Raw genomic sequence first — 56,507 nt, forward strand, 5'->3', positions numbered from 1 at the left:
GGCAGAAAGTCATGGCTCTTTGCTGGATCCGAGCGCGGCGGAGACAGGGCGGCCTTCATGTACACTCTCATCGTCTCGGCAAAGATGAACGACATCGATCCACAGGCTTGGTTGGCTGATGTTCTCGCCCGGCTGCCCAACATGCCGATGTCGCGGGTGCAAGAACTTCTCCCTTGGAATTGGACAGCTCGATCCCTCACACAGGCCGCGTGACGATGCAGCTCAACAAGGTTCATTCCGTCAAAACCATCGAGCGCGTTGCGGCCGAACTCGGCGAAACTGTTGAGCGGATCTTTGAACTAGCGATCGATATGGAAACCGAAGACGGCGTCATATGGGTCTACGGCCTCGGCGACGACAGTGTCATCGCATTTTCTCCGTTCGGGATCGAAAACCTGAAAGAGCGCATCGAAATGGATCAAGACCACGCGCATTGACCGCGCCGTGGCCTACGCCGAATGCTTACGCTCATCTCGCGCCTGCGCTCCAACATGTCTCCACGCCGATAGGCAGCCTCAACGGCATTTGAGACCCTGTGGGCCAATGCGACTTCGGCCATATCTCCGGCGAACTCGGTACGCTCTGCCACCCAGTCACGAAAGGTCGAGCGGATACCGTGGGGGACTGCTGGGCGCTTGCTGGTTCGGTCAACGTACCCTTCGCCCCCTTTCTCGACGTCAGCCTTGTGCATGCGCTTCATTGCGGCACTAAGGGTCATATCGCTTAACATTCCGCCGCGAGGGGCAGGGAACACAAGGGGGGTTCCTTCGTGGCGTGGAAGCGCCTGTAACAGTGAAATGGTGTCTAGAGTGAGCGGGACGCGGTGTTCTCTGTCCATCTTCATGCGTTCGGCAGGGATTATCCAAATGCGCGCCTCAAGGTCGAATTCGTCCCAAGTCGCGCCGCGCACTTCTTGAGAGCGCGTTGCTGTCATAGCCAGAAATTCCAAGGCGCGATTGCCAATTCCTTTCCTAGAGCGCAGATCCGCGAACCAGCGCGGCGCTTCATCAATCTTCAACGCGGGCTGGTTCTCTGCCTTTGCGATTTTTTTCGGCTGGGGAAGTAACTCTTTGAGGTTTCCGGCCCAGCGGGCGGGGTTGTCGCCTGTCCTGTGGCCAGCAACCGTCGCCCAAGACAAAACGGCTTCAATCCGGCCTCTGAGGCGGGAAGCGGTTTCCGTCTTGTCCTGCCAAATTGGTTGCAATGTACGAAGAACATCTTGAGTTTGAATGTCGCCCACGAGCATCTTGCCCATTGTCGGCACAGCATAGTTGGTCAAGGTGCTGCGCCACTGGTTTCGGTGCTTGGCGTTCCGATATTGGTCGAGCTTGGCCTCAAGGTAGCGCTCGACGGCTTCTTCAAAGGTAAGACCCCGGCGCTGGGCGGCTGTAAGGGCTGCTCTGGCTGCTTTGCGCTCTTCGATAGGGTCAACGCCCGAGGCAATCAGTTCCTTCGCCTCACGGGCCTTTTCACGCGCTCTGGCTAATGACACTTCTGGAAACGCACCTAGACCGATTTCACGGCGCTTCTGTCCCACACTTGTTCTAAGTATCCATGACCTACCGCCCTTGGGCGTGATTTGTAGAAGTAAACCTGATACACCGCCTACGGCATGGGTCTCATTCCGACTTGTGCCAGAATGCTCAAGCCGCTTTACCTCTATCGCTGACAGTTCCTTCGCACGCTGTGGCATCTATACCCGCCTATCTACCCGCCAAAAAGGGTGCGCTCTATTGCGGCGCATTGCAACATGATACGACATGGAAAGTGGTGTATGGTATTGATAACAATACCATGTGCGACCGATTGTTACTGAATGCAAATGAATGCTGGCGGGCTTCGTCTCCGCCACTGAACGTGGCTAAGAATATTATTTACTCACTTTTTCAAAAAGCTAAGCTCTTCAAGGGTTTGACCAGTGCGCTAATTCCTTTGTCGTGCCGCACAAACCGCATTTCATAACTGTTGTGGATAGTGCGAAAAGCGGATTTTCGGCCAAGTGGTGTTTGTCATTTGCAGAGGCGTCTTCATACCGCCTTTAGTGCGACCAATTATGCGCAAGCGTCCCCCCCTCTGAAGAGCAAACGTCTCTGAGCGTTGGGGCTGCGGTTAGGTTGCTTTGAGTAGAACTGTTGTTCGCGGTATTTTGCAACCAGACTGGCCAACATGAGTGTATAAGGCCTGTTGTCTCTCACCGCTCATGACGGTTTTTAAAGCGTCGCGTAAGTCACTGAAGTGTTTGAGTAAGTCAGATTTCGGGTATTATAAAAACAACTCCCTTAAAGAATGCGTTGATCAGCAACGAGTTGCTTGTTGTGGAGCTAGAGAAGGAGGGACTTCAGACCGACTTTCTGCGGCTACTGAAGCCAGATCTGACCAGAAATGTTCTCCGCTGGTTTGCGAACCGCGGATCATGCTATTTACCGCGACTTCATACTTCAAAACCTTACGGCTTTGCCGCATTCAGGGTCAGAGCATTTGCGAGTGCACTCATCTTTGTTTTGGCAGAGTGCCGCTCGGTCAAATCCCCGAATAAATTGTTAAGGACGCCCTCGATATGCGCAAAGGCATCCTCTCGGTTCAATCCGCCGATCTGCAAGCCGCATCTCATCCAAATGCCGTCAATCAAAAGGCTCACGACATTCGCGCCGCGCTCTGCTTCGGCTGGGGTCATCCCAGTTTCTTTTAAAGCCGTGACCAAATTACTATGGAGCCGGCGATAGATCACGGTCTGTAGCCTCTGAAACTGCGGATTGTGAGGGACTTCGGCACACATGGAAATCCAGCCGTGGGCTACTTCGGGACGAAATGTCGTCGGCGAAAAATTGGCTTCGAGAATGCCATAAAACTTTTCCCAAGGGGTCGAGGCGAGGTTCATGAGGGCGACCGCCTCTTTTCTAAGCGTGGCATTCGCCTGCCGCAGTGCGGTTTCGATCAGGATCTGTTTGTTGGAAAAGTAATGCAGCACGCTGGCCTTTGAAGCCCCCGTGTGATCGGCAACGCGTTGTAAAGTCGTGCCTTTCATCCCGTGAATAGACAGAACTTCGAAGGCTGCAGTTGCAAATTCAACGCGCCTGATATCCGCAATGCTCTTTCGGCCCATGAACGTTACCTCCCGAAGCAGAGGTAGAATTTATTGACTCGTGGGTCAATGTATTCGTAGGGTTCATATACTGACCACGCGGTCAATCTATTGGTTTAAGAGGGAAGCAGATGATGAAATCGACAATCCTTGGTGGAACCGCAACCGCCGTGCTCGTGCTTTGTGCCCAACAGGCCGCGGCAAGTTGTGAAACTGTTCGAATGGCAGAACCAGGATGGTCTGATTTGGCGCTGACGACAGGCGTTGCCAGCACCGTGCTCGAAGGGTTGGGTTACACCGCGGAGACCAGTGTGTTGGGCATTCCGGTGATCTATGAATCCATGCTGCGCAGCGACTTGGATGTTTTCCTAGGGTATTGGGATCCGGCAATGGAGACCTATTATCAGGCATATCGCGACACTGGCGAGATCGAGACAATCCACCAAAATCTAGAGGGCGCAAAGTTCACCTTTGCCGTGCCGAAATACGTCTATGAGGCGGGCGTGACAGATTTTTCGGATCTCGCAGAACACGCCGAGGAATTTGACAGCCGTCTGTACGGGATCGAGCCCGGATCCAATGACATCATGCTGGATGTCGTGGCTACAGACGCCTTTGGTCTTGGTGATTGGAAGGTTGTCGAAAGCTCTGAACAGGGAATGCTGGCGCAGGTGAAACGCAGCGCACGAAAGGAAGACTGGATCGTTTTTCTGGCGTGGGCTCCACACCCGATGAATACGGAGTTAGAGATCGAATACCTGACTGGTGGGGATGATTTTTACGGTCCGAACTATGGCGGCGCGACAGTGCATACACAGGTGCGCAAAGGTTATCTGGATGAATGTCCCAATGTCGGAAAGCTGCTGACCCAGATGACGTTCGATGTGGCCATGGAAAGTGAGGGCATGGGCTATATCCTAGAGGACGGCGAGGATCCAAATGATGCCGCTGCAAAGCTGCTGAAGGCGCACCCCGAGTATCTGGAGAACTGGCTTCAGGGTGTCACCACCAAGGATGACCGAGACGGTCTGTCTGCCGTGCGGGCCCATCTTGGGCTCTGACATTCGGATCGACACGGTGCTTTTGCAAAGAATTATTGATGGCCCGTGCCCGATTTATGTCGAAGTGCGCGGGCGCGAAACGGCGCCCGCTCTTGTCTTGCTGTTGGGCCTCGGAATGCAGCTGGACGAATGGCCAAGGCCGTTTCTGGACAAACTCGCGCGTCACTTTCGCGTCGTTTGTATCGAGAACCGAGATATGGGGCGCTCGGGCCGATGTGGCCCAGACAAGAATGCGCAGGATGCTGCTCTGGGCGGGCATGCATCGCAGGTCGCGTATAGTCTGTTCGACATGCGTGACGACGTGATGCGCGTGACGCGCGAATTGAACCTTCCGCGCTTTGCTGTGGTGGGCTTTTCGATGGGCGGCATGATCGCACAGCTCGTCGCCGCCAAGGCAGGGGATAGGCTAACCGCTTTTGCGCAGATCTGTAGCTCTGCGGGAGAGGCAGAAGCCCCCATTCCGGCGGTCACCATGAAACGATTTGAACGCGTGGCGAAGGGCTTTGAGACTGATGCTGAGATGGTAGCGCATCTCGCCGATGACCTTATCTGGTGCGCTGCGCCGTCGCCCGTAAGCCCTTCGGAAGCTGTGGACTTGGCAACGGCGATGCAAAAATCAGGGTTCACAACCGGCGGCTATGGTAGACAATTGTCTGCTATAACGTCTTCCGGTGACCGGACCGAGTATCTGCAAAGGATCACAGCCCCCTCGTTGGTGATAGGCGCGGAGCAGGATCGCTGTATTCTTCCAGAGAGTTCGCATCGTGCTCATGCGTTGATTGAGAGAGCAGAGCTGAAGATGTTCAGCCACACTGGCCACAGTCTTGAGGCGTACATCCTCGATGACCTCGAAATGTGGTTGTTGGGGGCCCTTGGTCTCTCGCCATGAGGTGAGCACACCGCGTATCAGCTGGCCCGCATCGCGTCAGCCAGCGCAGCAGTATCTTCGTAAAAATGGTAGTCTACCAGTTTGCCCTGCGCAAAACGTGTAGTCAGGGCCCAGTCGCTCACAAAGGGTTTGCCGGATGTGTCGCTGATCTTAAATTCGCCTGGTTCGATCACAGCGCCAAAGGCAGTGAAAAATGCCTGTGCCCGCTCTGGTCCGATATGTGTGCCAAAAATCGGGTTTTGGGCGGAGGGTTCAGAGCGTTCATCCTGTTCTCCTGTCAACGCCGATTGCTGTGCCTCTGAATATTGATGGTTAGAAAACGATCCGTAATATGCTGAATTCGAACATTATCCGTTAAAAAATCTCCCGATGGGCCCGCACAATGAATTGGGATGATCTGAAACCGTTTCTGGCGCTGATCCGAGATGGCAGCCCGTCAGGTGCCGCGCGGTCGTTGCGCGTCGAGCGTGCCACGATCGCCCGCCGGATCGTTCGGTTGGAGGCCGCGCTCGGGCTTAAGCTCTTTGATCGTTTGGCACGCGGGTGGCGTCCAACGCCCGAAGCGTCGGCCCCTGTCGAGAAAGCTGAAGCCGCAGCTGGCAGAGGCAGATCTGGCTGTCCGCATTGGATCGGTCGAGGGGCAGGGGATCGCGCTGTTTCCGGACTTTTACGCCAGAGGATTGCCGCCTGTCGGGGATGCAGTCCTGTCGCGCCCATTGTATTTGACACTGCGCGAAGACAAAGCGCGCGTCTCGCGCGTTCGGCTTATTTCGTTGCGGAAGTGTTGACCAAGACGTTTCGATCAGAGCGTTAAGCCTTCCTTGCGAGCGGACAAAGAAATCGCGGTTCCAATTGCCGCTTGGCCAAGTGGGGTCAAACCTCTCAGGTCAAAGGGGGTACGTGGCCATCATTGAACACCTGAACCATCGCGTCGCGCAGGCGCGCAACGTCTTCATCGACCGAAGCTCCCATGTCGCAATGGAACGAAGGCAAAACCACCAGTCTGACACAGCCACTTTTTGGCACAAATTGCCCCCGAGGCAGCAATCTGTCGGACCCCAAGATAACAATCGGCCGAATGCTGCGTCCCGTGGCGCGCGCCGCCAAGACCGCACCTGCTTTAAATTCACCCAGTGAGGCAGTTTGGGTCCGTGTGCCTTCTGGAAACAGGACCACCGATCGCCGCGAGGCCATCTGTTTAACTGCTTCTCGGAGTGTTTCCATGGCGCGTTTCCCGCTCTTGCGGTCGATCTCTATCAAACCCGCACCGATAAAGCCGGTTCGGAGCAACGGGGTGTCAAACAGCTCTTTCTTCGCGGCAAAGGTAAACCACTTCTGATCTGGCACCGTGTCCATCAGGGTAAACCCGTCTAGATGGCTGCGATGGTTAATGACGATAATGCTGTTGGTATCGGTACTCAGGGTGCGCCGATCCGCCTCTGACATCTTTGCGCGAATACTCAGAAGCCACAAAAGCCGCGAGCATGCACGCTTTACAAGGCGCCAATACCATCCAGTGAAGCCTTGGCGCTTCGCGCAAAACAGCGGCGCAAAAGCGATGATAACAAAGTAAATCGGCCCCAACAGGATCAGGACCGTTCTTTTGGCGAACCTGATAGCAAAGGGGTCCAACGCCGCCTGCGCTGCGTCGCGAGTCTGCATAGTATCTTCTCCCATTGCCGTCCTTAATGGATTGTCTGCCCCGAATGCCACGTGTTGCCACCACCGAGCCAACGAAGTTGTGCATGTTTTGTAAAGAAAGTTGCACCGCGAAACGAGTCCGCCTGTGAGAGTTAAATCGACGATGGGTTCATTTGCCGACTCTGCGGCCCCTGACATTCACAGACATTGCGATGACTGCACCCCAAAGCTTTGGTCAGAAGCCATTCTTTGATTTGTGGCTTTCGGGCTAAGGTGACACAACTTTGCGAAGAAATTCGGAGATACCCAATGCTGCCTTTTTTAACATTAATACTCCTCTGTCAGCTTGCAGGGGAACTCGTCGTCGGAGCATTGGCCCTGCCTGTTCCCGGGCCTGTGCTGGGGATGGTGTTTCTTTTTCTCATCCTATTGATCCGCGGTCAGGTGCCGGCGCAACTGGAGCAGACGTCAAACGGACTGCTGCGGTCGATGTCCCTACTCTTCGTGCCAGCAGGAACCGGTGTGATCTTGCACTTCCAACTGCTTGGCGAGGCGTTGTTGCCGCTCGGGCTCGCATTGGTGATCAGCACTTTGGCGACCATCTTCGTCACAGGCTTGCTCATGCGCTGGCTAGGTCGGAAAGCATCTGATGGATAACCTACAAGAGACTTGGGTCTATCTCAGCGCGACACCTTTGTTTCACCTGACGCTGACCCTTGTCGCGTTTCAGGCCGCAAATTGGGTCTTCGAGAAAGCAGGGCGCAATCCACTGCTCAATCCGGTTCTTGGTGCGGTCCTTTTGGTCGTTGCTGTCCTGATCATGACGGGCACCGATTACGGGACCTATTTCGAAGGTGCACAGTTTGTGCATTTCCTTCTTGGTCCAGCGACCGTGGCGTTGGCCGTGCCGCTCTATCGTCAATGGCACCACGTGCGCCGCTCCGCCTTGGCCATCACCCTCAGCTTGATCGCTGGGTCGCTCACCGCCATTCTGACAGCGACTGCGGTGACTTGGGTGCTGGGGGGCTCTGGCGAAGTGCTGGCCTCTGTTGCGCCCAAATCGGTCACAGCCCCGGTCGCAATGGCCATCGCCGAAGAGCTTGGCGGCTTGCCCTCTTTGACAGCGGTTCTGGTGATCGTGACAGGCATCTTCGGAGCGATGTTCGGCTCGGCCGTCCTTAATCTTGTGGGGGTAAAGGACTGGCAAGCCCGCGGTTTGGCCATCGGCACGGCAAGCCACGGCATCGGTACTGCGCGCGCCCTGCAGGTCAATGAAACTGCCGGAGCTTTCGCGGGTCTTGCGATGGGTCTGAACGCGTTGGCGACGGCGCTGCTGCTTCCCATCATTTGGACCGTGTTGTCGAGGCTTTTTGGGATTTAACTTCTAAGCCGTGCCTCTTTGGGATTCCGCGCTGTTTCGGAATGCCCGGTTTAAGGGCGCGTCACATCAGGTTTCGCCAATCGCGCCAAAAATCGGCGCAGGTAGGGCTAGTGGGGTCGACTGTGCTGCCAATCCGTCCTTGATACTGCAGCTTTTCCGCGGCTAGATTTGAAGTATCGACTGAGTGGCAACTAGGGTTCCGGGCGATCAGCCGCAGGACCGAGCGTTGCAGAGACCGGGGTGTTCCTGGCTGCACCCAAGGGATAAAAGCCCAGGGGAGGAGACGTCGAGATCAACCGCGCACTTGCCGCGCATAAGGAGGTCTCAATGACGCTTGGCTCAGTCTTTCTTGTTGTTCTTGCATCTCTCATCCATGCCAGTTGGAACTTGCTGGCCAAACGGGCCGCATCGGTTGGCGCGGTTTTCGTGTTTGCCTACAATCTGGTGGCCTGCATTGCTTATGCGCCTTGGGTGATCTGGCTGCTTGGGCAGGGAAACATCACTTGGACACAGACAGGTATCGGCTTCATTGTCCTGAGCGGGCTGCTCCATCTGACCTATAGCCTGTGCTTGCAGCGAGGCTATCAGGTGGCCGACCTGTCCGTGGTATATCCCGTGGCGCGCGGGACTGGGCCGATGCTGTCGAGCATCGGCGCTTTCGTCATCTTGGGCGAAACGCCGACCGGAATGGGTCTGATTGGCCTTTTGCTGGTTGTGACAGGTATCGTGCTCATCGCCACACAGGGCAGGCTGTCCGCATTCTCTCGCCCCAGCGGCCTTGTCGGGGTTCGGTGGGGGACGACGACCGGAGGCCTGATCGCCTGCTACACGGTGGTTGACGCCTATGCGGTCAAGACGCTTGGGATTGCGCCAGTGGTGCTGGAGTGGTTCTCGAACCTTTTGCGGTTCTTCCTGCTGTTGCCGCTGGTGCTGGCCAATCCACGCCGCGCCATCGAGTCGATGCGTGGCTACTGGTGGACCGCGCTCGGCGTGGGTTTGTTGTCGCCGCTATCTTATATCTTCGTGCTTGCGGCGCTGACGGGCGGGGCGCCACTAAGTATCGTGGCCCCAATGCGAGAGATGTCGATGATGGTGGGCGCCCTTATGGGGATGCTCATCCTGCGCGAGGCGGTTGGCCCGTGGCGCTTGGTTGGATGCGGTGTGCTCATCGCGGGCGCGGTCTTGCTCTCAGCGTCATAGCGCGTGTTACCGGCGACACAGGTCCGGTTCCTATTGTCCACCGACAGCAAGCACAGCCCCGCGACGTGGCGTGCTACTGCTGCGGGCGCTCTGCCCATCCGGCAAAAATGCGTTCCAGCAAGACCACGACGTAATAAAGGATGATCCCGAGCACAGCGAGTGCGATGAGCACGGCGAACATAAGCGGATAGTTCGAGTTCGTCTGACCCGAAAGAAACAACGCCCCCAATCCACGCCCATGAGGCGAGATAATCTCGACCAGATTGGTGCCGATGAACGCGAGTGTGACAGAGACTTTGAGCGCGCCGAAGAACTCGGGCAAGGTCTTGGGCAAGGCGATCTTGCGAAAGATCGTAAATCGGCTCGCGCCGAGAGAGCGCAGGATATCGCGGTATTCAGGTTCCAGCGTCGACAACCCGATGCCAACCGATACAGCGATTGGAAAGAAGGAAATCAGAAACGCCATCAACACTGTATTGAAATTGTGCTGACCTATGAACAACAGCGCGAGGACGGGCACCAGTGTCGCTTTGGGGATCGCGTTAAACCCCACCAAAATGGGATAGAGCGCGTCGCGGGCAATTCGAGAAAACCCCATGACCATCCCCAGAAGCGTGCCAAACAGGACTGCCAAGGCGAGGCCTGCCACCGTCCGCCAAAGCGTTTGCCAGCTGCCGATCAGGAACAGTTCCCAGAATTTGCTATAGGCGGCAGGCAGGTCAGATGGCGAGGCCATCACATAGTCGGGCCAATTGTTTGCCCACACCAGAAATTCCCACAGAGCCACAAATAGTATGATGGCGGCAAAGGGGACTGCAATCTTTTGAAAGGTCTGCATCAGTGGCCTGCTACGTCGGCGTTGCGCCCTTGGGCGATCTTGATTTGCTCGCGCAATGTCGCGAGCATGTCGGAACACTCGGGCGTGTACAGCCCGTCGAGTTTCCGCTGTCCATCCTGACCCGGGTACTGAACATCCAAAACAAATTGGGTTGTCGCGGGACGGCCGGACAGAACAAAAACCTGATCCCCGAGATACACGCTTTCGCGCAGATCGTGGGTGATCAGCACGGCGGTAAAGGGTTCTTTTGCACGCAATTCGTGCATCGTCTGCCACAGGTCTTCGCGCGTGAAGGCGTCCAATGCTCCGAACGGTTCGTCCATGATCAGGACCTCGGGCTTGTGCACAATGGACCGGCACAGCGATGCGCGTTGCCGCATCCCGCCTGACAACTCTGATGGACGTTTCGCCTCAAAACCTGACAGACCGACCAGCGCGAGGAGTTCTTCGGCTCTCGCGATTTTCTTGGCGCGTGGCATCGACGGTGCGACGATTTCGAGTGGTAGGATCACGTTATCCAAAATGGAGCGCCATTCCAGCAGGACAGGGTTCTGGAACGCCATCCCTACAGTTTTGCGCGGGGACTTCACGAGATTGCCGTGGAGCCAGACCTCGCCCTGATCCGGCTTCATCAGTCCGGCCACAAGCCGTGTCAGGGTCGATTTTCCGCATCCCGAAGGACCTACAACGGCGGCGAATTCGCCTTCTGGCACTGACAAATTCAGATTGCTCAGGACAGGTAGCAAGCCTTTGGGCGTTTTGTAGGCGTGGGTCACGCCCTTGATGTCGATCAGATTGGTCATGCGTATGCTTGACTGCCGGCAGAGGGCCGCCGGCAGTCGATACCTTTACTGGAGCATCCGCAGGTCTGCGGCGGGCAGGTAGCTGCCATCAAAATATGTAGAGATTTCTGGCTCTGTGCTGAACTCGTAGACCGATTTGGTCTGTTCAATAGCCGTGGTCATCCTCTCTTCATCAATACCGCCAATGCCGTTTTCCTGCACGTAATCGGTCAGAACATTCGCGTCGATCGCCATTTGCAGGCGCTCTGTTTCCAGATCGGCATCTGCTGCCGGATTCCGTTCGATCAGGGCTTCGATGGCTGTGGCGGGGTCCGCGATGGCACCTTTCCAACCCGCTGCGATTGAAGTCAGGAAACCAGTGACGACTTCGGGGTTTTCACTAGCGTAGTCGGTGTTGACGATGATCGCGTTGCCATAAAGCGCCACGCCATAGTCGGCCATCAACAGTACGCTCTGATCCTCCATCGGCACGCCAAGGCGTTTGAGGTTCAAAGTCGACGAGAACGAGAAGCCCGTGACCGAAGCAACCTTGCCTTCGGCGAGCATGGGTTCGCGGGTCGGGAAGCCCACAGGCTCTACCGTGATCGCGTCCATGTCGAGATCGTTCTCGGCGGCAAAAATCGGGAACTGTGCCCAAGCGCCATCCGGCGGCGGTGCGCCTAGAACCTTGCCTTCCAGATCTTTGGGCGTTTCAACACCCAGTGACTTGCGCCCAACAACGGCAAAGGGCGGCTTGTCATAAATCATCATGACGGCCTTGACCGGTGCCTCCGGGTTTTGGTCAAGGAAGCGCATCAGGCTGTTGATATCGGCAAACCCAAACGGGAATGCGCCGGTCGCAACTTTCGGGATCGCATCCAAGGAACCCTGACCTTCTGTAATTGTCACATTCAGATCCGCGTCCGCGAAAATACCTGCGTCGATTGCGTGGAAGTAGGGAGCGGAGGGACCTTCGAACTTCCAATCGAGTGCGAATGGAACATCCGTTTCCGCTATGGCGACGCTGGATGTCCCTGCCATGGCGACTGAGGCAGCGAAGGCTGCAGAGATGAAGCGATTAAACAAGATTTCCTCCTGAGAATTACACAACAGGACTGTTCATCACGTATTGCTGAGTGGGAATTCTTAGCGAGGCTTTGGCACTGAAAGAACCGGTTTACGTGGCGCTGTGCTATAGAATTGATCATATGGTCTAAAAAAAGTGCGGTGTGGCGGCAGGCGCACGAGGGGTCTCGGCAGAACGATCATTCTTCCACGGTCGCATAGAAAGGAAACGCCTCGTTTTTCGGCACGGCCCACGCGCAATGCGCCAATCGTTCTCGCAGAGTTAGACACTTGGCGGCAATGCTGCATTCTGGGCCCGAGTCGACGCGTTGATGGCATTCTACAGGAATGTATTTGGCGTCGTCTTAGGCAGCATTTAGCAAACGGGTAGCGACATGATTTCAGTCCTTGGGAGCGTTTGGGCACTTCTTCTCGGCACGCTTCTCATCATGCTCGGCAACGGGATGCAATTTACACTGATCGGTCTGCGTGGGGATATCGAAGGGTTCTCTGCGGGGACACTCGCGATCATCACGTCTGGGTATTATATCGGGTTTCTTTCAGGCGCGCGGGTCACACCCATTCTCATTCGCAGGGTGGGCCACGTCCGCGTTTTTGCCGCACTCGGGAGCTTCATGTCCGCAGGTCTGATCGCCCTTCCACTGGCCGCAGAGCCTTGGGCCTGGACACCACTGCGGCTGGTAATCGGTTTTTGCATGGCTGGGGTCTATGTGTCCGCCGAAAGCTGGCTCAATCACGCGGCAACCAACGAGTCCCGAGGCAAGATTCTCTCAGCCTATATGATTGCTCAGACGATAGGGATTATTGGCGCGCAGTGGCTGCTCACTTTGGGCGATGCGGCCACGTCAGTGTTGTTCATTGTCGCCTCAATCCTTGTTTCGATTTCTTTTGCCCCGATCCTGTTATCCGTCACGCCAACGCCTGCCGTCACTGTGACGCAACCGATGTCTTTGAAGCGCCTGTTCAAGGCTGCGCCATTGGGCACTGCTGGGACCTTCTTTCTGGGCAGCATTTACGCGACGCAATCGGGGATGGCTGCTGTGTTTGGAACTCAAATCGGCATGTCCGCACCGCAAATCGCGCTCTTCGTCGCGATGCTGTTCGCAGGGGCGCTGTTCTTGCAGTTTCCGATCGGCTGGCTGTCCGACAACATGGACCGCCGAAAACTTATTTTTGGGTCAGCCTTGCTTGGGGCCGTTGGCTGCGGACTGGGCCTGGTTTCGGAGATGCGTTCAGAGTTGCTGCTGGTTGCTGCATTTGTCGCGGGCGGTGTCACGACGCCCCTCTATTCGCTGTTCCTTGCGTACACGAATGACGACCTATCCCCGGATGAAATGCCCGCCGCATCAGGTGGTTTGGTGTTCATCTTTGGCGTCGGAGCAATCGGGGGCCCGCTGCTATGCGGTTGGGCTATGCAGCTCATCGGTCCCAATGGCTTTTGGCTCGTGCTCACCGCGACCTTTGCCATGATCGCCGCCTACGCCCTATACCGTATGACACAGCGTGCCTCGACGCCGGTGGAAGAGACCGAGGCCTACTTGAACATCATTCCCACCGCGTCTCCGGTTGCCATCGAAGCTGCCACAGCTTGGTCTGTCGAAAATGTCGAGGAGAAGCAGGCTGACGCTTGACGCGATGTCTTCGTGGGGGCGTCATTGGGTGGTCTCCGCTTTTTATGCGGCTGAGGGGTGGGGGCATACCAAGCATTGATTTCAGGGTCGGCACGGCCTTGATGCCTGGGCATGCGGCTGCAGGCGGACAGAGATCGTGTGCGATTTTTGTCGGTCGCGAGAAGGACACCGCGTTGCCATCAGTCGCCGAAGGGGAATGTGCGCCGAAGGCTGTCCCGCACGAAGCAGCATGATTTCTGAAAGCCAACTTTAACCAAGTCGCGAGCCAATACCCCTCGGTTCTCTCGGTGAACCCAGCAGCGTGGATGAACAAAGCCTTTCGGCTGCCCGAGCGGTCTCAGAGCAAAATCGACCAATATCAAGAGCGCGCCCTGATGTAAGGCGCGCTCTTCATGGATCGTTTTGGCAGGATCAGACGTTCCCCTTGGCCATTTCGGACGCGATGTGGTCCGCCTGACGGATCGCCAGAGCGACGATGGTCAGGGTCGGGTTCTCTGCCGCGCCCGTCGTGAATTGCGAGCCGTCCGAGATGAACAGGTTCGAAATGTCATGGGTCTGGCCCCAACGGTTCACAACGCCATCCCGTGCATTCGCCGACATCCGGTTGGTGCCTAAGTTATGTGTCGACGGATAGGGCGGCGTCGGGAAGACGCGGGTTGCCCCGACGGCCTCGTACATTGCCATACCCTGTTTGTAAGCGTGGGCACGCATGGCCTTGTCGTTGGCGTGGTCGCTGAAGTGGACGTTCGCCACGGGCAAGCCGTGCTGGTCCGTCACGTCGTGGTTCAGGGTCACGCGGTTGGTCTCTTGGGGCATGTCTTCGCCCACAATCCACATGCCAGCCATGTTTTCATAGCCATCCAGAGCGGTGGTGAACTCGCGCCCCCATGCGCCCGGATCCAAGAATGCCGCCATGAACGGGATACCAAGGCTCAGCGTCTCCAGCTCGTACCCGCCAACAAACCCGCGCGAGGGGTCGTGGCGCGCTTCGTCCTGAACGATGCCAGCCATGGTTGTGCCGCGCCACATGCGCACGGGCTTGTCGAACACCGCGTAGACCGAGCCGGTCATATGCCGCATGTAGTTGCGCCCGACCTGACCCGAGCTGTTGGCCAGACCATCTGGGAACATCGAGGATGCCGAGTTCAGCAGCAAACGCGGCGATTCAAACGAGTTGCCTGCAAGGCAGGCAATCCGCGCCTTCTGCATCTGCAGATTGCCGTCCGCGTCAAAGTACTCGACGCCAGTGACCTTGCCTGCTTCGTTGTGCAGGATGCGGGCAACATGGGCACGCTCGCGCACCTCAAGGTTGCCGGTCGCCTCGCCTGCGGGGACTTCGGTGTAAGCGGTGGACCATTTGGCACCCCACTTACAGCCTTGGAAGCAGAAACCGGTCTGTTGGCAGGGAATGCGGTCGCCATCGTCGCGGGTCTGGATCGCCATGCGGCCGGTGTGGACCTTCTCGTAGCCCAAGGCTTTGGCGCCCGCTTCGAACACTTTGTAGTTGTTGTTGCCTGGCAGGCCGGGGCGGTTGCCGGTGCGGGTCACGCCCATCTTTTCTTCGGCTTTGGCGTACCACGGGTCCATCTCAGCCGCGTCAATCGGCCAGTCCAAGAGGTTCGCGCCCTGTACCGCGCCATAGTTGGTCGCCGCCTTCCACTCATGCTCTTGGAAGCGTAGGGATGCGCCAGCCCAGTGGGTGGTGGTGCCGCCTACCGCCTTGACGATCCACGCGGGCAGACCGCTGAAATCCTTGGCCACGCGCCAGTCGCCCGACGTGGTGCGCGGGTCGGTCCAGGCCAGTTGGCCAAAGCTTTCCCATTCATCGTTGATGTAATCGTCAGGCAGATAGCGTCCGCCTGCCTCGAGCGCGACGACCTTGATGCCCTTCTGGGCCAGTTCGTTCGCCAATGTGCCGCCACCGGCGCCAGTGCCGATGATGACGACCACGCTGTCGTCATTCAGATCAAAAGGTGCAGCCATAGTTATTCTCCTCCCCTATGGCCTTAAAGCCAGTTGATGTCGTCAAAGCCGCGGTCGATGTAACCACCCTGAGAGAAGCTCTCTCCTTCGTAGCCAAAGATCGGCCACACGGCTTTCTGGTTATAAAGACCGGTCACGAGCCCGCCTCGGATCTGCTGGAAGAACGCGCTTTCCTCCATGCCGCGCAGAATATCCACGCGGTCGCGTTCCCAGCCCATATCGAGGTAAGAGCTAAAGCCCTTGCCCCGAGCGGCGGCATCCAACGCTGCCAAACCTGCGATGATCGCAGGGGCCGCATCTGTGGTGTCGTAGCCTTTGACGGCGGCGACGTAGTTTTCGTCGGGGATGCGGTCGTGGGGGTAAATGTCCCGCGCCATCTGGACCAGCGTCGCTAAAGCCCGCGCGTCCAGATGGCTGGTTTCATAGGCCCAAGCCGCGTTCGGGGCCGCGACAAAGCCGGAGCCCACCACAAATGCCGTCCCTGCCGCGGTGGCCCGCGACAAAAGCTGGCGACGAGTCAGCCCCTGAGGGCGCTCTGTACGTTCCATTCTAATCTCCTCCCTTAGAATGCGTGATGTCAGGTGTGCGTCACTGGAAGCGGCCCGACCTTTCGAGCACTTCGATCTGGTAACCGTCCGGATCAGCGACAAAGAAGAACCGCCCCACCAATTCACCGGCAGGTGCGAACTCGACGAGTTTGCGGGGATTCAGGCCCTCGGCCTCGAAGCGGGCGTGTTCGGCGGCCAGATCGGCGACAGACACGGCAAGATGACCGTAGCCGTCCCCCAGATCGTAGGATTCGGTGCGGCCCTTGTTGATGGTGAGTTCGACCTCGAACCCGGTTTCGTCATTGCTCATGTAGACAAGCGTGAAATCGGGGAAGTCCAAGCGGTCGGCGACAGATAGACCGAATGCCTTGGAGTAGAACGCGACGGATCGGTCCTCGTCGAGGACGCGGATCATGCTGTGGATGGCTTTGGCCAAGGACACATCTCCTGAATTGGTATCTTTGTTTGACCAATTCAGAATGCGCGAATCTGAAAATGCGTGGGTAGTAGCAGTGTACTACACGCCAGATTGGGCGAAATTCAGCCTCTAAACCTTATTCCGCGGCAACGGCCAGCGTTTGCTCTTGATGGGCTGTTGCGCTGCTTTGGCCCATAAAAATAAGGCAAGCTGTGCGAAGTAACGACGTAAAGTTCACGGGTTCTCCGCGTGCTTCCAGCACCTCGGAGTGCAGGCGCGAGATAAACGCGGGCGTCGAAACGCCGTCCGCCTTGGCGATTTGGTCCAGAATGTCCCAAAAGGCGTTCTCGAGCCGGATGCTCGTGCTCTGGCCATTCAAGCGCAACCGGCGTGTGGTTGATGTGTAGCGAGCTGGGTCTTGTCCTGCAAAAACCTGGCACATGATGCAATCTCCTCCTATCGCAGATATCCACGGTACTCCATTCCGCGCCGATCCGTCTACAAGAGGGCGTTTGCGCCAAGGCGTCGCTGGATGCTTGGAGAATAACGGGCGCAGCCCCGCCCGATTTAGGGCAGGGGCAATATTGCACGAGAGCTGGTCCTGATTTCGCGCGCCTCAGATCGGCGTTGGGCGCCCGGTGATGTAGACTTGGGTTGCGCTGCCTGTGGCTGGGGCCTGTTTGCCCCTTAGGGCAAATCAATGTAGTCGGCAGAGACGTATCCGGTGATACGGGGTGCATCGGCCAGCGAGACGCGGCACCAGAGTTGGCCAATCTCGGTCACGCAGTCACGGCGGTTCAGCACTGTGCCGTCTGGCAGTCCAAGCACCACGCGAAAGCCCAAGCCAGGTCCTGCGCGCAGCTTGAGCAGCTCATCAGGACCCGCGCCTCGCACGACGGTGCGATCATAGGTAACGCCCCCACAACTGGCGAGAAGCGTCAGGGCGAGAAGAACGGAAAATTTGCGTGAAACCATGCTCGGACCTCTTTTGTTTTCTTTCTGACTACCCGATCTGCTGTAACTTCGCTACCGCAGCAAACGGGTAGGACACAGGTCCAAGGGGTTTTACATCCAGCGATCCAACAGTCTGTACCAGAGGGTCGCTCGGACGATCCCAGCGCGGTGTGTGAATTTTGGCGGCAGGTCTGGGGCGGGCCCGACAGGGACCGGCAGCGTGCTGGTCGAACGGTTGGCCGCAATCGCCTCTCCCATCAACAGGCCAAAGGCTGTGCCCATCGCGACACCGCGCCCCGAGTAGCCGTGCGCCGTCCAAAGGCCAGGTTGCGGCTGGTCAATGCGTGGCATGAAGTCCCGCGTTAGCCCGATCCGGCCGCCCCATCTATGGGTGATCTTTGCACCTTTGAGCGCAGGATAGAGCGCGACCATCGCCTTTTCGACATGGGCGAAGTCGCCGTCTGTCTTGGGCCCGTCCACCTTGCCACGGGTGCCAAAGACGATCCGGTTGTCTGGAGTTTTGTTCCAGTAGAGCAGGATCCTGCGGCTGTCCGATGCACAGGGGCCCTCGGGCAACAGGCTGTCTGCGATGGATGGCGGCAATGGTGCTGTTGCGACGATCTGTGAATGGGTGCTGACCATGCGGTCGGACATGCGCGGCTCTAGTTTGTCCGTCCACGCATCGGTGGCGATTACGACAGTTTTGGCTTTGATTTTGCCCGCAGGGGTCTGCAGGTACCAGTGCCCGCCACTGTAGGTTTTGTGCGTCACGCGGGTCTGGCCATACACCCGCACCCCAAGGGAGTGCGCCGCCCGCGCCAAGCCTCGGGCATAGGAGAAGGGCTGCAGTACCCCGCACTCTCGGTCGATCAGCCCGCCGATATAGGCGTCAGAGCCCACAGCTTTAGCGGTCTCTTGTCGGTCCAAGAGTTCGACGCCGGTGACGCCGTCTTTGACCCATGTGGCATGACGATCCTGTACGCTGCGCAGGCCCGCCGCGTTGTGGGCGGGCAAAACCCAGCCCGTCTTGCGCAGTTGGCAGTCGATTCCGAAACGTTCGACCAAGCCATAGAGCATCTCGGCATTGCGTGTGCCGAACTCGAACATCGCATCGCCCGTTTCGCCAAAGCGTTCGGACAGAGCGGTGCGGCCCATTTTGAACCCGCGAATGACAGCCCCCGAATTGCGCCCTGATCCGCCCCAACCAGGTCCTCCGCCATCGATTAAGACCACGTCACGCCCCGCATCCGCCAAAGATATGGCGCAGCACAGACCAGTGAACCCTTCGCCTACGATCGCGATCTCGGCAGAGGTGTCTCCGTCCAAAGGAACCGAAACATCCGGTTCGGACGCGGTCTCCATCCAGAGCGACGGGAAATGGTGAATGCAGTCCTTGTCGATATCCATATCAAAGGCCTTTGGGGAAAATGTCAGGAAAGGCCGGGCCCTGTAGACTGGTCATGCAGGCGCACGGTCGTGTCGTAGTGGTAGTCAAGTTCGGCCTTTGCTGTGTTCGCATCGCCCCGTTTCAGGGCGTGTAGAATCCGCAGGTGGTCCTCATAGGCCGCAGAGGGGCCGTTGTCCTTGCCGATCTCGTCCGACCGGATCAGGCGCACACGGTCCAGCAGCTTGCCCAGTTCCTGCACCAGAGTGGGGTTGCGGCCCATGCGTGCCAGCGCAAGGTGGAATTCGGCGTCACTGGCCGAGAAAAGCGCGCGATCTTCAGCCTCTACCAGTTCTTTTTGATGCTCCAAGAGACGGGCCAGCTCTTCGAAATCCTCTGGCTCTCCATGTGCGATCGCCAGATCGACGGATAAATATTCCAGCGCTGCGCGCATGCGGTAGGTCACCTGCACGGCCTTGTAATCATAAAGACGCACGCGATAGCGCCGACCGTGACGCTCTAGCAGGCCTTCATGCTCTAGTTGGCGCATCGCATCTCGGGCGGGCAGGCGGCTGGCCCCGAACCAAGAGGCGACCTCTTCTTCGCGCAGAATGTCGCCCATGCGAAAGCGGTGAGACAGTAGGCGGTCTTTTAGTTGCGCATGGATATCCGCCGCACGAGTCGGGGTTTGGGTCGGTGCAGGCTGAGTGAGCGAATGATCGGTCATATCTTGATTCGGTATACTGAGTTTGACGTTTGGGCAAATTTAAATGCGAGAGCTGCCGCGAAGGGGCAAATTATGTCCTTTCAGTATACCCAATGGGATGATGTTTTGTGCATTGCCGCGTGGATGTTGCTGAATGCATATGCAACAGCCAGATTAGATGATCCTCATATTCGCCATCATTTTGAATAGCCTGACGCATGCTCAAAGCTGGCGTGCAGAGGGCATGTTCAAGCGTAACGCTGATCCCGCCGCCCTTTGATGAATGGGGTCGGCCATCCTGCAGGGTATACTGAAATGACATTCACCAAGATCGCACTCACCGCAGCCGCTCTGGCGTTCGGCGCCCTACCGGCCATGGCCGAAACGCTCAAGGTGGGGTCTACCCCGACCGGCGTGCCTTTTACTTTCCTTGACGTGTCCAGCGGCGAGATAACAGGCATGATGGTCGATGTGGTCAAGGCGATCGGTGACAAGGCGGGGTTCGAGGCCGACGTGCAGTCTACCGACTGGGTGTCCTTGCTGCCTGCGCTGCAATCGGGCCGGATCGATATCATCTCGGCTGCGATGTCGATCACCGAAAAGCGTAAAGAGGTCGTCGACTTCTCGGACCCGATCTTTCCATATGGCGAGGGGCTGGTGGTTCGTGCCGATGATGACACCATGTACACTGCCGGTCTGACAGAGACGGCGGGCAAGACCATTGGTGTCCAGCAGGGCACCAAATATCTGACCGATCTTGAAACGCTCGAGGGGATTGGGGACATCAAGGTCTACGAGAACATCGCCGACATTATGAAAGAGGTCGAACTGGGCCGCATTGATGTGGGCTTTGCCGACCAGCCGATCATGGCCTACCAGATCGGGCAGGGGAAATTCCCAGAGCTCAAGATGGCCGAAGGCTACGAGCAGCAGTTCGTCGCGCCCTTGGGTCTGGCCATCGCCAAAGAGCAGCCTGAACTCCTAGAGCGGATCAACACTGGCTTGGCCGAACTCAAGGAAAGCGGAGAGCTGGATGCCTTGATCGCCAAGTGGAATCTGGATTGATCGCTGGACACCCCAGACCATGATGAATTTTTTGACGGATGCGCAGGCTTACCTGCCCATCCTCCTCCGCGGGGCGGCGACAACGGTTGGTATCGCGTTCTGCGCGTTGGTGATCGCGACGCTCTTTGGCCTCGTGCTGGCGCTGATACGGTATTCGGGCAATCCTATCCTGTCGTGGACCTCGCGCAGCTTTGTGAATGTGGTGCGCGGCATTCCGATCCTTGTCCAGTTGTTCTACATCTACTTTGTTTTGCCTGACTGGGGCATCGACCTGACCGCATTTCAGGCTGGGGCCATCGGCCTCGGTCTCGCCTATTCCTGCTATATGGCGGAAAACTTCCGTGCGGGCCTAGAGGCCGTAGAGGATGGCCAGATCGAGGCGGCACAGTCTATTGGCATGGGCTGGGGGATGACCATGCGTCGCGTGATCCTACCCCAAGCCTTCCGAACGGTGCTGCCGCCCTATGGCAATACGATGATCATGTTGCTGAAAGACACCTCGCAGGCCTCTGTCATCACCGTTGCCGAGATGACGTTTCAGGCGAAAATGCTGGCAGCGTCCACGTTTGAAAACCTGACCGTCTACACGCTGGTGGCAGGGCTCTATCTTACATTGTCGGTGCCGCTGTTCATTCTGGCATCCTGGCTTGAACGGAGGTTCGGCAAGAAATGATCGACATCCAAGGATTACACAAAAGCTATGGTGATCTTGAGGTCCTGAAGGGCATCGACCTGACCGTCAAAAAGGGCGAGGTCGTCTGCCTGATCGGCGCATCCGGATCCGGAAAATCGACGCTTCTGCGCTGCGTGAATGGGCTAGAGGTCTACCAAGGTGGGGCGATCCGCGTGGATGACAGACTGGTCGAGGCAGAGCGCAAGTCCATCCGCGACATCCGCACCCGCGTGACTATGGTCTTCCAACGGTTCAACCTGTTTCCGCACCGCACAGCGCTCGAAAATGTCATAGAAGGTCCGATCTACGTCAAAGGCGAACCTCGTGCCGAGGCCGAAGCTTATGGCCGAGAGCTTTTGGCGCGTATCGGATTGGCGGACAAGGCTGATGCCTATCCCGACCGTCTGTCCGGCGGACAACAACAGCGCGTCGCTATTGCGCGCGCGCTGGCTATGCGACCCGAGGCGATCCTGTTTGACGAGCCCACTTCGGCTCTTGATCCGGAATTGGTAGGCGAGGTGTTGGCCGCAATGCGCCAACTTGCCGAGGAGGGGATGACCATGCTGGTCGTAACCCATGAGATGGGCTTCGCCCGAGAGGTGGCCGATCGGGTGCTGTTTATGCACGGCGGCCTGATTTTGGAAGAAGGCCCCGCGGCCGAGGTTCTCGGCAATCCGCAACATGAACGCACCCGTGACTTTTTAGGGCGCATTCTGGAACACGGCTAACCTGTTCACGCATCGTGACATCATTGGGCCGCATCGCCGCAAAGGATTGCGGTCCTTTGCTTTTGCGGGCTGCAGGGTTGGCCTAATCTAATGATGCGCTAGAACGTGGATTAGATAGAACAGCTTTCGATAAGCAGGCTGTCATGGTAGTCCGAACCTCCCGAGAGTGTGTATTTTGCGGGTCACTGCGGCGCGGCGGCTGCATTCGGTTTCATCAGTGCTCTGTTCCCCATTCCGGCGCAATGCCGGGTCAATGACTTGTCACGATGGAAGAGCGCATGAACTTCGGCAAACTCAAAACACGTCTGATACAGGGCTTGGCCCTGATCGCAGCGGCGCTTGCGATGGGCGAGTTGCTGTTGATGATGCCGCACAGCGCGCTCGATATTTTGGTGTGTTTTGGCACTATTGCTCTCTTGGTCGCTCAAGTGTTCTGGAAGCCGCAAGAGCATGTGACCAAGGGGCTTGTCGTGCTGCACGCCGATGCCGCGCTGAACCTCTTGGCCGCGATCTTAATGCTGCTCAGCAAGGACAGCGCACATCTCGAAGACTTCCGCGCCCATTCCATTGTTTTCCCGCTCACGGCGTATTTGCTTTGGTTCTCGCGCCACATGACCACCAAATTCACACGAGTGAGCTTTGCCTTCGGGCTTGGGGTCGCATCCTTGGTGTCTGTGAGCGCCTTTGCCTTGATCAGCATCGTCTTTCATTTCATCGTGCCGCCATCGGGGGTCTTGCAGGTGAGAACCGACGCGATGCCGCTCTTTTCGGCGCTCTTGGTGCTGATCGTCGCGGGAAATGGGTATCTGGATCGGCTGCGCTACCCAGAGGACATCACCCGCAGGACCCTTTTGATTTTGCTGGCCGTGGCCTTGATCACCAGCGCGGGGGCACTGACCGCGCGGCGCGTGTTTATGGATACGATGCTAAACGTAGAAGCCTCTCGCGCCCGCACACTGGCCGAGATTTGCGCGCATCGCATCGAAAACGAACTGGCCAATCTGGCCGAAGCCTTGGACCGCATGGCCGATCGCATCGCTGTGGGCGCCTATCCGGACATTGCAGCATGGCAGAGTGATGCGGACAACTATGTTACTGGCTTCGATAGCCTTTCTGGCATTGGCTGGATGGACGAGAATTTCCGCTTCATGCAAGCCTCTCCGGCGGCCCTGCTGCCGATGGGAAAAGAGGTCGGGCCGGATTTCAGTCCGGTGCGCAAAGAAAACTTGCTGCAAGCTGCCGAGACCCAAGAGGTCACTGTGTCTGCCCCCTTTGAATTTGGTCTGACGAAGGCGCAAGTCGCTATGGTCGCGCCCATCGTCAGGGATGGGCAGACTATCGGGCTTCTGGGAAATGCCCTGAATCTAGAAGCCCTGTTTTCTGAGATTTCCAGAGAGGTGGGAGACACGTTTGCCTATTCCGTCACAGAGGGCGAGCAATTGGTTTTCGCCAAGGGTAACGCGCAAGACTTCCACGTTCAAAGCACCATTCGTGCGATCAGCCGCGATTGGACGCTGTCGGTGCCGATTTCGGGCGAGGCGTTCATTGAAGCCTATGTCTGGGGGCAGCGATTTGCCTTTACGCGCATTCTGGCATTCATCGTGATCGTTTTCGCGGTGGAGCGGGCACGACTGGCACAAAGCAAAAACCAGAAACTACAGGCGCGGAATTCGGACTTGGTCGCAGCACAGACAATCATGGAATCCCAAGAAGCCGAGATTTCGCTGATGCGCTCGTCCTTGGCCCATGATCTGAAGTCCCCGATCCGAAACGTGCGAACTGTCACCACGATGTGGGACCAGTTGAAAGAGGCCAAGGGCCTGACCGATCAGGATCTGAAGGACCGCATTCTGGACAACCTGACTCGTCTCGAGAAACTGAGCCTGTCGTTCACGGACTTCCTGTCGGCCCGTGTGGCCTTGGTCCAGAAAGAGCCGATGGCTCTGACCGATTTCCTGCATGACGTGGAACGGCGGTTTGCGGATCGATGCCGGATTAACGTGCAGACAGATGGTCCGATGGTAATCGAAACCGACCGTCTGCTTTTGGCCCGGGTGTTCGACAATCTGGTCGAGAACGCGATCAATGCGTCCGAAGATGGCAATGTGCAGATCACAGTCTCGGTTACAGAAGCTGCCGGTCTTTACAGCATCCACTTCCGCGACAATGGGCGGGGCATCCCCGCAGCGCTTCGAGAGCGGATTTTCAAACCTTTTGACACAGGCGATGGCAAGCGGCGTCCGGACTCTTCGGGGTTGGGTCTGACCATTGTGCGCCGCTTGATCGGCAATCTGGATGGGACAGTGACGTGCGTCGATCCGGGCGCACAGGGCGGTGCGGTTTTTGTTATCGAATTGCCCAAAGCCTGAGGCACGTCACGCTCTGTGCAGCAGGCGGTCCGCCATGACCGCCGCAGAGGTCCGGTTGTCCACGCCCATCTTGTAGAAAATCTGCTCTAGATGCTTGTTCACCGTGCGGGCGCTCAGGCTCAGTATTTCTGCGATGTCCTTGTTCGTTTTGCCCTGACTGAGCCAGAGCAGCACTTCGGCCTCGCGTTCCGTCAGACCATGCGCTTGCATCAAGGGCGCGACAGGCGTGGAGCCCTGAGCTTCGTGCACCTCGATCAGCGTTTGGTCATTGGCGGTGCCTACGTACTTCAGGACCAAGGGGCCCAGGTGCAGGGGAGCCGAGTGAGAGAGCGCCGTATGGCCCAAGGAGAGCAGCCATTTCCTGAACACGTCTGGCGGGGTGTCGGACAGCAGGTGTCGGGCCTCTTCGTTTGTGTCGGCCAGCCCCAGTGACTTTGGCGTGCCCCAACTGAACCGCCCCGATTTGTCAAAGGCCAGCAGTGATTGCCCTGTCTGATCCAGCGCTCGCCGTGCCGACGAAATGGCCCGAGCATTCAGCACGTGCGTGATGATGCGGGCGATCAACTCATCCAGAACCACAGGCTTGGTGATGTAGTCGACCCCGCCCGATTGTAGCCCCTTGAGGATGTATTCCGGGTCGGTCAGCCCCGTCATGAAGATCACAGGCGCATCCGTCGATCCCGGACTGGATTTCAGGGCGCGGCAGGTTTCGAACCCGTCCATCTCTGGCATTTGGGCATCCAGCAGGATCACGTCGGGCTGCACACGGTGGGTCAGGGCGATCCCTTCGGCGCCACTGCGCGCCACCAAAACCGTCATGCCGTTCGCCTCGAGCGCTTCGGAAATCACCCCTAAGGTTTCAGGGGCGTCGTCGATCACCAAGGCGATGGCGCGGGTTCCAAAAGCGTTGGCCTGAGCGGTGTTAAGCGTCATGAGACAGCGCCTCCTCTGCGCATTGAGCGATCCCCGCCATGTCAAATTCGGACATCATCTGACGGAGCTTGCGAGCGGTACGGTCCGTTCCGCCATCCAGATCGTCGATGATGCGGCGCAAGGGGGCGGCGTGCCCCAAATGGGCCAGATCGCGAATGCGCTCGTAGGTTTCCGTTGGAATTGCGGCAGGGCGCGGTTCAGCCGTGTCGGGTGCGGTATCGTTGAGCAATGGCACGCGCAGCAGCTCTGCAATGCGCAGCAGCAAGTCCTCGAGCGAGTAGGGTTTAACGATAAACGCATCAAATAGGCCCTCGCGCTGTACCTGACGTCGCGCCTCTAGGGCATGGGCACTGACCATCAGGATCGGGGTCGACCGGAATTTCGGATCGTCCCGCAGCTTTTGGGCGAGGCTCCAGCCATCCATTTCTGGCATGTCGATATCTAGAATAAACAGATCGGGCACCACGTCCTCTAGGCTGGCCAGCGCGGTCACGGGACTGGGCTGGCATTGGATCAAGAAGCCCATCGGTTTGAGGAGTGTTTCCAACAGGGCAAGGTGATCCAGATCGTCATCCACCGCCAGAATGGCTTTGCGGGGACCGACGTAGCCGGTTGCGTGGACGCGCGGTGTGTCTGGGACATCAGGAAGATGAGAGATGACCGAGGGCCGGACAGATGGCAGCATCAAGCGCAGTGTAAAACGGCTGCCGACGCCGACTTCGCTCTCGACTTTGATCTCGCCGCCCAGAATTTCAACCAAGAGGCGCGTGATCGTCAGTCCCAGACCGGAGCCGCCCGCGCCCGCACGCGATAGCCTCTCAAAGGGTTTCCAGATGCGGTGGATTTGGTCTTCGGGGATGCCGATGCCCGTGTCAGAAACGGTAATCGTGGCGACCTCGTTGCGGTAGGCGACTTCTAGGTCCACACGGCCCTGATCCGTGTAACGAAAGGCGTTCGAGAGTAGGTTGATGATGATCTGACGCAGACGCTTTTCATCGCAGTCGACCCATGTGGGTATGTTGCCACGGGTTGTGATGCGGAAATCCAGCGCCTTGGCCTTGGCTTGCCCTTCGAAGATAGAGGTCACCTGCGCCATGAAAGACCGCAAGTTGATCCGGTCGCGAGAGATTTCCAGACGGCCTGCCTCGATCTTGGAGATATCCAGCAGGTTTTCAATCAGTCCCGCCAGATGTTCAGAGCTGCGGCGGATGGATTTGGCTGCATCGCGGCGACGGACAGGGAGGGAGCTGTCGCCCTCTAGAATTTGTGCATAGCCATAGATCGCGTTTAGCGGCGTGCGCAACTCGTGGCTGATTCCGGCCATGTAGCGAGTCTTGGCCAGATTGGCGGCCTCTGCCTTTTCCATCGCGCGCTGGAGTTCGGCGTCCGTGCGCTCGTGGGCGCGAATTTCACGCAGCAGGCGTTGGGTTTGCAAGTCTGCTTCGTCCCGCGCTTTGTGCTGGCTTTCGCGTGCTAGAATGAGCGTCCACGTGATAATTCCGATACAGACCAGCACTGAACAAAAGATCAGGGTCATGATCGCATCTAGATCGGGACTGGCCGCATGAGAGCGTATGATCAGCAGCAGCCCGCCAAAGACCGCAGCCGGGACCGACGCGGCAAATAGGAACAATGACAGCCGGGAGGTCAGGGCGCGAAATAGGTGGTCCGGCAAGATTGATTGCATGGTGCCGCTGACCATGGTGTCCAACCGCCCGTGGGGTTTGCACGTATCACGGCACGAACTGTCCAGCGTGCAGCAGAGCGAACAGATCGGTCCCGCGTAGAACGGGCAGTCAGTCATATCTTCGGGGTCGAAGCTGTATTCACAGACGCAGCAGGTTTGTTCTTGGGCCGAGTGTGCCTCTGGTACGGGGCGCGCGATGTAGTACTTGCCGCGGGTGAGGGCGGCCAGCACGGGCGAGGTGACAAGTGCCGTGACCAGGGCGATGCCGGCAGAATAAGCCTCTGCCATCAGGCCCATCATGCCGCTATGGGCGAGAATCGATAGCACCACCGCTGTCAGCATGGCCCCGACGCCTACGGGGTTGATGTCATAAAGATGCGCGCGGCGGAACTCGATCCCCTTGGGGCTGAGGCCGAGGGGTTTGTTAATCACCAGATCGGCCGTAATGGCCCCGATCCACGCAACGGCCACGTGGGAGTAGAGGCCCAGAATATGCCCGATCGCAGCAAAGACCCCCAGTTCCATCAGCATGACCGCGATGGCGACGTTGAACACCAGCCAGATCACCCGACCCGGATGTGAATGGCTGAGACGAGAAAAGAAATTCGACCACGCGATCGAGCCCGCATAGGCGTTGGTCACGTTGATTTTCAGCTGGCTCAGGATCACGAACAGCCCTGTTGCGCCCACCGCCAACCATTCCCAGCGGAAGGCCAGATCGAAAAGGACAAAGTACATATGGGTGGGGTCGGTGGCGGCCTCGACGGTTTCGCCCTGCAGGATTGCGTAGGTGGTCAGGAACGAGCCCGCCAGCATTTTGGCCACCCCTATAATGGACCAACCGGGGCCTGCGGCCAGTAGGGTGGCCCACCATTGGATGCGGCTCTTGCGGTCCTTGGGTTCTGGCAGGAACCGAAGGAAATCCACCTGTTCGCCGATTTGCGCCGACAGAGAGAACACAATCGCCGAGGCAAAGCCGACAGACAGCCAGTTCAGCCCAGAAGCGTCGGGATCGATGCCAAAGCTGGTCCAGTAGGACCAATCTACCCCTTGGGACAGCAGGATCACAAAAGGCAGGATGTGCAGTCCGATCCACAGCGGTTGGGTCCATGTCTGAAATGCCGAAATCTTGGAAAAGCCGTTCAGCACCAGCGGAATGACGACCAACGCTGACACCAAATAGCCCAAGGAGACTGGGAGCCCGAAGCAAAATTCCAGCGCAAAGGCGAGGATCGAAGCCTCGAGGGCAAAAAAGATAAAGGTGAAGCTGGCGTAGATCAGAGATGTGATTGTTGACCCGATGTAACCAAAGCCCGCACCGCGGGTGAGTAGGTCAATGTCCACCCCATAGCGGGCTGCGTAATAGCAGATGGGCAGGCCTGTCAGGAACAGAAGCAGCCCTACCAAGAGGATTGCTGCAAGTGCAGCATCGAACCCGTAGGTGAGTGTTATGGTACCCCCAATTGCTTCGAGCGCGAGGAACGAAATCGAGCCGATCGCTGTGTTCGCGATCCGGTCAGAGCCCCAACGCCGCGCCCGCCGCGCGGTGTAGCGCAGGGCGAAATCTTCCATCGTCTCATTGGCGACCCACCGGTTGTAGCTTCTGCGGCCTCCGGTGGCGCTGTATGGCAAGTGCATGAAAATGCGCCTCTTTCACTCTGTACTCTACAGTGGCGCAGGACTCTGTCTCGATGGTTTGCATTCAAACGAATTGCCCCAGTGTTACTGGGTGCAAAAAGATGAATTACAAACTTGCGTTTTTGTCCCACGTTCCCTTGGGGGATCAGCATAGGGGGAAAAACGCGCACTCATATACGTTATTTGACGTATACTGCGGCGCAGAAAACTTTGTCAGCCTTGTGGGCAAGAGCGGATCGAAACCCTGCTCAAGAATTAAGCCAACAAGGAGGGCACTGTGACCAAATCCACCAAAAACTCCCCGAATATGAACGTCAGCCGCCGCGCAATCTTGGCCGGTGGCGCCGCTTTGTCGGCCTCATTGTTTCTGCCCAAGAACCTAAGAGCGCAGGATTATCCGACCGATGCGGTCAATACGACCGGACTGGCCGTCACCGATGACACCGTGACTGTGGGCATCCTGCACTCGGTCACCGGCACCATGGCGATCTCGGAAACCGGTTCGGTGCAGGCGGAAAAGCTGGCTATCGACCAGATCAACGCGCAAGGCGGCGTTCTGGGTCGCAAGATCGAATACATTCAGGAAGACGGCGCATCCGATTGGCCGACCTTTGCGGAAAAAGCCAAAAAGCTCTTGGTGAACGACAACGTCGCGTCGGTCATGGGCTGCTGGACCTCGGCCAGCCGCAAGGCGGTTCTGCCTGTGTTCGAACAGTATAACGGCATGCTCTACTACCCCACCTTCTACGAAGGCCTAGAGCAGTCGCCCAACGTGATTTACACCGGTCAGGAAGCCACCCAGCAGATCATCGCGGGTATCGACTGGGTAACCAAGGAGAAGGGCGCAGAGAGCTTCTATCTGCTGGGCTCGGACTACATCTGGCCGCGCACCTCGAACAAGATCGCGCGCAAGCACATCGAAAAGCTGGGCCTGAAGGTCGTCGGCGAAGAGTATTACCCGCTGGGCCACACCCAGTTCAACTCAGTCATTAACAAGATCAAGCTCAAGAAACCTGACGTGATCTACGCGATCGTTGTGGGCGGCTCGAACGTGGCCTTCTACAAGCAACTCAAGGCGGCGGGCATCGACATGACCAAAGAAAGCCCCGTCCTGCTGACCATCTCTGTGACCGAGGACGAAATCCGCGGCATCGGCGGTGAAAACATCGAAGGCGCCTATGCTTGCATGAAATACTTCCAGTCGCTTGAGAACGAGAACAACGAAGAATTCGTGGCCGCGTTCAAAGAGATGTGGGGCGATGACATGGTGATCGGCGACGTGACGCAGGCGGCCTATCTGGGTCCGTGGCTGTGGAAAGCGGCAGTAGAGAAGGCTGGCAGCTTTGACGTGGACAAGGTCCGCGAAGCCTCGCCCGGGATTGAACTGGAGAGCGCGCCCGAAGGCTACGTCAAGGTCCACCCAAATCACCACCTCTGGTCCAAAACCCGCGTGGGCAAAGCGCAGGCCGACGGCCAGTACGAAGTGGTGTTCGAGACCGCAGATCTGGTCGAGCCTGATCCGTTCCCCGAGGGCTACCAGTAAGGGCCACGCTCCCTGCGGATCCCGATCCTGAAACGGGGTTGATGGTTGCACGAACCCCGAACTGCCCGTGCCCACGGCACTCCGCCAGACATGGCACGGGCTCTTTTCCCCTGCACATCGACAGGAAGGAACCTAGATGTTTGCCGACTATTCCATGGGGGAATTAACCGCGATCTTTGCCATGCAGGGCTTTGCGGGTCTGATCCTCTTTTCCGTTTTTGTCCTAATGGCGTTGGGTCTGGCGATTATTTTCGGCCAGATGGGCGTCATCAATATGGCCCATGGCGAGTTCATGATCCTTGGGGCCTATGTGACCTATCTGGTCTCGAACCTGTTCGCCACGTACATCCCCTTTGCCTTTTCCATCTATTTCTTTGTCGCCATGGCGCTGGCCTTTGTGGTCACGGGGGCGCTGGGGATGTTCGTCGAATGGGCGATGATCCGGCACCTTTACAAGCGGCCACTGGACACGCTTCTGGCCACTTGGGGTCTGAGCCTGATCCTGCAGCAGATTTACCGCAGCGTCTTTGGTGCGCGCGAAGTGGGCGTCAGCATTCCCGACTGGATGATGGGATCGCTGCCCCTGACCGACCTGATTGAGGTGCCCATCAACGGCATGTTTGTCATGGTGCTGGCTGTCGGCATTTCCATCGCGATTTACGTCCTGATGTTCCGCTCGACCTGGGGCAAGCAAGTGCGCGCCATCAACCAGAACCGCATTATGGCGGGCGCTGTGGGCATCAATACCGAATGGACCGACCGTCTGACCTTTGGCATCGGCTGCGGTGTGGCGGGTGTTGCGGGCTCGGCCTTTACCATGATCGGGTCCACCGGTCCGACGGCGGGCCAGCTTTATATCGTCGATACTTTCCTCGTGGTCGTCTTTGGCGGCGCGGGCAGTCTGCTGGGCACCATCGCCAGTGCGTTCAGCATCTCTCAGGCGCAGTCCATCCTTGAATTCTTCCTCTCGGGCTCGATGGCCAAGGTTCTCACGCTGCTGACCGTGGTCGGCATCCTGATGCTGCGTCCGCAGGGTCTCTTTGCCCTGAAACTGCGGAAATAAGGAGAGCCCCATGTTATCCAACAGCAAAACAGCTTTCATCACCCCCAAAGAAGCCATCGCCTTTGCGATCCTTGCGGCGCTGATCTTTGTGGTCCTGCCCATGGCGCTGGACACCTTCCGTCTGAACCTGTTCGGCAAGTACCTGACCTATGCCTTTGTTGCGGTCGGTCTGGTCCTGTGCTGGGGCGCGGGCGGCATTCTGAGCCTGGGGCAGGGGGTGTTTTTCGGTCTTGGTGGCTACTGCATGGCCATGTTTCTCAAGCTCGAGGCGTCGACCCCAGAGAACACCGCGATCCAGTCCACACCCGGCATCCCCGATTTCATGGACTGGAACCAGATTACCGCCCTGCCGTGGTGGTGGGAGCCTTTCCACTCGTTCGGCCTGACCCTGATCGCGATCATCGCAGTGCCCGTCGTGTTCGCCTTCATCATCGCTTTCGCCATGTTCCGGCGTCGTGTGGGCGGAGTCTATTTCGCGATCATCACCCAAGCGATTGCGGCGATCCTGACCATCCTGATCATCGGGCAGCAGGGTTTTACCGGCGGGGTTAATGGCATCACCGACCTGCGTACCCTGAATGGTTGGGATATCCGCACGGACGAGGCCAAGAATATCCTCTACTTCGTCAACGGCATCCTTTTGTTCGCCTGCCTTTTCGCCGCCCACTACGTGCGCAAATCCAAACTGGGCCGTCTGCTGATCGCCATGCGCGACCAAGAGGATCGCGTGCGCTTCTCGGGCTATGACGTGGCCAGCTTCAAGATATTTGTCTTCTGTCTTGGCGCGGCCTTTGCGGCCATCGGTGGGGCCATGTTCACCCTGCAGGTCGGCTTCATGTCGCCCACGCTGGTCGGCATCGTTCCCTCGATCGAGATGGTGATCTTTTGCGCAGTGGGCGGACGCTTGTCCATCATCGGCGCGGTCTACGGCACGCTCTTGGTAAACTTTGCCAAAACCACCTTCTCGGAAAGCTTTCCCGAAGTCTGGCTCTTGGGCCTTGGGGCGCTCTTTATCGCTGTTGTCATGGCCTTCCCCCGTGGTTTGGCAGGCATCTGGGCCGACTGGATCGCCCCCCGTATCGACGGGCTGTTCAGCCGCCAGAGCAGCAGCTCTGCCGCCCCGAAAACCCCTGCGGAATGAGGTGACATCATGGTTCAGAACAATCCCAACTTTGTCCTGATGGTCGAGGATCTGACGGTCTCCTTCGATGGGTTCAAGGCAGTCAACGAACTTAGCTTCTATGTCGAGCCCAACGAATGCCGGGTCATCATCGGCCCGAACGGCGCGGGCAAGACCACTGTGCTTGACCTGATCTGCGGGCGCACCAAAGCGACGGGCGGGTCGGTCAACTTCAAGGGGCACGAGCTCTTGAATATGCGCGAGGATCAGATCGTTCACGCAGGTGTCGGCCGCAAATTCCAGACCCCGTCGGTGTACGAAGACCTGACAGTCTTTGAAAACCTAGAGCTCAGCTATCCCAAGGGACACAACGTTTTTGGCGCGCTGTTCTTTCGCCGCGATGACGCAGTGAAGGCCCGTATTCAGGAAATCGCCGAGATGATCTTCCTCCAGGACCTACTGGAGGAAAAAGCGGCGTTCCTGAGCCACGGCCAGAAGCAGTGGCTCGAAATCGGGATGCTGCTGATCCAGGACCCTGAGCTTTTGATGCTGGACGAGCCCGTTGCGGGCATGTCCGTGGCAGAGCGCAAGAAAACGGCGGAGCTGCTCAATCGTATTATCGCCGACCGCTCTGTCATCGTGATCGAGCACGACATGGGTTTCGTCGCCGATATCGCCACCCGCGTCACGGTTCTGCATCAGGGCAAGGTTCTGTCCGAAGGCTCCATGGAGCGGGTGCAAAACGATCCCAAAGTCATCGAAGTCTACCTCGGCCACTAAAGGAGCACCGTTATGCTGAACCTGACAAACCTACGTGCGGCCTACGGGGAATCCGAGGTGCTGCACGGTCTGAACCTGAACGTCCAACCCGGCGAGATTGTCGCCATCATGGGTCGAAACGGGATGGGAAAAACCACCCTGATGAAGACGATGATGGGGATCGTGCCGACCTCGAACGGGTCGGTCACTGTGGGCGGCACGGACGTGACCGCGATGAAGTCCCACAAGCGTGTGGCAAACGGCATCGCCTATGTCCCGCAAGGGCGCATGATCTTTTCGGCGATGACTGTGCAGGAGAACGTGGAAACAGGCCTGACCGTCACTGGCAAAAAGTCTGTGCCGACAGATATTTACGAGCTGTTTCCCGTGCTCTTGGAAATGAAGGGCCGCCGCGGCGGGAACTTGTCCGGCGGCCAGCAGCAGCAGCTCGCGATTGCCCGCGCCTTGGCCTCTGACCCCAAGGTCCTGCTGCTGGATGAACCGACCGAAGGCATCCAGCCCTCGATCATCCGCGAAATGGCCCGCACCCTGCGCCGCATCCGTGACGAACGGAACCTGTCGATCATCGTCTCTGAACAGGTGCTGAGCTTCGCCCTCGACGTGGCGGACCGCGTGATGGTGATCGAAAACGGCCAATTCGTCCACGACAGCCCCCGCGACGGCATCGACGCGGACAGGGTGTCGAAATTCCTGTCCGTCTAAAAAATTTCAAGCAAGGAGGTAATACCCATGGCTGACACGCTCATTTCCGTTGATCTTAGCGAAAGCCCGCACACCAACGAGAACGTGCATAACCGTTGGCATCCGGACATTCCGATCAACGTCTGGGTCGAGCCCGGCGATGATTTCAAGATCGAGACCTATGACTGGACCGGCGGCCAGATCAAGAACAACGACGACGCTGCCGACGTCCGTGATGTGGAGCTAGAGCAGGTCCACTATCTGTCCGGCCCCATCGGGGTCAAAGGCGCAGAACCGGGCGACCTGCTGGTGGTCGAAATTCTGGATATCGGTGCCAAAGAAGAGATGAACTGGGGCTTTAACGGCTTCTTTTCCAAGCAGAACGGCGGCGGCTTTCTCACTGAGCATTTCCCCGAAGCCCAAAAATCGATCTGGGATTTCCATGGCATGTTCACGTCTTCGCGCCACGTGCCTGGTGTGAATTATGCCGGTCTGATCCACCCCGGCCTGATCGGCTGTCTTCCTGACCGCAAAATGCTGGATATGTGGAACAGCCGCGAAAAGGCCCTATTTGACACCAATCCAGAGCGTACGCCGCCTTTGGCTGCTCTGCCCAACACCCAGTCCGCCCATATGGGCGCATTGAAGGGCGAGGAACGCGACAAGGCTGCAGCCGAGGGCGCTCGCACCGTGCCGCCGCGGGAACATGGCGGCAACTGCGATATCAAGGACCTGAGCCGCGGTTGTAAGATCTATTTCCCCGTCTATGTGGACGGCGCGGGTCTTTCGATGGGCGATCTGCACTTCAGCCAAGGCGACGGCGAGATCACCTTCTGTGGTGCAATCGAGATGGCGGGCTGGCTGCATCTGAAGGTGTCGCTGATCAAAGAGGGCGTCAGCAAATACGGTGTGAAAAACCCGATCTTCAAACCATCGCCCATCGCGCCGAAATACGATGATTATCTGATTTTCGAAGGTATCTCTGTCGATGAGGCGGGCACCCAGCATTATCTGGACGTCCACGTCGCCTACCGTCAGGCCTGTCTAAACGCGATCGAGTACCTGAAGAAGTTCGGATACACAGGGGCGCAGGCCTACGCGATCCTCGGGACCGCGCCCGTCCAAGGACATATTTCGGGCGTGGTGGATATTCCGAACGCCTGTGCAACTCTATGGCTCCCGACGGACATCTTTGATTTCGATGTCAAACTGGGGCCCGACGGGCCGACCAAGTATCTCGACGGATCGATCGACATTCCGTTGGCGCCGGATCTCTGACCACCACTCCAAAGCCAAGGTTGCTGCGCCTCGCGCGCAGCAGCCACCAACCGTCCCGAAAGGAATTCAGATGCCCTATTATGATTACCTCTGCGAAGATTGCGGTCCCTTTACCAGTCATGCGCCGATGTCTGTGTTCGATCAGCCCTGCAGCTGCCCCACATGCGCGGCAGACGCGCCGCGCGTTCTGTTCACAGCGCCCAAGATTGCTGGCATGGACAAAGGCCGCCGTACCGCATTCGAAACCAACGAACGCGCGCAGCACGAACCCAAGCGCAGCGGTCATGGGGCTGGATGCTCGTGTTGTTCTGGATCATCCAAAAAGTCGTCCGGTACGCTCTACCGGCCTGATGGGTCCAAGAGTTTTCCGGCCAAGCGGCCTTGGATGATCTCGCACTGACGCGGTGGGCCACTTCACGATCCCGAGATGACGGGGGCGAGCAGCGCATTTCGGTCTTGGAAAACAGGCCCCTGACAAGGACGCGATATAAAATGTGAAAAAGTGCTGGAACTATCCGTTCTGCGACACGTTCGACCGTAACACACTGTGCAGACAAGGTTTTTGTCCTCACCGTTTGATTTGGTTTGAACTCTGTTCAAAGGCACTTTTCATGTCGATTACACAAAATTCCTACCGCTTCGGGGCCGTGCTGACGGTCGCCGGCGGGCTGGCTGGGGCTGCGGTCGCGCTCTATGCCTATCTCACCCCTTTGACTGGTATTAATGGCTCGGCTGGCGCGCTGCTCGTTATTGTATCGTCGTTGCTCGTGGCCGGAGCGGGGCTGATCATTGCTCTCATTGCCTCGCGATTTGGCCGGAATGTTCTGCGTGTTCTGACCGGTTTGGGTATTCTTGGTACCGCGCTTGCGGCGGGCTTCTTGCATCAGCCGATGTTGATCCTTGCGATGGTCGTTGCGGCCATCGGTCTGATCTTGGACTGCATGCGTCCCGCGCGCCGCGCAAGCCTAATGGAAGGAGCTTTGCTGTGATCCGTTTCACCTTGCTCCTGACAAGCGCGCTGGTTGCGGGAGTTGCTGCACAAGCGCAAACCGAGCGCACTGCCCCGCTGGTGCCCGAAACCGCCACATGGGACGGCTTCCATGGACAGCTGAATGCGCAGAAATATTCGCCTCTGTCGCAGATTACGGCGGACAATGTGGATCAACTGGAAAAGGTCTGGGAGGTGCATACCGGCGACCTCTCCGACGGCACCGGCGATCTGGCTGCGACCGTTTGGTCTGCGACGCCGGTTTTCGCCAATGATACTCTGTATATCGGTACGCCATTTTACCGCATTCTGGCGCTTGATCCTGCAACGGGCGAGGAAAAGTGGAGCTTTGACACCAAATCCACGCTAGAGCCGCTGACCCAGCCTGCCATCAAGAACCGCGGTGTGGCCTATTGGGAGGCCGATGAACCCATCGAAGGCGAGGCCTGCCAGAAGATCGTATACCTTGGCACGATGGACGCACGTCTCTTTGCGGTTGATGCAGACACGGGCGAGCCCTGCTCCGATTTCGGCGAGGATGGCGTGTTCGACACCAACCAGTACAACACCGTCAACGCGCGCTTCCCGACCTCTCTGTTGCAGCCCCCGACTGTCGTGGGCAACCACGTGGTGCTCGGGTGGGCCGGATCGGACTGGGATTGGGCCGAAGCTCCTCCGGGCGCGGTCTTTTCGCTAGACCCGCAGTCGGGCGAATTGCAGTGGACTTTTGAAACACTGCCCGAGGATATTCGCCAGCAGACCGGCACAGCGAACGTCTGGACGGCCATGTCTGCAGACGAAGGGGCAGGGCTGGTCTATTTGCCCATCGCATCGCCCTCGCCAAATTATTGGGGCGGCAATCGGACCGAAGAGATCCCCTACGCCACCTCAACCACCGCGCTTGATCTAGAGACCGGAGAGGTTGTCTGGTCGCGCCAGTGGGTGCACCACGATATCTGGGACTATGACATCAACTCTGCCCCGACCCTGATGGACATCACCGTTGATGGCGAAGAAATCCCCGCATTGATCCAAGCGACCAAGCAGGGCTTTCTCTTTGTGGTGAACCGCCTCACTGGCGAAGATGTCTGGCCCATCGAAGAGCGACCCGTGCCCGGTGGGGACGGCACGATTGAGGGCGAGGTCTACGCCGAAACCCAGCCCTTCCCGACCAAGCCTGCGCCCCTTCTGGACCAGTCGCATAAACCGGACGTCTGGTGGATCGCGGACGCGGTGAGCCTAGGGGGCTGTTCCAAGCTGTGGGATGATTTGTGGTACGAGGGCATGTACACCCCGCCGACGCTCAATGGCAGCGGTGTATTCACCTATCCCGACAGCTCGGGCGGTGTGCAGTGGGGCGGTGTGGCCTTTGACCCAGAAAGCCAGACGGCCATCGTGAACTTCTCGCACATTGTTCAATACATCCAGCTTTACACCCGCGAGGATTACGATCAGCAGACCGAAGGGGCCACCAACGGCGAAGGCGGCTTTCACCCGCAGACCGGCGCGCCCTATGGCATGTCTTTGAAAACAGCGTTGAACTGGGCCGGAATGCCCTGCTGGGAACCGCCTTATGGCGAGATTGCCGCCATCGACATGGGCACCGGCGACATCAAATGGCGTCGGCCCATCGGGTCCTCGCAGCGCTATGGGTTCTACATGCCCGAAAGCATGGGCTCGCCCACCATCGGCGGTCCGGCTGTGACGGCGGGCGGCGTGATCTTTATCGGGGCAACCATGGACGCCAAAGTCCGCGCCTATGACGAGGCCACTGGCGAAGAGCTGTGGGAAGACATCGTCGAGGCCCCTGCCGTATCGATCCCCGCAGTGTATGAGCACGAAGGGCGCCAGTACGTTGCCTTTGTCGCGGGCGGAAACACGATCCTGAAGGATCAGGTCGGCGACCAGATCGCGGTGTATGCCCTGCCCGAGTAACGCGCGTCTGATACAGGCGACAGGCCCTTGCCTCCGACGTCGGGCAGGGGCCTTTGTTGTTGGATCAGACTTTGAAGTAGAATTTCGGCGTTCCGAACATGCTTTTCAGGCTGCGCGTGACCGGGGTTTTCTTTTCTTGACGCTTCAAGAAGAATTCGATGTCCGGAGGTTTGGGCAGCTCGACCTGCGGCAGTTGGGCGTCCAATTCCTCGGAGCTTTGGGCGTTGACCACATAGGACTCCAGATCAGCGGCTGAGATGGGTGTGTCGCCCTGCCGGATCAGGCCCACCAACAATACGCGCTCTGCGTCGGAATAGGCGGCATAGTCCGCGTGTTGATTGCGCAGGATCAGGTCAGCCATCATCGCGCGGTTGGCCGTGTCCACCAACATGCTGCGCAGGCTGAGCCCCGTGAAATTGGACCAGGCGGTCTTGAGAACAAACCCCATGGCTCCCTTGGAGGACAGCTTGTCGATCTCGACTTTCCCCAGCTTCTTCAAGCGCGTGTCCAGCTGAGCAACCATTGCGTCAAATCCTGACCCTGCCATCTGCGGCCATTCATGTAGATGGATCTCGGGGGTCAGGTCGCTGTCAGGCCCCGGATCAATGATGCGGACAGGTTCAGTCGCGCTGCTACCCGACATGCCCAAGACGGCATTTTCTGGGTCCAGAACAAAGTGGCGCTTCAGAAACCATTGGCAGTTGCGCTGACCCAGAACGAAGTCGTGCTTGCGGAAACTTTCGTCCAAAAATCCGCCAAATCCACCGAGCAATCCGCAAGAAATCGCGCCTGCACCAATGCCGTCGGTCCTGCCGTCCGAGCCGCGCCGCGGCGTGATCATGAACCGCGAATGGACCTCGGGGTCTTGGGCTTGCAGAAGTTCAGCAGGTTTGAAGCGCGCTTGACCGACCAGCGTCTTTTGTAGTCGTTTTCCAACGGCGGCGATCCCCAGCATCTTGAGCAGGCGCGGGGGGTCTAACACGCTAAAGGTATCGCCCTCGGGGAAGGGATCGACCATCAGAACCGCGCGGTGCGCCTCTTTGGCGGTGCGGGGGTTCGGGTCAAGTTGTAGCGCGCCGCTCGCGTCAGGCCCGCCCTTGCGGATCGCGTAACGGGCATAGGCAAAGGGTTCGTTGTCCACAGCGCCGCCATCCAGCGCAACATAGGGTGCACGCGTCTCGACCGCATTTAGGCCGAAATAGGGGCGGGCCGTGTATCGCGCGTCCAGATCGTAGGGCAGGGCGCCGCCTTGGCTGGTGCGATCAGGGCCGCCAAGCCCACCCATTTCCCAAGGGGTTGTGTCGATGACGCGCGGCGCGAGCGCCATTGGAAACGCCCCCGTGGCAAGGCTCGAAACCGTGAGCTTTGTCCAACCGCCGCCATTCGCGCTGTCCAGTGGCAAGGGCGACGGGGCGTTGCGCGGGTTCAGTCTGATCCCTGTATCGCGCCAAGACACGAGCCACGGCGAGGGCAGCTGCGGGCCTGACCCCAAGCCTTCGACGCAGAAGTGCCGTACAATACCGTGCTGCGACATCTTGAAGGGCGCGTTGCCGCCAAAGGTCACCTCGTAGACCGTGGGATTGATCGCTGTCGTGGTCAGAAAGAGTTCGAGTTCTGAAGATAGAAAATCATAGCCGGCATCAGATGCGGTCCACGCCGGAATCCCGCCCACCGCGGCCTTGGCCACATCATCCAGGTGGTGACCGTTCAGGGCAGAGATCGCACCAGCCGCTTCTAGGCCCGCCGCCTCTTGGTCCAACGTCTTGCGATCGGCGTCGTCCAAATCCTCCATAGCGAGCAGGCCGGTTTTCGACCCTTCGTCCCACATTTTGATGTCTTGAACCCATGCTTTGTAGATGCGGTCCAGAACCAGTTTTGTTTCGCCGCCAGGATACGGCAGGGGTTGTGGCGTGTCCCAGTCCGGCGCGCCATTGCGGCCGACAGCCAACAGGTTTGTCGCAATCAGTCCGGCGCAAATGCCGCCAGCAGAGGCGCCCGAGATCGCTTTGACCATTACTTTGTGTTTGGGGCCGCCGGGCGTGCCGGCGCGTTTGTTGTGGGCATGCATCGCGCGCATCAGGTAGTCTACGACGCCTGCCGTATAGGCACCGGCAGAGATTGCACCCGCCATGGTGAGCCCGATGACAAAAACAGGCGTGCCCTCCGCGTCGCGGTCAAAATCGCTTTCCATCAGAAAAGTCCTTAAAAATATGGCGGATCAATAGTCGGATGGTGCGAAATTAATCGCCTGTTGGGAAGGATTATTCTGGAATTTGATTGTTGCGCTTTCATGCGGCACCGCTGCACTTCCTCCGCAGAAGAGGCGAGATTGATCGACCAAATAGGCTGGCCTACGACTCAGCTCACAGGCGAAACCCGCCAGCAAAGGCTCTGTGCTGCACTGCATCCTGTAAGTTTTTTATTTCGCTGCGTTGTCACTATACCACTGATCTTGCGTCGCTTTGTGCATGCGGCCCTGCGGCGTTATCGCTATCTTGTGCACGAAAAATTGATACCTGTTAAATTTTGTATACAAATTTGGTTGTGCTGCGTTACCTTCTTCGGTGTCGGCGGGGCGAGTGGAGGAGACTGGCCCCTTTGGCAAGCAAAGGGAGGAAATCATATGACCAAAGTTACGACACGGCGCGCCGCGCTGCGCACATTGGCGGGCGCAGGGGCTGCGACGCTGGCTGCACCCCATATCGCAGGCGCGCAGGCCAAAGGCACCAACTGGAAGATCCAGACCAGCTGGCCAGGTGGCGCGGGCCTTCAGATTTTCAAGGACTGGTGCGCCACCATCGAGGAAAAGACAGGTGGGGAGCTGTCCTTTACCCCCTTTGGCGCGAATGACGTTGTCGGCGACTTCCAACTTTATGACGCGGTAAAGAACGGCGTGCTCGAGGCGGTGAACCCCTTTACCATCTACGCGCAGGGCATCATTCCGGCGGCGACCTTCTTGACCTCGATCCCGCTGGGATTGCGCAATCCCCACGAATTCGACGTTTTCTACTACGGCCTTGGCGGCATCGACATCGCGCGCGAACTCTATGCGGCGCAGGGTCTGCACTTTGTCGGCCCCGTCCACCACGGCCCGAACATCATCCACTCCAAGGTGCCGATCCGCTCGATCGACGACTTCGCGGGCCGCAAGATGCGTCTGCCCGGCGGGATGGTTGCCGAAATCTTTACCGCGATCGGGGCCGAGACGACGGTTCTGCCTGGCTCTGAAATTTTCCCCGCACTGGAAAAGGGCACCATCGACGTGGCCGACTATGTGGGCCCTGCGGTCAACTACGCGCTCGGGTTCAGCCAAGTCACCGACTACATCGTCATGGGCCCTCCGGGCTTTATGTCGCTGTACCAGCCCGTGGACATCATGGACATCACCGTGGGCAAGGCCGCGTGGGACGCGCTGTCGCCCCAGATGCAGCAGTTCGTCGAAATGGAAACCCACGTCTACTCCGACATGCACCACGCTGCGATTCAGAAGGCGGACCAAGAGGCTTGGGGCAAGTTCGAGGCGGATGGCACCGAAGTCACCCGCCTGAGCCAAGACGACGTGGAACTGATGACCGAGGTCGCAGTGCCGATCTGGTACGACTACGCCAACCGCGACCCACAAGCGGCGCGGGTGTTCAAAATCCAGCTGGACTACATGATGTCCGGTTCGCTGGGCTACGTAGACCCGGCGCTGACGCAGGGGCTCGAACTGAAGCTCTGATCGCGGAACAGCGCCCGACTTGCCGCCCGGAGATCATCCGGGCGGCCTTTTGTCTGTCTCAATAAACGAGGAACGCCATGCCGGGGCTCAGCTTTACGCTGCCGCATTGGTTGTACTGGATCGGCCTGATCGGTTTTCCGATCATCGCGATGATTTTGTCGCGCCGTCCCCAGCCAACACAGAAACGTTTTACCTTGCCGCTTGGTTACATGATCGCTGTGACGGGCGGTATTCTTGGCTTGCATCGGTTCTATCTCAAAAGCCTGTGGGGACTGGTGTACCTGCCAGTCTTTCTCTTCATTCTCTACGCAAACGCGCAGACCCATGACGCGCGGACCATTCTCTCGGGTTTCGAAAACGAGTTGCGCGTTGCGCAGCGGGTTCTGGACCGCGAAGAAGGTCGCGTCACCGAAGCCAGAGAGGGTCTGGCAGAATTGCAGGCTGCCGTTGCGGCCGCTGAAGAAGGCTCTTTTGCCAAAAAGTCGGCAGAGCGCCGTTTGACCCGCGCAGAAGATACAATTTCCAAGGGCGAAGAGCGCCTCGAAGAGGCACGCGCGACACTGGACACTATGACACCCGAGCGTGATGCCGCAGCGGCCACGCGGCAGTCATGGGACAACTCTGCGGGCTACGCGTTCTATTTGTTGCTCGCTCTTTTGGCGGTGGATTTGGTGCTGTTGCCGGGACTGGTGCGCCGCGCCAATGCGCAACTGCCCCGCGAAGAGGAAATCTCTGAAGCGGAAAAAGCGCTTGCTGCCGCCGAGGCGGAAGAAGGCCCCAAGAAAGACAAGGACTACGCCGAAAATTGGATCGACCGTCTCTCGCTCTTTTGCGGGGAATTCGTCTCATACTGGGCTGTGATCGCGGTCTTTGTGTACTACTACGAAGTGATCGCGCGCTACGTCTTTGGCTCGCCTACCAACTGGGCCCACGAGGCGATGTACCTGATGTTCGGGATGCAATACCTGATCGCAGGCGCCTATGCGATGCTGACCGAAAGCCACGTGCGCGTGGATATTTTCTATGCGCCGATGTCCCGACCGAAAAAAGCTTGGGTCGATTTGGTGACCTCGATCTTTTTCTTCATCTTTGCGGGCACCTTGCTTGTCACAAGCTGGATCTTTGCCATGGACGCGATTGCCGTGCCTTCGGGGAATTCGGTCGTCTCGGACTGGGCACGAGGCCAGATCGGCCTTGGCGAGATGTTCGGCGGAATGGGACTGAACCAGTGGACCGATCCCAATATTCGCTGGGGTGAAATCAGCTTCAACGAATGGGAAGTTCCGCTCTGGCCGATGAAGTGGGTCATGGTGATGGGCGGCCTGCTGCTGGTCCTGCAGGGCATCTCGAAACTGTCGAAAGACATCCGTGAAATTGCGCGGGGGAACTGAGCTATGGGTATCGAAATCGAGATTGCGTGGCTCACGCTGATCATGTTCGGCAGCCTCTTGGCGCTGCTGATGGCGGGTCTGCCGCTGGCCTTTGTGACGGGTGGTCTGGCTTGCGTGTTTCTGTTCATCCTCGGGGATGCGCGGGCGCTGAATATTGTGCCCTCGCGGATCTTCCCGCTGATGACGAACTACCAGCTGTCGGCCATTCCGCTGTTTATCTTTATGGCGGCCATGCTCGAAAGGGCAGGGATCATCAACGACATGTTCGATGTGATCTACAAGGTCATGGGCGGGCTCAAAGGCGGCCTTGCGGCGGCAACCATCATCGCGTCTACCATTCTGGCGGCGATGGTCGGCGTCATCGGCGCGGCGGTGGTAACCATGGGGATCATCGCGCTGCCTGCCATGCTCAAGCGGCACTACGACCCCAAGATCGCCATGGGCTCTATCATGGCTGGGGGCACTCTGGGCATCCTGATCCCGCCGTCGATCCTTGCCATCATCTACGCTGTGGTGGCCGAGCAATCGGTGGGCGAGCTGTTCATCGGCGCTGTCATTCCCGGCCTACTGCTGTCGGGGATGTACATGATGTACGTGGTCGTCCGCAGCTACATTAACCCTGCTCTTGGTCCGGCCATTCCGGTAGACGAGCGTGTAAGCAATGCCGAGAAACTGCGTCTGGTTGGCAAGATGGCCGCACCCATCACGTTGGTGGTCGTGGTGCTGGGGATCATCTTTTCTGGCGTGGCAACTCCGGTCGAGGCTGCGGGGATCGGCACTTTTGGCGCATTCATTGTGGCGGCGATTCATCGGAAGCTGGACTGGCCCACAGTCCGCGAAGCTTGTGTGACCACGCTCAAGGCATCTGCCATGGTCATCTGGATCATGTTTGGCGCGACCATCTTTGTGGGACTGTACGTGCTCGAAGGGGGACAGCAGTTCGTGCAAGAGTCATTGGCGGCCACAGGTTTGGGTCCGTGGGGCATTCTGATCCTGATGCAGATCCTGCTGGTGATCTTGGGTATGTTCCTTGATTGGGTTGGCATTCTACTGCTCTGTGTCCCGATCTTTGTGCCGATCATCAAGGCGCTCGGCGCGCAGGCCTTTGGTCTGGAAACGCCCGAGGATTTGGTGCTGTGGTTCGGGGTTCTTTACCTCGTGAACATGCAGATGTCGTTCCTGTCGCCGCCCTTTGGCTACGCATTGTTCTATCTGCGGGGCGTTGCACCGCCCGAGATTCCGATGAGCGATATCTTCAAGTCGGCACTGCCGTTCCTGTTCTTGCAGATCGTGGGCTTGGTGCTCTGCATGGTCTTTCCGCAGATTGTCACGTGGCTGCCACGGTTGGTCTACGGCTAACTGACAGACCCAAACAGTTTTAGTGAGCGGGGTGCCGAAAGGTGCCCCGCTTTTATATTTCCGCCACTACGCCCAACTCGACACGAAGCCACTCTAGATAGCCGCTGATCGCGGTCTCATCCCGCTTGCAATAAGACCACTTCATGTGGCGCTGCACGGTGATGAAACCGGCTTGCTTCAGGATGTCGAGATGACGGCTGGCGGTGGGTTGCGAGACGCCCAATGCCTCGGCGATCAAGGTCATGCATACGCCGAACTCCGCAGGGTCCGCCGACCACTGGTCGCCGAAATGGTCTGCCGGACGGGCCAGCAGGTGCAAAATCTTTAGCCGCTGTTCGCTCGCCATTGATTTGATTTGTGTTGATCGCTCCATGACGGCAATCATATAGTTAATTAGCTAAATGACAATGCGAGTCGGACGATGCTTGATCTGCCCAACACATCCTTGATCGAAGGCAACGCTATTCGGTGGGGTCAAATAGGGGCGGGGCCGCCCTTGGTCGCGATCCACGGCACGCCGTTCTCGTCGCAGGTCTGGCGGCGGATTGTGCCGCATCTTTGTGATCGGCGGACGGTCTATTATTTCGACCTCGCGGGTTATGGGCAGTCAGAAATGAGGGCGGATCAGGATGTCTCGTTAGGAGTGCAGAACAGGATTCTGGCAGGTCTGCTGCAGGAGTGGGGGCTAGAGCGGCCCGACATCCTTGCCCATGATTTTGGCGGCGCGACTGCCTTGCGTGGCTATTATTTGGACGGTCTGCGCTATGCGTCCCTGACCATTTTCGACGCAGTGGCGTTGGCGCCGTGGGGCTCGCCCTTTGTGCAGCATGTGCGTCAGCACGAGGCTGCGTTTGCGGGGATGCCAGCCTACATGCACGACGCCCTATTGCGGGCGTATCTGCAAACAGCTGCTCACGTTCCCCTGTCCGAAGAGGCGCTACAGATCTACGCGGCCCCTTGGACGGGGCCCGTGGGGCAGCCCGCCTTCTACCGCCAGATTGTCCAGATGGATCAACGCTTTACCGACGAGGTTGAAGGTCTTTATGACCGCATGGACTGCCCTGTGACCGTTCTGTGGGGGGCCGAGGATGGGTGGATCCCGATGGCCAAGGGCCAAGAGTTGGCCAGCCGTCTCACCGCCCGCCCGATGACCCCGATCCCAAACGCAGGGCACTTGGTCCAAGAGGACGCCCCAGAGGCCATCGTCGCTGCGGTTTTGCGTACGATTGCCTAGTTGGCGGGCGGGCGAGTTAATTTCTTTGTGATTTGACCAATCGCGGGTCGATGCCGGACGCTTTCACTATGCATCGACATTTCGCCTTTCTATCCGCCGCGTGGCTGGCGCTGCCTGCACAGGCTCAAACCATAGAGGTCGACCTAGAGCTGGTTCTCATGGTCGATGTGTCCCGCTCGATGACCCAGAACGAGTTGGAGATCCAGCGGCAGGGATATGCGGCTGCGCTTCGGTCTGCTGGCGTGTATGCGGCGGTGCGCTCGGGTCTTCTGCAAAAGGTGGCGCTCAGCTACGTCGAATGGGCTGGATCGCAGAATGTGATCATCGACTGGACTGTGATTGAGAGCCAAGAGGATCTGAACGGCTTTGCCGACACGCTGCTGAATTCCTTTACGATTGGGCAGCGCCGGACCTCGATCTCGGAGGCGTTGTCGTTCGGGGCAGAGTTCATCCAGTCCAATTCATACGAGGGCATGCGCAAAGTCATCGATATCTCTGGCGATGGCCCAAACAATCAAGGCCGTCCGGTCGTCCCAACGCGTGATGCCGTGGTTGCCGAAGGGATCGTGATCAACGGCCTACCGCTCATGACTAAAGAGGGCATGGGCACCCAATGGCATCTCGACAATCTGGATTACTACTACGAAACCTGCGTGATCGGCGGGCCTGGTTCCTTTGTGATCCCCGTCCTGAATTGGGAGGATTTCGCCGAAGCGGTGCGCCGCAAACTGGTGTTGGAAATCGCGTCCTTGCCCATGACCGAGGTTGTGCAACCAATCCAGTACGCCTTGCGTGATCCGTCCGATTGCCTCGTCGGCGAAAAGATTTGGGAGCAGCGTAGAATGGATTGGGCACAGCCCTGATCACACCCAGCCAGTCGCGAGCCTTGTCTCCCACCAGTCATGGTCGTTGTCATGCGCCATCGCAATCATGCGGGCCGGATCATAGGGCACCGAGCGAAAGGTCACGTCCCAACCTTGCCTTGTCTGTTCCGCAATGGCGTAAGAGGCGTTCGGCGAGCCTGTCTGCATTTCGTGATAATACGGCGCGTCGTCCTTATAGGCCGGACAGCCGACGCTGCCGGGGTTCAGTATTGTGCGCCCGTCCGGCAGACGAACGCAGCGCGGTATGTGAGTGTGCGCGCACAGGATCAGGCTTGCCTTGATCCCTGCGGCTTGAGGTTCGATTTCCGGCAAGGTGGCAGGCCTGACAGACCCGTCAGGGGACACATGCTCGAGCCAATAGGTCAAATCGTCTGTGGGTGTCGCGTGGCACAAGAAGATATCCCCAAGCGTCCGTGTCGCGGGCAAGCCACGCAGCCAGTCGATGTGGTCAGCCAAGAGTTGAGCAGAGGAAATGCGTTCTAGCGTGTCCATCTCTTCTGCCGGCGTTTCGATCAGCCAGCGGTCGTGGTTCCCGCGGATCGACGGGAAATCACGGGCCAGCAGCAGTTCAGCGGTCCCAGCGGCATCCATCGGTCCGCTGAAGTGGTCGCCAAGGTTGACCGCCTGCGTGATCTCTTGCCGATCCATGTCGTTCAAAACCGCCCTCAAGGCGTCTGAGTTTCCGTGGATATCGGCGATGACAGCAAGTTTCACATGGGCCTCCTGTGCGCTTGGGACTGCCGGACATTCTAACAGCCCCGCACCAACGGGCCGCGATTATTTGTAGCGGCCGGCGCGCTGTAGCACCTCAATCTCGTAACCGTCGGGGTCTTGCACAAAGAAGAAGCGTGCGATCACTTCGCCACCGGGTGCGAAATCGACCAGCTTGCGGGGGGACAGGCCTTCGGCTTCGAAACGGGCGTGCTCTGCGGCAGCATCTTCGACTGACACAGCAAGGTGGCCGTAGCCGTTGCCCAGATCGTAGGGCTCGCTCTGGCTTTTGTTGACGGTCAGTTTCAGTTCGAAGTCGGACTCGGGATTGCTCAGGTAGACAAGCGTGAAATCGGCAAAGTCCAGACGGTCAGCCACGGTCAGGCCAAACGCTTTTTCATAGAAGGCAACCGCGCGTTCTTCGTTCAGTACGCGGATCATCGAATGGATGGCTTTGGCCATGGGGCGGGTCCTTTGTTTTGGGTCGTGTTGCGCGCACCCTACGCAGACACGCGCCCAAGGGCCACCCGTGCCTCCGCGCTCGGGCTATTTCTTTTTTCCGCGATTTCAATAGGCTGACCTGTGCGGGACGCAATATGATCAAATTGTATGACAAGCGGCGGGCGTCTGTTAGGGTGGCAGCTTGCAAGGGGGGCATTCCATGACCGCACTCACTGAAAAGTCTGTCGATACCGCCGCCGTGGGGATCACCCTGATGACGATCGGCGTGGCCAGTCTGTGTGTCAGTGATGCCATGGCCAAGACGTTGACCCAGCACTATGCACCGATCCAGATCATGTTCTTGCGCAATCTGATTGCGCTGCCTTTTGCCATCCTGATCGCGTGGCGCATGGGCGGTGCAGGAGCCTTGCGATCGCGCACGCCCATGGCGCATCTCTTGCGCGGCATCCTATGGATCGGAGCGACGGTCCTGTTCTTTACCAGCATCCGGTATCTGGGGCTGGCCGAGGCGACAGCGCTCATTTTTGTCGCCCCACTTTTCATCACAGCGATCTCGGCTGTGTTCCTCAAGGAGCAAGTGGGCTGGCGGCGATGGTCTGCCGTGCTGGTCGGTTTTGCGGGCGTTCTGGTGATCGTACGGCCGGGCACGGCGGCGTTCGAACTGGTCATGCTGTTGCCCGTTGCCACCGCCTTTGTCTACGCCCTGCTGATGCTGAGCGCGCGTTTCGTCGACAGCGCCGAGAGTGTGTGGACCCTGCTGCTGTATCTCACTGGTGCTGGGGTGGTGCTGAGTGCGGGGATCGTGCCGTTCTTTTGGCAAGCCGTGCGGGCCGAGGATCTGTGGCTCTTTGCAGGCATCGCGCTGTTTGGCACAGCTGGAATGACCCTGATGACACAAGCGTTCCGGCTGGCCCCGGCGGCAGTGGTGGCACCGCTCGATTATACAGCACTGGTCTGGGCCACGGGCCTGGGCTGGCTGTTCTGGAACGAGGTGCCGGACAGAGTAACCTTTGTCGGGGCGGGGATCATTATCCTGAGCGGTGTCTTTACCATCTTGCGGGAACGTAAGTCGGACAGCGACTAAACGCTTGGCGCGCAAGCCTGCTATTTCATGACTTGCGCCAAGCGGGCCCTATGCGCGTAGGATGGCCTGAAGCCCCCGCCCGAGGTTTGCCATGCTGTATGTTCTACGCAATCGCACCTATTTGCATCTGTTCCTTTCGCAGGTAGTCACCCTGCTTGGCACGGGTCTGGCGACTGTCGCCTTGGGGCTCTTGGCCTATGATCTGGCAGGGGGCGGGGCCGCAATGGTTCTGGGCACCGTTTTCACAATCAAGATGATCGCCTATGTCGGAATAGCCCCTGTCGCTGGGGCCTTTGTCGGGACGTGGGATCGCAAAAAACTGTTGGTGGGTCTGAGCCTGATCCGAGCACTGACCGCCGCATGCCTGCCCTTTGTCACCGAGGTTTGGCAGATTTACGGCCTGATCTTTGTCATGCAGTCGGCCTCGGCTGCTTATACGCCGACGTTCCAAGCCACGATCCCCGATGTTCTGCCGGACGAGGCGCAGTACACGCGCGCACTGTCATTGTCGCGACTGGCCCATGATCTCGAGAATATTGCGAGCCCGACCATCGCCGCGCTGCTGTTGATGGTGGTTTCGTCGAACGGGCTGTTCTGGGGAACGACGGCTGGTTTTCTGGGCGCAGCGGTGCTGGTGCTGACGACCGCTTTGCCCATCGCTACGGCGACACCACAGCGCAGCGTGTACGAGCGCACCACGCGCGGTATCAGGATGTATTTGCAGACCCCTCGGTTACGAGGGCTGTTGGCCTTGAATTTAACGGCTGCTGCGGCGGGCGCGATGGTTCTGATCAATTCGGTGGTTTTGGTGCGCGGCGTGCTGGGTTTAGATGAACAGGCGCTGGCGTGGACGATGTTCGCCTATGGGGCGGGGTCTATGCTCGCGGCTTTGGCGTTGCCGCGTGTGCTGGACCGCATGACAGACCGTCCAGTGATGCTGCTGGGGGCTGGGCTAATGATCGCTGCGCTCTTGGCACTTGCTGCGGTTATCATGATATCGGAGCTGAGTTGGGCCGCGCTTCTTGGCGGCTGGCTGCTAAGCGGTTTGGGCTGGGCCTGCGTTCAGACGCCATCGGGCCGATTGCTGCGCCGGTCGGCGGGATCGGCGGATCGGCCCGCGCTATTTGCGGCGCAGTTTGCGTTGTCCCATGCCTGCTGGTTGATCTGCTACCCCTTGGCGGGCTGGTTGATGTCGGGGTTCGGGGCGGTGACGGCCTTGGTCGGGCTCGCGAGCGTTGCAATCATCGGCGTCGCTTTGGCGCTACGTTTATGGCCCGCCGTGCCGAAGCCTGCGGTGCAGGATAAGGTTTAGGGCGCGTCTTACTCCACCGGCCGCCCGAATAGCACGATCAGCCCCGCCAACACTGTCGCTGCACCATACATCCCCGTGCGGACTGTGTTTTGCTGCCGTATAGAATGGACCGTCGCGATCGCACTTTGCAGGGCGTAATAGGCGGCAAAGGCCTGCGACGCGTAGCTGATGATCTGAAAGACATTCGTCGTCCACGTCAGTACCAGACCGATGCCCACCAGAACTGCATAGCCTTGGCGGGGCGAAATCCGGCCATCAGTCAACTCTTCGACCAAACCGCCAGAGCCGCTGGTATCTGCGACGGCCGCGCTGAGCTGCGCACTCAGGGCGGCAGCAACCAGCAAAAGCGGCAGGATGGGCGCAACGATCTCCATCGCGTCGATGATGGCGGTCTCATTCGTGGACATGGCCATCGCGGGCAGGGCGTAGGTCAGGAGCGCGATGTAGACCATATAGATCACAGAGGAACTGGCCTGTGCGGCCTTCATTGATCGCGTGCAGACGCGCCAATCATAAACGTGGGTCAGGTAGCGCGAGGTTTCGAACCCTTGGACCGTGACGATCAGGCCAAAGCCCAACGTGATCGCGCCCCAGAGCCCCAAGGTCGGAGGGGGCGCTGACAATGCGCCCGCCTTGGCCTGTTCGCCGAAATACAGCGCAAGCCCGCAGAGCAGACCCATGATGATCGCCAGTTTGATGCCCACAGAGATCTGCTCTAGCCGCTCCATCGCGGCGAACCCTCGGGTCCATCCTACCAGCAGGATCAGGACGAACAGCGCACTTGCCAAGAGGCGCGCATGATAGGCGTCGTCCACCGTAGTCAGACTGACGCCAAAGGAGCCAAAGAGATTGATGTAGTAGGCAACCGAGATCACGTAGGCAAAGGCCAACATCCAAGAGGCCAGCGTCTCTAGTCGCCGCTCGGTTCCGCCACGCGTGCGGGCTGCAAGGCTGGCCATATTGTACCGGATCGCCCCGCCAAAGAGATAGGCCGCCGCGCAGAGCCCCAGCATGATCAGTGGGGCGTAGGCGCCGTAATTCTCCTTGAGGATCGGTCCCAGCACCAGAAATCCACTACCGATGATCGAGGCGAGGGGCGTGATGGTCGCCCGCCAAAGCGGTGCGTTGGCCACGCGCGGGTGCATCAGCACTGCCGCCGTTGCAACCGTGGTTAGAAGGATCAGAAAGTTCTGCATCGGGGACTCGTCCATAAGGCCTACGGGCAATCGTTCCAAGGGGATAGCCCCGTGCGCCAAGCTCATGCAAGGCCGCGACACGCCCACTGCGCGGGACGCAAAGCCGCAGGGCGGGTAGGAAAAGTTCCCGTTTTCAGAGGCACTTGATGCACATCCCGTGTGCGGCGTTTGCGCCCCTAAGCGTGATTGAAAGCCGTGTGTCTGTCCACACATAACACCTCAAAGAGCCCAAGGCCGCACGGATAGGAGACTGAGTTATGGCGCAGGACAGACCTTTGACCGAAGGGCCGATCGCCAGCCGACTTCTGCTCTTTGCGCTTCCGACTTTGGGCAGCTCTGTCCTGCAATCTGCCAACGGTTCCATTGACAGCGCGTGGGTCGGCAACCTGCTGGGAGAGGCGGCCTTGGCCGCGACCACGAACGGCAACCTGATCATGTTTTTGCTGACCAGCTTTGTTTTTGGCTTTGGAATGGCGGCAACGATCCTTGTGGGGCAGGCCGTGGGGGCTGGCAATACGGACCGAGCGCGCCGCGTGGTCGGGACGGCTGTTGGCAGCTTTCTGCCCTTGGTCACGCTTGTGGCTGTGGCAGGCTATTTCCTCGCGCCACATCTATTGGATTTGCTGGGCACGGCTCAGGACATTCGGGACTTGGCGCGGGCGTATCTGCAGCTGACGTTTGTCGCGGTGCCCGCGCTCTTGATCCAGACGATGCTGATGATGACCCTGCGCGGGGCGGGCGACGCAACCACGCCTCTGCGCTTCATGATCATGGCGGTGTCGTTGGGGGCCATGCTGAACCCTGTGTTCATTCTGGGCCTCGGGCCGTTGCCTGCCCTTGGGATTGCGGGCTCGGCCTTGTCGACGGCTGTCGCCAACTACCTGACATTGGCGGCGATGCTTGCGTATATCTACGCGCGCGATTTACCCCTGCGGCTGCGAGGCAAGGAATTGGCATATCTGCGCCCTGATCCGGTGATCCTGCGTATGATGGTGCAAAAGGGGCTGCCGATTGGCTTGCAAATGATCGTTGTGACCACGGCCGCGCTGACTGTGCTGCGTCTGATCAATGCCGAGGGCGTGGACACCACCGCGGCCTATGGCGCGACTCAGCAAATCTGGACCTATGTGCAGATGCCGGCCATGGCCTTGGGCGGCGCAGTATCGGCGATGGCGGCTCAAAACATTGGCGCGGGCAAGATGGAGCGTGTCGCCCGCATCACCCGCGCCGGAATAGGGTTCAACTTTGCGCTTACCGGTGGACTTGTGGTGCTGTTGCTTTTGGCGGACCGCTTGGCGCTGGGCGTGTTTCTGACCGGTTCCGAGGGCGCGATGGACATCGCCGAACATATCCTGAGTGTGGCGACTTGGGGCTTTGTGGCGTTCGGTGTCAGTCAGGTGCTGTTCGGCACAGTTCGTGCGGCGGGGCAGGTGATTGTACCGCTGCTGATCCTGACGGTGTCCCTCTACCCAGTGCGACTGGGCCTGATCTATGCGCTTCAGCCGACCTACGGCGCGGACGCAATCTGGATCAGCTTCCCCGCCGCTTTTGTGGCGACCATGCTGATGGCAATCGTGTACTACATCTTTGGCAACTGGCGCGGGCAGCGCATCGACGAAAGCGGCCTGTCCAGTCCTGCGGATGGCACGGATCCGCGCTGCGCCATCCCTGCCCATGGCGCGCGGGGCTAAGGCTTCGACCAACGTCTCTCTGGCCCGGTCCGCCCGCTTGGTCGAGACTGGCAGAAAGCGCCAAGGATGAGACACCCGAATGCCCGCCAAGACCCATCGCCCACAGATATGGCCCATAATGGGCGGGCGCGTCTGGGCTCTGGTCAGTTTGGCGCTTGTTTTCTTTCTCCTCGCCCATCCGGCCTTTGCCCATGCGGTCGCGCAGGGTGACAAAGGTTACATTCAGGAAATTTCTGGCCCACATATTGTGCCGTTCGTCTACTTGGGCGCCAAGCACATGGTAACCGGATACGATCACATCCTGTTTCTGCTTGGGGTGATCTTCTTTCTCTACGGGATGAAGGAGATCGGCCTCTATGTGACACTCTTTGCGGTCGGTCATTCGTCGACCATGCTGCTGGGGGTGTGGTTCGATTTCGGCCTCAACAGCTATATCATTGACGCGATCATAGGATTCTCGGTGGTCTACAAGGCGCTGGACAATCTGGGCGCGTTTCAAAGGTGGTTCGGGGTGCAGCCGGATACGCGGATTGCGACCCTGATTTTTGGCTTGCTGCACGGATTTGGTCTGGCGTCGAAAATTCTGGATTACGACATCGCCCCAGAGGGGCTGTGGGTGAACTTGCTGTCCTTCAATGTCGGGGTCGAGATCGGGCGGCTCTTGGCCTTGGCTGCTATTTTGGCTGTGATGACGCGCTGGCGGCGCAGGCCCGCCTTTGTGCGGCAGGCGTATGCGGTCAATGTCCTGATGATGACTGCGGGCTTTGCCCTGATGGGCTATCAAATCGCTGGCTACGTGCTGGCCTGAAGCGGCGGAGTACGCGATGTCTTCTTCGAAATCCCAAACCCATATTCGCGGGGTCGAGGCCAGCGGCGGCGGTCTGGTTGGTGCGACTGTGGGCGCTGCGCTGGCGGCGGGTTCGCTGCTGGTTTTGATGTGGCTGCCCGCAGAATATGGGGTCGACCTGACAGGTTTTGGCCGCAAGATCGGTCTGACCGAGATGGGCGAGATCAAAAAGCAATTGGCAGACGAGGCAGAGGCCGAAGCGGCCACGGACCCACAGGTACTGGCGCGGCTCGCCGAGATTGAAAGCCAGTTGGCGGCCTTGAATGCAAAGCTTGCGGGTGGGGCTGCGCCGATGTCCGAGGTCCCCGAAGCGCCCGGGTCAGACGGGTGGCGAGATACATGGACCTACACCCTGCAACCGGATCAAGGCATCGAGGCCAAGATGGAAATGCTCAAGGGACAGACCGCGCAATTCGAATGGCGCGCAGAGGGCGGTTCCCTGAATTACGATATGCACGGGGACGGCGCTGGCGGTGAAATCAGCTACGACAAGAACCGGAACAAGACGGCGCGCTCGGGCGCGTTGACCGCCGCGTTCGAGGGGATGCATGGCTGGTATTGGCGCAACCGATCTGACGTGCCCGTGACCCTGACGCTGAACCTGAGTGGCGACTACGAATACCTTGCCACGCCGTGACTCAGGCGGTGGCGCGAATGGTTTGTACTACGTGGTTTCGGACCCATTTGTGCATGGCTGACTCGTGGGTGCGTGCGGTCCAAACCATCTGTATCGCGACCGGAGCTTCGACTGGACAAGGGGTGAGGAACAGCCCTTCGCCCAAGTGACGCGACAGACGTGCGCCCACGGTCACGGCGAGTTCGGTGCCGGAAATCAGGTTGCGGATGCCCGCAGGGCTGGGGGTGCGCATGGCGATCGACAGAGCGTGCCCCTGCGCCTCAAGCACCTGCATATACCGCGATTTCCAATTGCCGCCGTACGTGATGTAGACATGCTCTAGCGCGAGATATTGCTCTAGGCTGAGTGGTCCTTTGGCCGCCGGATTGGCTGGGTCCATCATGCAGACATAAGGGTCCTCGTAGAGCGTGCGGCTGTAGAACGCCGCCCCAAGCTGTACAAATGGCCCGATCAGCAGGTCTGCCTCCATTCGCATCAGCTTGTCATGACCTAGATAGGACGCGTCTACGATCTCGATCTTGATGTTCGGCGCCTCGGCGCGCATGGCGTGGACAAGATGGGGAATGATCAGCGCCCGTTCATAGTAGTTGCAGGCAATGGTGATCGTGTCCGTGCTGCTAGACGGATCAAACGCACCTGCCGCGGTGATCCCCGCAAATTGGGCCAGCAGGTCCCCCGCCGCTATTACGACTTCCTCGCAGCGCGGTGTGGGGATCAACTGACGCCCTTCGCGGACGAAAAGGGGGTCGTCGAATACCCCCCGCAGCTTTTCGATCGTGTAGCTGACGACCGACTGGTTCAGGTCCAGTTCCTCTGCTGCGCGGGTAAAAGATCCAAGGTGGTAGACACGGACCAGCACCTCGAGCGCACGGAAGTCCGTGGCCATGATATCAACGGGTTTGCGCATGTCCCCTCCTTCATACGCAGGTGAATCGGAAATTCAGATGCAGCTTATCTAATCAATCGCATTGATTGATAGGCCCATCATTTGGTTCATTGGCTCAACTACAGCTTTGGGAGGAGACCTGTAGATGCTGGATGTTCCCTTGAACGAGGCGGTCACTTTGGCCGACCTGACACGCGACCCTTACCCGATCTACAAGCGGATGCGCGCCGAGACGCCTGTGGTGCGGATGGCGCAGACCGGCCGCATTCTGGTCACCCGCGCCGAACACACCAAGTGGATCAAGGAAAACCCCGAGATTTTCAGCTCGGACGACCCGACCACCCCGATGAAGCCCGCGTTTCAGGCCCACACCCTGATGCGCAAGGACGGGGCAGAACATCGGGCCGAGCGGATGGCCATGCAGCCGTCGTTCTCGCCCAAGGTGATCCGGTCCGACTGGGCCGACCTTTATGCCCGATTGGCCGATGAATATGTCTCGCGACTGCCGCGGGGCGAGACGGTCGACCTGTTTACCGATCTGTGCGCGCCTGTCGCGGCCCGCATTCTGGCCCATATGCTGGGACTGGAAGAAGCGACCGATGCCGAAATGATCCGCTGGTCCCAGTCGTTGATCGATGGGGCCGGAAATTTTGGCTACGACCCCAAGCTGTTCGAAATCTCGGATCAGGCCAATGCTGAGATGAACGCCCTGTTCGAGCGCATCATCCCGCGCCAAAAGTCCGAGCCGAACAACTCTGCATTCTCGGTCATGCTGAACGCCCGCAACCCGATCCCGCTGAGCCAGATGTACGCCAACGTGAAAATCGCCATCGGGGGCGGGATCAACGAGCCCCGCGATGCTTTGGCGACGATAGTGTACGGCCTGCTGACCAACCCTGACCAGTTCGAGGAAGTGAAGCGGCAGGAATGCTGGGACGACGCCTTCGAAGAGGGGGTGCGCTGGGTGGCGCCCATTCAGGTCTCTGGTCGCCGTGTAACACAGGATGTCGAGATCGGGGACGTCGCT

The 56,507-nt window shown here is 58.6% G+C and carries 55 protein-coding genes (1 of these 55 running past the window's edge); 33 read left to right on the forward strand and 22 right to left on the reverse strand.

Annotated features, from left to right (window positions below; translation table 11 throughout):
• On the forward strand, positions 1–213 hold a 213-nt coding region (locus BM225_RS00005), incomplete at its 5' end, for a transposase domain-containing protein (protein ID WP_143095329.1).
• Positions 174–437: a hypothetical protein gene (locus BM225_RS00010; protein ID WP_245780382.1), complete on the forward strand. Its 264-nt coding sequence runs from the start codon at positions 174–176 to the stop codon at positions 435–437. The genes BM225_RS00005 and BM225_RS00010, both read left to right, overlap by 40 nt.
• On the opposite strand, the gene BM225_RS00015 is transcribed toward BM225_RS00010, so the two are convergent.
• Both BM225_RS00015 and betI read right to left on the reverse strand, forming a co-directional pair.
• Positions 419–1,693: a tyrosine-type recombinase/integrase gene (locus BM225_RS00015; protein ID WP_092463590.1), complete on the reverse strand. Its 1,275-nt coding sequence runs from the start codon at positions 1,691–1,693 to the stop codon at positions 419–421. The genes BM225_RS00010 and BM225_RS00015 overlap by 19 nt on opposite strands.
• A gap of 753 nt (positions 1,694–2,446) precedes the next feature.
• Positions 2,447–3,103 carry a transcriptional regulator BetI gene (gene betI, locus BM225_RS00020; RefSeq protein WP_072705914.1) on the reverse strand — a complete coding sequence of 219 codons (657 nt, stop codon included), beginning with the start codon at positions 3,101–3,103 and terminating at the stop codon, positions 2,447–2,449.
• A 110-nt stretch (positions 3,104–3,213) separates the two neighbouring features.
• On the opposite strand from betI, the gene choX reads away from it, so the two are divergent.
• Entirely contained in the window at positions 3,214–4,143 is a 930-nt protein-coding gene (gene choX, locus BM225_RS00025; protein WP_338060975.1) for a choline ABC transporter substrate-binding protein, read from the forward strand.
• A complete protein-coding gene (locus tag BM225_RS00030) occupies positions 4,097–5,032 on the forward strand; it encodes an alpha/beta fold hydrolase (RefSeq protein ID WP_072705915.1) in 936 nt (311 codons plus the stop codon). Before choX ends, BM225_RS00030 begins: the two co-directional genes overlap by 47 nt.
• A gap of 17 nt (positions 5,033–5,049) precedes the next feature.
• Here BM225_RS00030 and BM225_RS00035 read toward each other — a convergent pair whose 3' ends face one another.
• Positions 5,050–5,313 carry a nuclear transport factor 2 family protein gene (locus tag BM225_RS00035; protein ID WP_072705916.1) on the reverse strand — a complete coding sequence of 88 codons (264 nt, stop codon included), beginning with the start codon at positions 5,311–5,313 and terminating at the stop codon, positions 5,050–5,052.
• 101 nt (positions 5,314–5,414) lie between these two features.
• Between BM225_RS00035 and BM225_RS22380 the strand changes: the two genes are divergently transcribed.
• Positions 5,415–5,846 carry a helix-turn-helix domain-containing protein gene (locus BM225_RS22380; protein ID WP_072705917.1) on the forward strand — a complete coding sequence of 144 codons (432 nt, stop codon included), beginning with the start codon at positions 5,415–5,417 and terminating at the stop codon, positions 5,844–5,846.
• Between the two features lie 68 nt (positions 5,847–5,914).
• On the opposite strand, the gene BM225_RS00045 is transcribed toward BM225_RS22380, so the two are convergent.
• On the reverse strand, positions 5,915–6,694 hold the full coding sequence (locus BM225_RS00045) for a lysophospholipid acyltransferase family protein (RefSeq protein WP_177218548.1): 780 nt from the start codon (positions 6,692–6,694) through the stop codon (positions 5,915–5,917).
• A 288-nt stretch (positions 6,695–6,982) separates the two neighbouring features.
• On the opposite strand from BM225_RS00045, the gene BM225_RS00050 reads away from it, so the two are divergent.
• The 3 genes from BM225_RS00050 to BM225_RS00060 all read left to right on the forward strand — a co-directional run bounded on the left by BM225_RS00050 (position 6,983) and on the right by BM225_RS00060 (position 9,254).
• Positions 6,983–7,330 (forward strand): CidA/LrgA family protein, encoded by a 348-nt coding sequence (locus BM225_RS00050; RefSeq protein WP_072705919.1) that lies wholly within the window; start codon positions 6,983–6,985, stop codon positions 7,328–7,330.
• The gene (locus BM225_RS00055; RefSeq protein WP_072705920.1) at positions 7,323–8,054 is read left to right on the forward strand and encodes an LrgB family protein; all 732 of its coding nucleotides are present in this window, start codon (positions 7,323–7,325) and stop codon (positions 8,052–8,054) included. Before BM225_RS00050 ends, BM225_RS00055 begins: the two co-directional genes overlap by 8 nt.
• Before the next feature lie 327 nt (positions 8,055–8,381).
• Positions 8,382–9,254 (forward strand): EamA family transporter, encoded by an 873-nt coding sequence (locus BM225_RS00060; RefSeq protein WP_072705921.1) that lies wholly within the window; start codon positions 8,382–8,384, stop codon positions 9,252–9,254.
• A gap of 73 nt (positions 9,255–9,327) precedes the next feature.
• On the opposite strand, the gene BM225_RS00065 is transcribed toward BM225_RS00060, so the two are convergent.
• The 3 genes from BM225_RS00065 to BM225_RS00075 are packed head-to-tail and all read right to left on the reverse strand — an operon-like array spanning position 9,328 to position 11,915.
• Positions 9,328–10,092 carry an ABC transporter permease gene (locus BM225_RS00065; protein ID WP_072705922.1) on the reverse strand — a complete coding sequence of 255 codons (765 nt, stop codon included), beginning with the start codon at positions 10,090–10,092 and terminating at the stop codon, positions 9,328–9,330.
• On the reverse strand, positions 10,092–10,895 hold the full coding sequence (locus tag BM225_RS00070; RefSeq protein WP_072705923.1) for an ABC transporter ATP-binding protein: 804 nt from the start codon (positions 10,893–10,895) through the stop codon (positions 10,092–10,094). Before BM225_RS00070 ends, BM225_RS00065 begins: the two co-directional genes overlap by 1 nt.
• A gap of 45 nt (positions 10,896–10,940) precedes the next feature.
• The gene (locus BM225_RS00075; protein WP_092463761.1) at positions 10,941–11,915 is read right to left on the reverse strand and encodes an ABC transporter substrate-binding protein; all 975 of its coding nucleotides are present in this window, start codon (positions 11,913–11,915) and stop codon (positions 10,941–10,943) included.
• A 419-nt stretch (positions 11,916–12,334) separates the two neighbouring features.
• On the opposite strand from BM225_RS00075, the gene BM225_RS00080 reads away from it, so the two are divergent.
• Complete coding sequence (locus BM225_RS00080; RefSeq protein ID WP_072705925.1) at positions 12,335–13,591, forward strand: MFS transporter; 1,257 nt, start codon at positions 12,335–12,337, stop codon at positions 13,589–13,591.
• A 411-nt stretch (positions 13,592–14,002) separates the two neighbouring features.
• On the opposite strand, the gene BM225_RS00085 is transcribed toward BM225_RS00080, so the two are convergent.
• From BM225_RS00085 to BM225_RS00115, 7 genes are all read right to left on the reverse strand, one after another.
• The gene (locus BM225_RS00085) at positions 14,003–15,574 is read right to left on the reverse strand and encodes a GMC family oxidoreductase (RefSeq protein WP_072705926.1); all 1,572 of its coding nucleotides are present in this window, start codon (positions 15,572–15,574) and stop codon (positions 14,003–14,005) included.
• A gap of 23 nt (positions 15,575–15,597) precedes the next feature.
• Positions 15,598–16,122, reverse strand: coding sequence for a twin-arginine translocation signal domain-containing protein (locus tag BM225_RS00090; RefSeq protein ID WP_072705927.1), 525 nt, complete (start codon positions 16,120–16,122; stop codon positions 15,598–15,600).
• 40 nt (positions 16,123–16,162) lie between these two features.
• Complete coding sequence (locus BM225_RS00095) at positions 16,163–16,558, reverse strand: VOC family protein (RefSeq protein WP_072705928.1); 396 nt, start codon at positions 16,556–16,558, stop codon at positions 16,163–16,165.
• Between the two features lie 118 nt (positions 16,559–16,676).
• Positions 16,677–16,982: a ribbon-helix-helix domain-containing protein gene (locus BM225_RS00100; RefSeq protein WP_072705929.1), complete on the reverse strand. Its 306-nt coding sequence runs from the start codon at positions 16,980–16,982 to the stop codon at positions 16,677–16,679.
• 245 nt (positions 16,983–17,227) lie between these two features.
• The gene (locus BM225_RS00105) at positions 17,228–17,515 is read right to left on the reverse strand and encodes an SH3 domain-containing protein (RefSeq protein WP_072705930.1); all 288 of its coding nucleotides are present in this window, start codon (positions 17,513–17,515) and stop codon (positions 17,228–17,230) included.
• A 90-nt stretch (positions 17,516–17,605) separates the two neighbouring features.
• Positions 17,606–18,901, reverse strand: coding sequence for an NAD(P)/FAD-dependent oxidoreductase (locus BM225_RS00110; RefSeq protein ID WP_072705931.1), 1,296 nt, complete (start codon positions 18,899–18,901; stop codon positions 17,606–17,608).
• A gap of 23 nt (positions 18,902–18,924) precedes the next feature.
• Positions 18,925–19,605: a GntR family transcriptional regulator gene (locus BM225_RS00115; protein WP_072705932.1), complete on the reverse strand. Its 681-nt coding sequence runs from the start codon at positions 19,603–19,605 to the stop codon at positions 18,925–18,927.
• 294 nt (positions 19,606–19,899) lie between these two features.
• Here BM225_RS00115 and BM225_RS00120 point away from each other — a divergent pair, with 294 nt between their 5' ends.
• From BM225_RS00120 to BM225_RS00135, 4 genes are all read left to right on the forward strand, one after another.
• Positions 19,900–20,649, forward strand: coding sequence for an ABC transporter substrate-binding protein (locus BM225_RS00120; RefSeq protein WP_072705933.1), 750 nt, complete (start codon positions 19,900–19,902; stop codon positions 20,647–20,649).
• A gap of 19 nt (positions 20,650–20,668) precedes the next feature.
• Entirely contained in the window at positions 20,669–21,322 is a 654-nt protein-coding gene (locus BM225_RS00125) for an amino acid ABC transporter permease (RefSeq protein ID WP_072705934.1), read from the forward strand.
• Positions 21,319–22,050: an amino acid ABC transporter ATP-binding protein gene (locus BM225_RS00130; protein WP_072705935.1), complete on the forward strand. Its 732-nt coding sequence runs from the start codon at positions 21,319–21,321 to the stop codon at positions 22,048–22,050. The genes BM225_RS00125 and BM225_RS00130 overlap by 4 nt, the downstream gene beginning before the upstream one ends.
• A gap of 278 nt (positions 22,051–22,328) precedes the next feature.
• Entirely contained in the window at positions 22,329–24,419 is a 2,091-nt protein-coding gene (locus tag BM225_RS00135) for a sensor histidine kinase (protein WP_177218549.1), read from the forward strand.
• A gap of 6 nt (positions 24,420–24,425) precedes the next feature.
• Here BM225_RS00135 and BM225_RS00140 read toward each other — a convergent pair whose 3' ends face one another.
• Together BM225_RS00140 and BM225_RS00145 are read right to left on the reverse strand one after the other, a co-directional pair.
• Positions 24,426–25,352, reverse strand: coding sequence for a response regulator transcription factor (locus BM225_RS00140; RefSeq protein WP_072705937.1), 927 nt, complete (start codon positions 25,350–25,352; stop codon positions 24,426–24,428).
• A complete protein-coding gene (locus BM225_RS00145) occupies positions 25,342–28,677 on the reverse strand; it encodes a hybrid sensor histidine kinase/response regulator (RefSeq protein WP_072705938.1) in 3,336 nt (1,111 codons plus the stop codon). The genes BM225_RS00140 and BM225_RS00145 overlap by 11 nt, the downstream gene beginning before the upstream one ends.
• Positions 28,678–28,954: 277 nt before the next feature.
• Between BM225_RS00145 and urtA the strand changes: the two genes are divergently transcribed.
• The 9 genes from urtA (at position 28,955) to BM225_RS00190 (ending at position 38,065) form a co-directional block, all read left to right on the forward strand.
• Complete coding sequence (gene urtA / locus BM225_RS00150) at positions 28,955–30,220, forward strand: urea ABC transporter substrate-binding protein (protein ID WP_245780383.1); 1,266 nt, start codon at positions 28,955–28,957, stop codon at positions 30,218–30,220.
• 136 nt (positions 30,221–30,356) lie between these two features.
• Positions 30,357–31,283 carry an urea ABC transporter permease subunit UrtB gene (urtB, locus tag BM225_RS00155; RefSeq protein ID WP_072705939.1) on the forward strand — a complete coding sequence of 309 codons (927 nt, stop codon included), beginning with the start codon at positions 30,357–30,359 and terminating at the stop codon, positions 31,281–31,283.
• A gap of 10 nt (positions 31,284–31,293) precedes the next feature.
• The gene (urtC, locus tag BM225_RS00160; RefSeq protein WP_072705940.1) at positions 31,294–32,424 is read left to right on the forward strand and encodes an urea ABC transporter permease subunit UrtC; all 1,131 of its coding nucleotides are present in this window, start codon (positions 31,294–31,296) and stop codon (positions 32,422–32,424) included.
• Positions 32,425–32,433: 9 nt separating this feature from the next.
• The gene (gene urtD / locus BM225_RS00165; RefSeq protein WP_072705941.1) at positions 32,434–33,183 is read left to right on the forward strand and encodes an urea ABC transporter ATP-binding protein UrtD; all 750 of its coding nucleotides are present in this window, start codon (positions 32,434–32,436) and stop codon (positions 33,181–33,183) included.
• A 12-nt stretch (positions 33,184–33,195) separates the two neighbouring features.
• On the forward strand, positions 33,196–33,885 hold the full coding sequence (gene urtE / locus BM225_RS00170) for an urea ABC transporter ATP-binding subunit UrtE (RefSeq protein WP_072705942.1): 690 nt from the start codon (positions 33,196–33,198) through the stop codon (positions 33,883–33,885).
• A 27-nt stretch (positions 33,886–33,912) separates the two neighbouring features.
• Entirely contained in the window at positions 33,913–35,142 is a 1,230-nt protein-coding gene (gene fmdA / locus BM225_RS00175) for a formamidase (protein ID WP_072705943.1), read from the forward strand.
• Positions 35,143–35,212: 70 nt separating this feature from the next.
• A complete protein-coding gene (locus BM225_RS00180; protein WP_072705944.1) occupies positions 35,213–35,542 on the forward strand; it encodes an FmdB family zinc ribbon protein in 330 nt (109 codons plus the stop codon).
• Between the two features lie 211 nt (positions 35,543–35,753).
• A complete protein-coding gene (locus BM225_RS00185) occupies positions 35,754–36,131 on the forward strand; it encodes a hypothetical protein (RefSeq protein ID WP_072705945.1) in 378 nt (125 codons plus the stop codon).
• A complete protein-coding gene (locus tag BM225_RS00190) occupies positions 36,128–38,065 on the forward strand; it encodes a pyrroloquinoline quinone-dependent dehydrogenase (RefSeq protein WP_092463599.1) in 1,938 nt (645 codons plus the stop codon). Before BM225_RS00185 ends, BM225_RS00190 begins: the two co-directional genes overlap by 4 nt.
• Before the next feature lie 64 nt (positions 38,066–38,129).
• Here BM225_RS00190 and BM225_RS00195 read toward each other — a convergent pair whose 3' ends face one another.
• A complete protein-coding gene (locus BM225_RS00195; protein ID WP_072705947.1) occupies positions 38,130–40,256 on the reverse strand; it encodes a patatin-like phospholipase domain-containing protein in 2,127 nt (708 codons plus the stop codon).
• A 432-nt stretch (positions 40,257–40,688) separates the two neighbouring features.
• On the opposite strand from BM225_RS00195, the gene dctP reads away from it, so the two are divergent.
• The 3 genes from dctP (at position 40,689) to BM225_RS00210 (ending at position 44,536) form a co-directional block, all read left to right on the forward strand.
• Positions 40,689–41,786, forward strand: a complete 1,098-nt coding sequence (dctP, locus tag BM225_RS00200) for a TRAP transporter substrate-binding protein DctP (protein WP_072705948.1) — start codon at positions 40,689–40,691, stop codon at positions 41,784–41,786.
• Positions 41,787–41,863: 77 nt separating this feature from the next.
• A complete protein-coding gene (locus tag BM225_RS00205) occupies positions 41,864–43,177 on the forward strand; it encodes a TRAP transporter small permease subunit (RefSeq protein WP_072705949.1) in 1,314 nt (437 codons plus the stop codon).
• 3 nt (positions 43,178–43,180) lie between these two features.
• Entirely contained in the window at positions 43,181–44,536 is a 1,356-nt protein-coding gene (locus BM225_RS00210) for a TRAP transporter large permease (RefSeq protein ID WP_072705950.1), read from the forward strand.
• A gap of 52 nt (positions 44,537–44,588) precedes the next feature.
• On the opposite strand, the gene BM225_RS00215 is transcribed toward BM225_RS00210, so the two are convergent.
• Positions 44,589–44,909, reverse strand: coding sequence for an ArsR/SmtB family transcription factor (locus tag BM225_RS00215; RefSeq protein ID WP_072705951.1), 321 nt, complete (start codon positions 44,907–44,909; stop codon positions 44,589–44,591).
• A 48-nt stretch (positions 44,910–44,957) separates the two neighbouring features.
• On the opposite strand from BM225_RS00215, the gene BM225_RS00220 reads away from it, so the two are divergent.
• Positions 44,958–45,770, forward strand: a complete 813-nt coding sequence (locus tag BM225_RS00220; protein ID WP_072705952.1) for an alpha/beta fold hydrolase — start codon at positions 44,958–44,960, stop codon at positions 45,768–45,770.
• A gap of 68 nt (positions 45,771–45,838) precedes the next feature.
• Complete coding sequence (locus BM225_RS00225) at positions 45,839–46,633, forward strand: DUF1194 domain-containing protein (protein WP_072705953.1); 795 nt, start codon at positions 45,839–45,841, stop codon at positions 46,631–46,633.
• Here BM225_RS00225 and BM225_RS00230 read toward each other — a convergent pair whose 3' ends face one another.
• Positions 46,634–47,368 carry a metallophosphoesterase family protein gene (locus BM225_RS00230; RefSeq protein WP_072705954.1) on the reverse strand — a complete coding sequence of 245 codons (735 nt, stop codon included), beginning with the start codon at positions 47,366–47,368 and terminating at the stop codon, positions 46,634–46,636. It abuts the gene before it with no gap.
• Positions 47,369–47,431: 63 nt separating this feature from the next.
• The gene (locus BM225_RS00235) at positions 47,432–47,827 is read right to left on the reverse strand and encodes a VOC family protein (RefSeq protein WP_072705955.1); all 396 of its coding nucleotides are present in this window, start codon (positions 47,825–47,827) and stop codon (positions 47,432–47,434) included.
• A gap of 199 nt (positions 47,828–48,026) precedes the next feature.
• Here BM225_RS00235 and BM225_RS00240 point away from each other — a divergent pair, with 199 nt between their 5' ends.
• The gene (locus BM225_RS00240; RefSeq protein ID WP_072705956.1) at positions 48,027–48,911 is read left to right on the forward strand and encodes a DMT family transporter; all 885 of its coding nucleotides are present in this window, start codon (positions 48,027–48,029) and stop codon (positions 48,909–48,911) included.
• A 91-nt stretch (positions 48,912–49,002) separates the two neighbouring features.
• A complete protein-coding gene (locus tag BM225_RS00245) occupies positions 49,003–50,223 on the forward strand; it encodes an MFS transporter (RefSeq protein ID WP_092463602.1) in 1,221 nt (406 codons plus the stop codon).
• Between the two features lie 8 nt (positions 50,224–50,231).
• Here the strand turns inward: BM225_RS00245 and BM225_RS00250 are convergent, their stop codons facing one another.
• Positions 50,232–51,419: an APC family permease gene (locus BM225_RS00250; RefSeq protein ID WP_092463767.1), complete on the reverse strand. Its 1,188-nt coding sequence runs from the start codon at positions 51,417–51,419 to the stop codon at positions 50,232–50,234.
• A gap of 257 nt (positions 51,420–51,676) precedes the next feature.
• Between BM225_RS00250 and BM225_RS00255 the strand changes: the two genes are divergently transcribed.
• From BM225_RS00255 to BM225_RS00265, 3 genes are all read left to right on the forward strand, one after another.
• Entirely contained in the window at positions 51,677–53,110 is a 1,434-nt protein-coding gene (locus BM225_RS00255) for an MATE family efflux transporter (RefSeq protein ID WP_072705958.1), read from the forward strand.
• A gap of 118 nt (positions 53,111–53,228) precedes the next feature.
• A complete protein-coding gene (locus BM225_RS00260) occupies positions 53,229–53,918 on the forward strand; it encodes a HupE/UreJ family protein (protein ID WP_218157042.1) in 690 nt (229 codons plus the stop codon).
• A gap of 16 nt (positions 53,919–53,934) precedes the next feature.
• On the forward strand, positions 53,935–54,594 hold the full coding sequence (locus BM225_RS00265) for a hypothetical protein (protein ID WP_072705959.1): 660 nt from the start codon (positions 53,935–53,937) through the stop codon (positions 54,592–54,594).
• 1 nt (position 54,595) lies between these two features.
• Here the strand turns inward: BM225_RS00265 and BM225_RS00270 are convergent, their stop codons facing one another.
• Positions 54,596–55,501, reverse strand: coding sequence for a LysR family transcriptional regulator (locus BM225_RS00270; protein WP_072705960.1), 906 nt, complete (start codon positions 55,499–55,501; stop codon positions 54,596–54,598).
• 124 nt (positions 55,502–55,625) lie between these two features.
• On the opposite strand from BM225_RS00270, the gene BM225_RS00275 reads away from it, so the two are divergent.
• Positions 55,626–56,507, forward strand: partial view of a cytochrome P450 gene (locus BM225_RS00275; protein WP_072705961.1) — the 5' portion only. It continues 297 nt past the right edge of the window; only the first 882 of its 1,179 coding nucleotides appear in the window; its start codon is at positions 55,626–55,628; its stop codon lies off the right edge, out of view.

This window comes from Donghicola eburneus, from assembly GCF_900115865.1.
In the GTDB taxonomy this organism is placed as follows: Bacteria; Pseudomonadota; Alphaproteobacteria; order Rhodobacterales; family Rhodobacteraceae; genus Donghicola; species Donghicola eburneus.

Bases quoted from the DNA above. Each gene is read 5' to 3' on its own strand.
- BM225_RS00015 (WP_092463590.1), bottom strand. From the start codon at position 1,693: ATGCCACAGCGTGCGAAGGAACTGTCAGCGATAGAGGTAAAGCGGCTT.
- betI (WP_072705914.1), bottom strand. From the start codon at position 3,103: ATGGGCCGAAAGAGCATTGCGGATATCAGGCGCGTTGAATTTGCAACT.
- choX (WP_338060975.1), top strand. From the start codon at position 3,214: ATGATGAAATCGACAATCCTTGGTGGAACCGCAACCGCCGTGCTCGTG.
- BM225_RS00030 (WP_072705915.1), top strand. From the start codon at position 4,097: ATGACCGAGACGGTCTGTCTGCCGTGCGGGCCCATCTTGGGCTCTGAC.
- BM225_RS22380 (WP_072705917.1), top strand. From the start codon at position 5,415: ATGAATTGGGATGATCTGAAACCGTTTCTGGCGCTGATCCGAGATGGC.
- BM225_RS00045 (WP_177218548.1), bottom strand. From the start codon at position 6,694: ATGCAGACTCGCGACGCAGCGCAGGCGGCGTTGGACCCCTTTGCTATC.
- BM225_RS00050 (WP_072705919.1), top strand. From the start codon at position 6,983: ATGCTGCCTTTTTTAACATTAATACTCCTCTGTCAGCTTGCAGGGGAA.
- BM225_RS00055 (WP_072705920.1), top strand. From the start codon at position 7,323: ATGGATAACCTACAAGAGACTTGGGTCTATCTCAGCGCGACACCTTTG.
- BM225_RS00060 (WP_072705921.1), top strand. From the start codon at position 8,382: ATGACGCTTGGCTCAGTCTTTCTTGTTGTTCTTGCATCTCTCATCCAT.
- BM225_RS00065 (WP_072705922.1), bottom strand. From the start codon at position 10,092: ATGCAGACCTTTCAAAAGATTGCAGTCCCCTTTGCCGCCATCATACTA.
- BM225_RS00070 (WP_072705923.1), bottom strand. From the start codon at position 10,895: ATGACCAATCTGATCGACATCAAGGGCGTGACCCACGCCTACAAAACG.
- BM225_RS00075 (WP_092463761.1), bottom strand. From the start codon at position 11,915: ATGGCAGGGACATCCAGCGTCGCCATAGCGGAAACGGATGTTCCATTC.
- BM225_RS00080 (WP_072705925.1), top strand. From the start codon at position 12,335: ATGATTTCAGTCCTTGGGAGCGTTTGGGCACTTCTTCTCGGCACGCTT.
- BM225_RS00085 (WP_072705926.1), bottom strand. From the start codon at position 15,574: ATGGCTGCACCTTTTGATCTGAATGACGACAGCGTGGTCGTCATCATC.
- BM225_RS00090 (WP_072705927.1), bottom strand. From the start codon at position 16,122: ATGGAACGTACAGAGCGCCCTCAGGGGCTGACTCGTCGCCAGCTTTTG.
- BM225_RS00100 (WP_072705929.1), bottom strand. From the start codon at position 16,982: ATGTGCCAGGTTTTTGCAGGACAAGACCCAGCTCGCTACACATCAACC.
- BM225_RS00105 (WP_072705930.1), bottom strand. From the start codon at position 17,515: ATGGTTTCACGCAAATTTTCCGTTCTTCTCGCCCTGACGCTTCTCGCC.
- BM225_RS00110 (WP_072705931.1), bottom strand. From the start codon at position 18,901: ATGGATATCGACAAGGACTGCATTCACCATTTCCCGTCGCTCTGGATG.
- BM225_RS00115 (WP_072705932.1), bottom strand. From the start codon at position 19,605: ATGACCGATCATTCGCTCACTCAGCCTGCACCGACCCAAACCCCGACT.
- BM225_RS00120 (WP_072705933.1), top strand. From the start codon at position 19,900: ATGACATTCACCAAGATCGCACTCACCGCAGCCGCTCTGGCGTTCGGC.
- BM225_RS00125 (WP_072705934.1), top strand. From the start codon at position 20,669: ATGATGAATTTTTTGACGGATGCGCAGGCTTACCTGCCCATCCTCCTC.
- BM225_RS00130 (WP_072705935.1), top strand. From the start codon at position 21,319: ATGATCGACATCCAAGGATTACACAAAAGCTATGGTGATCTTGAGGTC.
- BM225_RS00135 (WP_177218549.1), top strand. From the start codon at position 22,329: ATGAACTTCGGCAAACTCAAAACACGTCTGATACAGGGCTTGGCCCTG.
- BM225_RS00140 (WP_072705937.1), bottom strand. From the start codon at position 25,352: ATGACGCTTAACACCGCTCAGGCCAACGCTTTTGGAACCCGCGCCATC.
- BM225_RS00145 (WP_072705938.1), bottom strand. From the start codon at position 28,677: ATGCACTTGCCATACAGCGCCACCGGAGGCCGCAGAAGCTACAACCGG.
- urtB (WP_072705939.1), top strand. From the start codon at position 30,357: ATGTTTGCCGACTATTCCATGGGGGAATTAACCGCGATCTTTGCCATG.
- urtC (WP_072705940.1), top strand. From the start codon at position 31,294: ATGTTATCCAACAGCAAAACAGCTTTCATCACCCCCAAAGAAGCCATC.
- urtD (WP_072705941.1), top strand. From the start codon at position 32,434: ATGGTTCAGAACAATCCCAACTTTGTCCTGATGGTCGAGGATCTGACG.
- urtE (WP_072705942.1), top strand. From the start codon at position 33,196: ATGCTGAACCTGACAAACCTACGTGCGGCCTACGGGGAATCCGAGGTG.
- fmdA (WP_072705943.1), top strand. From the start codon at position 33,913: ATGGCTGACACGCTCATTTCCGTTGATCTTAGCGAAAGCCCGCACACC.
- BM225_RS00180 (WP_072705944.1), top strand. From the start codon at position 35,213: ATGCCCTATTATGATTACCTCTGCGAAGATTGCGGTCCCTTTACCAGT.
- BM225_RS00185 (WP_072705945.1), top strand. From the start codon at position 35,754: ATGTCGATTACACAAAATTCCTACCGCTTCGGGGCCGTGCTGACGGTC.
- BM225_RS00195 (WP_072705947.1), bottom strand. From the start codon at position 40,256: ATGGAAAGCGATTTTGACCGCGACGCGGAGGGCACGCCTGTTTTTGTC.
- dctP (WP_072705948.1), top strand. From the start codon at position 40,689: ATGACCAAAGTTACGACACGGCGCGCCGCGCTGCGCACATTGGCGGGC.
- BM225_RS00205 (WP_072705949.1), top strand. From the start codon at position 41,864: ATGCCGGGGCTCAGCTTTACGCTGCCGCATTGGTTGTACTGGATCGGC.
- BM225_RS00210 (WP_072705950.1), top strand. From the start codon at position 43,181: ATGGGTATCGAAATCGAGATTGCGTGGCTCACGCTGATCATGTTCGGC.
- BM225_RS00215 (WP_072705951.1), bottom strand. From the start codon at position 44,909: ATGGAGCGATCAACACAAATCAAATCAATGGCGAGCGAACAGCGGCTA.
- BM225_RS00220 (WP_072705952.1), top strand. From the start codon at position 44,958: ATGCTTGATCTGCCCAACACATCCTTGATCGAAGGCAACGCTATTCGG.
- BM225_RS00225 (WP_072705953.1), top strand. From the start codon at position 45,839: ATGCATCGACATTTCGCCTTTCTATCCGCCGCGTGGCTGGCGCTGCCT.
- BM225_RS00235 (WP_072705955.1), bottom strand. From the start codon at position 47,827: ATGGCCAAAGCCATCCATTCGATGATCCGCGTACTGAACGAAGAACGC.
- BM225_RS00240 (WP_072705956.1), top strand. From the start codon at position 48,027: ATGACCGCACTCACTGAAAAGTCTGTCGATACCGCCGCCGTGGGGATC.
- BM225_RS00245 (WP_092463602.1), top strand. From the start codon at position 49,003: ATGCTGTATGTTCTACGCAATCGCACCTATTTGCATCTGTTCCTTTCG.
- BM225_RS00250 (WP_092463767.1), bottom strand. From the start codon at position 51,419: ATGCAGAACTTTCTGATCCTTCTAACCACGGTTGCAACGGCGGCAGTG.
- BM225_RS00255 (WP_072705958.1), top strand. From the start codon at position 51,677: ATGGCGCAGGACAGACCTTTGACCGAAGGGCCGATCGCCAGCCGACTT.
- BM225_RS00260 (WP_218157042.1), top strand. From the start codon at position 53,229: ATGGGCGGGCGCGTCTGGGCTCTGGTCAGTTTGGCGCTTGTTTTCTTT.
- BM225_RS00265 (WP_072705959.1), top strand. From the start codon at position 53,935: ATGTCTTCTTCGAAATCCCAAACCCATATTCGCGGGGTCGAGGCCAGC.
- BM225_RS00270 (WP_072705960.1), bottom strand. From the start codon at position 55,501: ATGCGCAAACCCGTTGATATCATGGCCACGGACTTCCGTGCGCTCGAG.